This is a genomic window from Shinella kummerowiae (assembly GCF_009827055.1).
Lineage (GTDB): Bacteria > Pseudomonadota > Alphaproteobacteria > Rhizobiales > Rhizobiaceae > Shinella > Shinella kummerowiae.
Genome location: NZ_WUMK01000010.1, coordinates 172,435 through 229,773 on the forward strand (window position 1 = coordinate 172,435; position 57,339 = coordinate 229,773).

The 57,339-nt window shown below is 62.6% G+C and carries 51 protein-coding genes and 2 pseudogenes (2 of these 53 cut by a window edge); 40 read left to right on the forward strand and 13 right to left on the reverse strand.

What is annotated here, in order from left to right; all coding sequences use genetic code 11:
- The 3 genes from GR138_RS24485 to GR138_RS24495 all read right to left on the reverse strand — a co-directional run.
- Positions 1 to 1,347, reverse strand: partial view of an FGGY family carbohydrate kinase gene (locus GR138_RS24485; protein ID WP_160861888.1) — the 5' portion only. The gene continues 123 nt to the left of window position 1, outside the view; only the first 1,347 of its 1,470 coding nucleotides appear in the window; its start codon is at positions 1,345 to 1,347; its stop codon lies beyond the left edge, outside the window.
- 85 nt (positions 1,348 to 1,432) lie between these two features.
- A complete protein-coding gene (locus GR138_RS24490) occupies positions 1,433 to 2,401 on the reverse strand; it encodes a transketolase family protein (RefSeq protein ID WP_160861889.1) in 969 nt (322 codons plus the stop codon).
- The gene (locus tag GR138_RS24495; RefSeq protein WP_160861890.1) at positions 2,401 to 3,210 is read right to left on the reverse strand and encodes a transketolase; all 810 of its coding nucleotides are present in this window, start codon (positions 3,208 to 3,210) and stop codon (positions 2,401 to 2,403) included. The genes GR138_RS24490 and GR138_RS24495 overlap by 1 nt, the downstream gene beginning before the upstream one ends.
- A 209-nt stretch (positions 3,211 to 3,419) precedes the next feature.
- On the opposite strand from GR138_RS24495, the gene GR138_RS24500 reads away from it, so the two are divergent.
- From GR138_RS24500 to GR138_RS24515, 4 genes are all read left to right on the forward strand, one after another.
- Positions 3,420 to 4,397, forward strand: a complete 978-nt coding sequence (locus GR138_RS24500) for an ABC transporter permease (protein WP_160861891.1) — start codon at positions 3,420 to 3,422, stop codon at positions 4,395 to 4,397.
- A 119-nt stretch (positions 4,398 to 4,516) separates the two neighbouring features.
- Positions 4,517 to 5,449, forward strand: a complete 933-nt coding sequence (locus GR138_RS24505) for a substrate-binding domain-containing protein (RefSeq protein ID WP_160861892.1) — start codon at positions 4,517 to 4,519, stop codon at positions 5,447 to 5,449.
- A 30-nt stretch (positions 5,450 to 5,479) separates the two neighbouring features.
- Positions 5,480 to 6,967, forward strand: a complete 1,488-nt coding sequence (locus tag GR138_RS24510) for a sugar ABC transporter ATP-binding protein (protein ID WP_160861893.1) — start codon at positions 5,480 to 5,482, stop codon at positions 6,965 to 6,967.
- Between the two features lie 14 nt (positions 6,968 to 6,981).
- Positions 6,982 to 7,770 (forward strand): SDR family oxidoreductase, encoded by a 789-nt coding sequence (locus tag GR138_RS24515; protein WP_160861894.1) that lies wholly within the window; start codon positions 6,982 to 6,984, stop codon positions 7,768 to 7,770.
- Between the two features lie 171 nt (positions 7,771 to 7,941).
- Here the strand turns inward: GR138_RS24515 and GR138_RS24520 are convergent, their stop codons facing one another.
- Both GR138_RS24520 and uxuA read right to left on the reverse strand, forming a co-directional pair.
- Entirely contained in the window at positions 7,942 to 8,634 is a 693-nt protein-coding gene (locus GR138_RS24520; RefSeq protein WP_160861895.1) for an RraA family protein, read from the reverse strand.
- An 8-nt stretch (positions 8,635 to 8,642) separates the two neighbouring features.
- Positions 8,643 to 9,833, reverse strand: a complete 1,191-nt coding sequence (gene uxuA / locus GR138_RS24525; protein ID WP_160861991.1) for a mannonate dehydratase — start codon at positions 9,831 to 9,833, stop codon at positions 8,643 to 8,645.
- A 207-nt stretch (positions 9,834 to 10,040) separates the two neighbouring features.
- Here uxuA and GR138_RS24530 point away from each other — a divergent pair, with 207 nt between their 5' ends.
- The 9 genes from GR138_RS24530 to GR138_RS24570 all read left to right on the forward strand — a co-directional run bounded on the left by GR138_RS24530 (position 10,041) and on the right by GR138_RS24570 (position 19,115).
- Complete coding sequence (locus tag GR138_RS24530) at positions 10,041 to 10,784, forward strand: FCD domain-containing protein (RefSeq protein WP_160861896.1); 744 nt, start codon at positions 10,041 to 10,043, stop codon at positions 10,782 to 10,784.
- A gap of 114 nt (positions 10,785 to 10,898) precedes the next feature.
- A complete protein-coding gene (locus GR138_RS24535; protein WP_160861897.1) occupies positions 10,899 to 11,864 on the forward strand; it encodes a substrate-binding domain-containing protein in 966 nt (321 codons plus the stop codon).
- Positions 11,865 to 11,922: 58 nt separating this feature from the next.
- Positions 11,923 to 13,464, forward strand: a complete 1,542-nt coding sequence (locus tag GR138_RS24540) for a sugar ABC transporter ATP-binding protein (protein WP_160861898.1) — start codon at positions 11,923 to 11,925, stop codon at positions 13,462 to 13,464.
- Positions 13,461 to 14,453, forward strand: coding sequence for an ABC transporter permease (locus tag GR138_RS24545; protein WP_160861899.1), 993 nt, complete (start codon positions 13,461 to 13,463; stop codon positions 14,451 to 14,453). Before GR138_RS24540 ends, GR138_RS24545 begins: the two co-directional genes overlap by 4 nt.
- 18 nt (positions 14,454 to 14,471) lie before the next feature.
- Positions 14,472 to 15,257, forward strand: a complete 786-nt coding sequence (locus GR138_RS24550; RefSeq protein ID WP_160861900.1) for an SDR family NAD(P)-dependent oxidoreductase — start codon at positions 14,472 to 14,474, stop codon at positions 15,255 to 15,257.
- 19 nt (positions 15,258 to 15,276) lie between these two features.
- Entirely contained in the window at positions 15,277 to 16,389 is a 1,113-nt protein-coding gene (locus tag GR138_RS24555; RefSeq protein ID WP_160861901.1) for a mannonate dehydratase, read from the forward strand.
- 10 nt (positions 16,390 to 16,399) lie between these two features.
- Complete coding sequence (locus GR138_RS24560; protein WP_160861902.1) at positions 16,400 to 17,296, forward strand: SMP-30/gluconolactonase/LRE family protein; 897 nt, start codon at positions 16,400 to 16,402, stop codon at positions 17,294 to 17,296.
- Positions 17,293 to 18,315: a hypothetical protein gene (locus GR138_RS24565; protein WP_160861903.1), complete on the forward strand. Its 1,023-nt coding sequence runs from the start codon at positions 17,293 to 17,295 to the stop codon at positions 18,313 to 18,315. Before GR138_RS24560 ends, GR138_RS24565 begins: the two co-directional genes overlap by 4 nt.
- Positions 18,316 to 18,365: 50 nt before the next feature.
- Positions 18,366 to 19,115 (forward strand): SDR family oxidoreductase, encoded by a 750-nt coding sequence (locus GR138_RS24570; RefSeq protein ID WP_338091156.1) that lies wholly within the window; start codon positions 18,366 to 18,368, stop codon positions 19,113 to 19,115.
- Positions 19,116 to 19,194: 79 nt separating this feature from the next.
- On the opposite strand, the gene GR138_RS24575 is transcribed toward GR138_RS24570, so the two are convergent.
- A complete protein-coding gene (locus GR138_RS24575; RefSeq protein ID WP_160861904.1) occupies positions 19,195 to 20,154 on the reverse strand; it encodes a sugar phosphate isomerase/epimerase family protein in 960 nt (319 codons plus the stop codon).
- Positions 20,155 to 20,164: 10 nt separating this feature from the next.
- Complete coding sequence (locus GR138_RS24580) at positions 20,165 to 21,178, reverse strand: Gfo/Idh/MocA family oxidoreductase (protein WP_160861905.1); 1,014 nt, start codon at positions 21,176 to 21,178, stop codon at positions 20,165 to 20,167.
- 302 nt (positions 21,179 to 21,480) lie between these two features.
- On the opposite strand from GR138_RS24580, the gene GR138_RS24585 reads away from it, so the two are divergent.
- From GR138_RS24585 to GR138_RS24625, 9 genes are all read left to right on the forward strand, one after another.
- Entirely contained in the window at positions 21,481 to 22,506 is a 1,026-nt protein-coding gene (locus GR138_RS24585; RefSeq protein WP_160861906.1) for a LacI family DNA-binding transcriptional regulator, read from the forward strand.
- 490 nt (positions 22,507 to 22,996) lie between these two features.
- Complete coding sequence (locus tag GR138_RS24590; protein WP_160861907.1) at positions 22,997 to 24,025, forward strand: sugar ABC transporter substrate-binding protein; 1,029 nt, start codon at positions 22,997 to 22,999, stop codon at positions 24,023 to 24,025.
- Positions 24,026 to 24,123: 98 nt separating this feature from the next.
- Positions 24,124 to 25,080: an ABC transporter permease gene (locus tag GR138_RS24595; RefSeq protein WP_160861908.1), complete on the forward strand. Its 957-nt coding sequence runs from the start codon at positions 24,124 to 24,126 to the stop codon at positions 25,078 to 25,080.
- 17 nt (positions 25,081 to 25,097) lie between these two features.
- The gene (locus tag GR138_RS24600; protein WP_160861909.1) at positions 25,098 to 25,868 is read left to right on the forward strand and encodes an ATP-binding cassette domain-containing protein; all 771 of its coding nucleotides are present in this window, start codon (positions 25,098 to 25,100) and stop codon (positions 25,866 to 25,868) included.
- Positions 25,868 to 26,842 carry an ABC transporter permease gene (locus GR138_RS24605; protein WP_160861910.1) on the forward strand — a complete coding sequence of 325 codons (975 nt, stop codon included), beginning with the start codon at positions 25,868 to 25,870 and terminating at the stop codon, positions 26,840 to 26,842. Before GR138_RS24600 ends, GR138_RS24605 begins: the two co-directional genes overlap by 1 nt.
- A gap of 251 nt (positions 26,843 to 27,093) precedes the next feature.
- Complete coding sequence (locus GR138_RS24610) at positions 27,094 to 28,203, forward strand: phytanoyl-CoA dioxygenase family protein (RefSeq protein ID WP_202402824.1); 1,110 nt, start codon at positions 27,094 to 27,096, stop codon at positions 28,201 to 28,203.
- Positions 28,204 to 28,267: 64 nt separating this feature from the next.
- Positions 28,268 to 29,212 (forward strand): sugar ABC transporter substrate-binding protein, encoded by a 945-nt coding sequence (locus GR138_RS24615; protein ID WP_160861912.1) that lies wholly within the window; start codon positions 28,268 to 28,270, stop codon positions 29,210 to 29,212.
- A gap of 74 nt (positions 29,213 to 29,286) precedes the next feature.
- Positions 29,287 to 30,408 (forward strand): ABC transporter permease, encoded by a 1,122-nt coding sequence (locus GR138_RS24620; protein WP_202402825.1) that lies wholly within the window; start codon positions 29,287 to 29,289, stop codon positions 30,406 to 30,408.
- On the forward strand, positions 30,408 to 31,184 hold the full coding sequence (locus tag GR138_RS24625; RefSeq protein WP_160861913.1) for an ATP-binding cassette domain-containing protein: 777 nt from the start codon (positions 30,408 to 30,410) through the stop codon (positions 31,182 to 31,184). Before GR138_RS24620 ends, GR138_RS24625 begins: the two co-directional genes overlap by 1 nt.
- A gap of 195 nt (positions 31,185 to 31,379) precedes the next feature.
- On the opposite strand, the pseudogene iolE reads toward GR138_RS24625, so the two are convergent.
- Positions 31,380 to 32,280 (reverse strand): annotated as a pseudogene (gene iolE, locus GR138_RS24630) (myo-inosose-2 dehydratase).
- A 114-nt stretch (positions 32,281 to 32,394) separates the two neighbouring features.
- On the opposite strand from iolE, the gene GR138_RS24635 reads away from it, so the two are divergent.
- The 8 genes from GR138_RS24635 (at position 32,395) to GR138_RS24670 (ending at position 41,594) form a co-directional block, all read left to right on the forward strand.
- Positions 32,395 to 33,516, forward strand: a complete 1,122-nt coding sequence (locus GR138_RS24635; protein WP_160861914.1) for a Gfo/Idh/MocA family protein — start codon at positions 32,395 to 32,397, stop codon at positions 33,514 to 33,516.
- A gap of 211 nt (positions 33,517 to 33,727) precedes the next feature.
- On the forward strand, positions 33,728 to 35,164 hold the full coding sequence (locus tag GR138_RS24640) for an NAD-dependent succinate-semialdehyde dehydrogenase (protein ID WP_160861915.1): 1,437 nt from the start codon (positions 33,728 to 33,730) through the stop codon (positions 35,162 to 35,164).
- A 10-nt stretch (positions 35,165 to 35,174) separates the two neighbouring features.
- The gene (locus GR138_RS24645) at positions 35,175 to 35,990 is read left to right on the forward strand and encodes an HpcH/HpaI aldolase family protein (RefSeq protein ID WP_160861916.1); all 816 of its coding nucleotides are present in this window, start codon (positions 35,175 to 35,177) and stop codon (positions 35,988 to 35,990) included.
- Positions 35,991 to 36,977: a hydroxyacid dehydrogenase gene (locus GR138_RS24650; RefSeq protein WP_160861917.1), complete on the forward strand. Its 987-nt coding sequence runs from the start codon at positions 35,991 to 35,993 to the stop codon at positions 36,975 to 36,977.
- 2 nt (positions 36,978 to 36,979) lie between these two features.
- A complete protein-coding gene (locus tag GR138_RS24655; RefSeq protein ID WP_338091158.1) occupies positions 36,980 to 38,488 on the forward strand; it encodes a sugar ABC transporter ATP-binding protein in 1,509 nt (502 codons plus the stop codon).
- A gap of 5 nt (positions 38,489 to 38,493) precedes the next feature.
- A complete protein-coding gene (locus GR138_RS24660) occupies positions 38,494 to 39,501 on the forward strand; it encodes an ABC transporter permease (protein ID WP_420853717.1) in 1,008 nt (335 codons plus the stop codon).
- A 35-nt stretch (positions 39,502 to 39,536) separates the two neighbouring features.
- Positions 39,537 to 40,484: a substrate-binding domain-containing protein gene (locus GR138_RS24665; protein WP_160861919.1), complete on the forward strand. Its 948-nt coding sequence runs from the start codon at positions 39,537 to 39,539 to the stop codon at positions 40,482 to 40,484.
- A gap of 198 nt (positions 40,485 to 40,682) precedes the next feature.
- Positions 40,683 to 41,594: a MurR/RpiR family transcriptional regulator gene (locus GR138_RS24670; RefSeq protein WP_160861920.1), complete on the forward strand. Its 912-nt coding sequence runs from the start codon at positions 40,683 to 40,685 to the stop codon at positions 41,592 to 41,594.
- A gap of 45 nt (positions 41,595 to 41,639) precedes the next feature.
- On the opposite strand, the gene iolG is transcribed toward GR138_RS24670, so the two are convergent.
- Positions 41,640 to 42,641, reverse strand: coding sequence for an inositol 2-dehydrogenase (gene iolG, locus GR138_RS24675; protein ID WP_160861921.1), 1,002 nt, complete (start codon positions 42,639 to 42,641; stop codon positions 41,640 to 41,642).
- 108 nt (positions 42,642 to 42,749) lie between these two features.
- On the opposite strand from iolG, the gene GR138_RS24680 reads away from it, so the two are divergent.
- The 5 genes from GR138_RS24680 to GR138_RS24700 all read left to right on the forward strand — a co-directional run bounded on the left by GR138_RS24680 (position 42,750) and on the right by GR138_RS24700 (position 49,025).
- The gene (locus GR138_RS24680) at positions 42,750 to 43,943 is read left to right on the forward strand and encodes a Gfo/Idh/MocA family protein (protein WP_160861922.1); all 1,194 of its coding nucleotides are present in this window, start codon (positions 42,750 to 42,752) and stop codon (positions 43,941 to 43,943) included.
- A gap of 90 nt (positions 43,944 to 44,033) precedes the next feature.
- Positions 44,034 to 45,875, forward strand: a complete 1,842-nt coding sequence (gene iolD, locus GR138_RS24685) for a 3D-(3,5/4)-trihydroxycyclohexane-1,2-dione acylhydrolase (decyclizing) (protein ID WP_160861923.1) — start codon at positions 44,034 to 44,036, stop codon at positions 45,873 to 45,875.
- A gap of 45 nt (positions 45,876 to 45,920) precedes the next feature.
- Positions 45,921 to 46,973, forward strand: a complete 1,053-nt coding sequence (locus GR138_RS24690; RefSeq protein ID WP_160861924.1) for a sugar phosphate isomerase/epimerase family protein — start codon at positions 45,921 to 45,923, stop codon at positions 46,971 to 46,973.
- A 53-nt stretch (positions 46,974 to 47,026) separates the two neighbouring features.
- Positions 47,027 to 48,160, forward strand: coding sequence for a Gfo/Idh/MocA family protein (locus tag GR138_RS24695; RefSeq protein ID WP_160861995.1), 1,134 nt, complete (start codon positions 47,027 to 47,029; stop codon positions 48,158 to 48,160).
- Between the two features lie 58 nt (positions 48,161 to 48,218).
- Positions 48,219 to 49,025 carry an SDR family oxidoreductase gene (locus tag GR138_RS24700; protein WP_160861925.1) on the forward strand — a complete coding sequence of 269 codons (807 nt, stop codon included), beginning with the start codon at positions 48,219 to 48,221 and terminating at the stop codon, positions 49,023 to 49,025.
- A gap of 327 nt (positions 49,026 to 49,352) precedes the next feature.
- Here GR138_RS24700 and GR138_RS24705 read toward each other — a convergent pair whose 3' ends face one another.
- Complete coding sequence (locus tag GR138_RS24705; RefSeq protein WP_160861996.1) at positions 49,353 to 50,387, reverse strand: aldo/keto reductase; 1,035 nt, start codon at positions 50,385 to 50,387, stop codon at positions 49,353 to 49,355.
- Between the two features lie 110 nt (positions 50,388 to 50,497).
- On the opposite strand from GR138_RS24705, the gene GR138_RS24710 reads away from it, so the two are divergent.
- The 4 genes from GR138_RS24710 (at position 50,498) to GR138_RS30645 (ending at position 53,819) form a co-directional block, all read left to right on the forward strand.
- Positions 50,498 to 51,406: a LysR family transcriptional regulator gene (locus GR138_RS24710; RefSeq protein WP_160861926.1), complete on the forward strand. Its 909-nt coding sequence runs from the start codon at positions 50,498 to 50,500 to the stop codon at positions 51,404 to 51,406.
- Positions 51,407 to 51,692: 286 nt separating this feature from the next.
- Entirely contained in the window at positions 51,693 to 52,085 is a 393-nt protein-coding gene (locus GR138_RS24715; RefSeq protein ID WP_160861927.1) for an MAPEG family protein, read from the forward strand.
- Between the two features lie 10 nt (positions 52,086 to 52,095).
- A complete protein-coding gene (locus tag GR138_RS24720; protein ID WP_160861928.1) occupies positions 52,096 to 52,458 on the forward strand; it encodes a YciI family protein in 363 nt (120 codons plus the stop codon).
- Between the two features lie 23 nt (positions 52,459 to 52,481).
- On the forward strand, positions 52,482 to 53,819 hold the full coding sequence (locus GR138_RS30645) for an RNA polymerase sigma factor (protein WP_246200678.1): 1,338 nt from the start codon (positions 52,482 to 52,484) through the stop codon (positions 53,817 to 53,819).
- A 68-nt stretch (positions 53,820 to 53,887) separates the two neighbouring features.
- On the opposite strand, the pseudogene GR138_RS30650 reads toward GR138_RS30645, so the two are convergent.
- Positions 53,888 to 54,073: pseudogene (locus GR138_RS30650) on the reverse strand (transposase); the annotation flags it as partial.
- A gap of 112 nt (positions 54,074 to 54,185) precedes the next feature.
- Positions 54,186 to 55,115: an ABC transporter family protein gene (locus GR138_RS24735; RefSeq protein WP_246200680.1), complete on the reverse strand. Its 930-nt coding sequence runs from the start codon at positions 55,113 to 55,115 to the stop codon at positions 54,186 to 54,188.
- Positions 55,116 to 56,060: 945 nt separating this feature from the next.
- Between GR138_RS24735 and GR138_RS24740 the strand changes: the two genes are divergently transcribed.
- A complete protein-coding gene (locus GR138_RS24740; RefSeq protein WP_160861932.1) occupies positions 56,061 to 56,270 on the forward strand; it encodes a hypothetical protein in 210 nt (69 codons plus the stop codon).
- 7 nt (positions 56,271 to 56,277) lie between these two features.
- Here GR138_RS24740 and GR138_RS24745 read toward each other — a convergent pair whose 3' ends face one another.
- Positions 56,278 to 57,339: the 3' portion of a LacI family DNA-binding transcriptional regulator gene (locus GR138_RS24745; RefSeq protein ID WP_160861933.1), read on the reverse strand. It continues 9 nt past the right edge of the window; the window shows 1,062 of its 1,071 coding nt (coding positions 10–1,071); its start codon lies beyond the right edge, outside the window — the gene reads right to left on this strand; its stop codon occupies positions 56,278 to 56,280.

A 57,339-nucleotide genomic window follows, 5' to 3' on the forward strand; every position in this document is an offset into this window, starting at 1 on the left:
GGCAATGGCGGCAAGATCGGGCCAGACGCCGAGCGAGAGACCGGCAAGATAGGCCGCGCCGAGCGCAGAAGCCTCTGGCGCATCGCTCTGGATGATGGCGTGCTGCAATGTATCGGCGACGCATTGCATGAGGAATGTGTTCTTGCTCGGCCCGCCGTCCGCATAGAGCCGGCCGAGTGGTGTCGGCGATTGCGAGGACATTGCCTTGAAGACGTCGTCGACCTGGAAGGCGATGGAGTCCGTTACCGCGCGCGCCATCTGCGCGCGGCTTGTGTTGAAGGTGATGCCCGAGAACAGCGCGCGCGCATCCGAGTGCCAGTAGGGCGCGCCAAGGCCGACGAAGGCGGGTACGAAGCCGGGGCCGCCGGGTGCCGCGGTGGCGGCGAGCTCGGTGAGAGCCTGTACGTCGGGAAGCCCGAGCATATCGGCCATCCAGGGTAGCGAGGCGGCCGATACCAGAATATTGCCCTCGAAGGCATAGGTCGGCCGGCCGCCGATCGACCAGGCGATGGTCGTGGTAATGCCCTGCTCGGGTGCGATGAAGCCGGGCAGCGTCGTCATGATCGACGAGCCGGTGCCGAAGGTCACCTTGCCGTCGCCTGAGTTGAAGGCGCCGTGGCCGAACAGGGCGGCGTGGCTGTCGCCGATTGCCGAGGCGATCGGGATGCCGTCGGCAAGACCCGGTACATTTCTCGTCACACCGAAGCGCGATGCGCTGTCCCGCACCTCGGGCAGCGCCGATTTCGATACGCCGAAGAGATCGCAGAGCTCGTCGCTCCAGGCCTGCCGGTTCAGATCATAGAGCTGGCTGCGTGCGGCATTGGCGGCGTCGCAGGCATGCACGGCACCGCCGGTGAAGCAATGGACGAGCCAGGCGTCGATGGTGCCGAGTCGCACTGCATGGCCGGCCGGCACGCGGTCGAGCAGCCACTTCATCTTGGGGCCGGGGAACATCGGGTCGATGGGCAGGCCGGTGAGCACCTGCACGCGCGGCGCATGGCCTGCTGCGATCAGTTCGGCGCAGACGGGCGCGCTGCGGCGGCACTGCCAGCTCACGACCGGACCAAGCGGTTCTCCCGTGGCGGCATCCCAGATGGTGACGGATTCGCGCTGGTTGGAGATGGCGATGCCGAGGATCTCGACTTCGGGGCTGGCCGCAAGGCAGTCGGCGATCGCTTCCTGAACCGATTCCCACAAACGCTTCGGGCTTTGTTCCACCCAGCCTGGCTGCGGATGCTCGATTCCGACCGGCGAGGCCCCCCGCGCCAAAATCTCGCCGCCCGTGGAAACGAGCACGGCTTTCGAATTTGTGGTGCCCTGGTCGATGGCGAGGATGGCGGTCGTCATGGCGGCTCCGGTGGTCGGAAGATGGGAGAGGGCGCGGCAGAAGGGAGGCCTTGCCGCGCCCTGCACGAAATCTAGTCGCGCACCGTCATGTGCGCGAAGACTTTCGTGCGATCAAGGCGATGGCTGTTTCTGCGATGGCGGCCGGCGCCATGCCGAATTCGTCGAGCAGGAACTCTGCCGAACCGGTCGGAGCGAAGATTCCGGGAACGCCGAGGATCTTCATGGGCACGGGCGCTTCCGCAACGACGACTTCGGCAATGGCCGAGCCGAGACCGCCGAAAGTGGAATGCTCCTCTGCCGTCAGGATCGCGCCGGTGTCCCTGGCGGCGGCCACCACGGCCGCGACGTCGATCGGGCGAACGGTCGCCATGTTGAGCACGCGGGCCTCGATGCCCTGTTCGGCGAGGATGGCGGCCGCCTTCACCATGCGGTGCGTGATGGTTCCGTTTGCGATGAGGGTGATGGCATCGCCATCGCGCAGCAGGTTGGCCTTGCCGAGCTCGAATATGTGGCCGGTCGGAAGCAGGTCCGGCACGCCGACGCGCGAGAGGCGCAAGAAGACGGGGCCGTCATAGGAGGCTGCCCATTCCACGGCGGCGGCCGTTTCGATGGAATCGCAGGGTGCGACGACCGGAAGGTTCGGCAGAACGCGCGTCCAGGCAAAATCCTCGATCGAGTGATGGGTCGGGCCGAGTTCGCCATAGGCCATACCGGAGGAAATGCCGATCAGCTTCACATTGGCATTGGAATAGGCGATGTCGGCCTTGATTTGTTCCAGCGAACGGCCGGTCAGGAAGCAGGCGGCGCCGCAGACGAAGGGCAGGAGGCCGCCATTGGCGAGGCCGGCACCGACGCCCACCAGCGCCTGCTCGGCAATGCCGACATTGACGAGCCGCTCAGGCCACCTGGCCTTGAAACCGCCGAGCTTGGAGGAGCCGACGGAGTCGTTGCAGACGGCGACGATCTTGGGATTGTCGGCGCCCAGGCGCTCCAGCACGGCGACGAAGGCGTCACGGCAATCGTGCAGCTTGGCAGAGGGGGTGATGGCGTTCATTACAGGGCCTCCGAAAGCTCAGCGACGGCAATCTGGTATTGTTCGGCACTGGGCACCTTGTGATGCCAGTCGACCTTGTCCTGCATGAAGGAAATGCCGTGGCCCTTGTTGGTGTGGGCAACGATGCAGTGCGGCCGGCTGCCGCGTTTTTCCAGCGCCGGGACGATCTCGTCCATGGCATTGCCGTTGATCTCGGTGACATCCCATCCGAAGGCTTCGAGCTTGGCCGGGAAGGGTGCGAGATTGTTGGTGTCCTTCAGCGACGCACCCTGCTGGAAGCGGTTGTGGTCGATGACGAGCGTCAGGTTGTCGAGGCCGAACTGCGCGGCCGAAGCGATGGCTTCCCAGTTGGAGCCCTCCTGCATCTCGCCGTCGCCCGTCAGCACATAGGTGCGATAGGCGGCACCGGTCAACTTGGCGGCCTTTGCCATGCCGACGGCCACCGGCAGGCCGTGACCGAGCGGGCCGGTGTTGGTCTCGACACCAGGAACCTTGTTGCAGTTCGGGTGCCCGTTGAGGCGTGAATGGGGCTTCAGGAACGTCGCGACCTCTTCTTCCGGAATGAAGCCGCGCTTGGCCAGCGTCACGTAGAGGGCAAGCGCCACATGCCCCTTGGAGAGCACGAAACGATCCCGGTCGGGGTGCTTCGGCTGATCCGGCCAGATGCGCAGCACACGAAAATAGAGCGCGGCCAGGATGTCGATTGCAGACATCTCGCCACCGATATGGCCTGCGCCAGCTTCAAAAACCGCCTGCAGATCGCGGAGACGGATCTGTTGAGCGATGCGGTCGAGATCGTTCGGCTGCATGAAACCCTCATCGTGAATAAATATACACTGATAGATATATTTGCACGGATGGCCGCGAAGTCAAGCGGAAATGACATTAGATGATCCTGAAAAATTCGCTCTATCAGCCTTGACACCCTTCAATAGGATGCGTTACGAATTTACACACACTAATGAATATTTATGCGATAAGCCAAGCGCGAAGCCGCGAACGACCGGGAGGAGTGTCCATGGTGGCGGATGTGAAAGAACGACAGGGGTTCGCAGGCATTGTGTTGCCTTCGCTGCGCGGAGCCACAGGCCCGCTCATCGGCCTTATCGTGCTGTGCCTCTTTCTCACCTTTGCGACAGACAAGTTCCTGTCGGTGCGCAACTTCCTCAACGTGCTCGACCAGATCACGGTGCTCGGGGTCATGGCTGTCGGCATGACGATGGTCATCCTGATTGGCGGCATCGACCTTGCGGTCGGCTCGGTCATGGCGCTCGCCATGATGGTACTCGGCTATCTCAATGTCGTGGCCGGCGTGCCGATGGCGCTCGCCATTCCGCTGGCACTTGCCGCAGCGGCCCTGAACGGATTGATTGCCGGGCTTTTGATCACCCGCTTCAACGTGCCGGCCTTCATCGCGACACTCGCCATGATGTCGATTACGCGCGGCCTTGCGAACATGATCACGGATGGCCAGCAGATCATCGGCTTTCCGGCCTGGTTCAACATGATGGCCATCGTGCGTTTCGGTGGTTTCCTGACGCTGACCGTTGCCGTGATGATCGTGGTTTTCATCGTCGGCCTTCTCTACCAGCGCTACCGCCACGGCGGCCGCGTTCTCTACGCCATCGGCGGCAATGCCGAGGTGGCGCGTCTTGCCGGTATCAATGTGCAGCGCGCGACGGTGCTGGTCTATGTCGTGTGCAGCTTCCTCGCCGGCCTCTCGGGCATGGTGCTCGCTGCCCGTCTCGACTCCGTCCAGCCGTCCTCGGGCGTTTCCTATGAACTCGACGCCATCGCGGCGGTCGTCATCGGCGGCACATCGCTCTCGGGCGGTACGGGCGGCATCGGTGGCACGATCATCGGGGTTCTGATCATCGGTGTGCTGCGCAACGGCCTCAACCTGCTCAGCGTCTCGCCCTTCATGCAGCAGGTCATCATCGGGGCGGTCATCGTGCTCGCCGTCACTGCCGAAACCTACCGCAAACGCAAGTCGTGACTTTCACCCCCGCTGCCGATGCCGCGGGGTGGAGAAAACGGTTCGCAATCGTGCGGACCGGCAAAAGGAAAGGTGGTTCCTGCAAGGCAGGCGTCACCGGGTAACTTGGAGGAGAAACCATGAAACTGTCCAGATTGCTGATGGCGGCAACCGCTGCTTCCCTGCTCGCACTCCCGGCATCCGCTGCCGAAGTCAAGAAGATCGGCCTTGCCGTTCCCAACCTGCAGGCCGACTTCTTCAACCAGATCAAGCTCGGCGTCGAAAAACACGCCAAGGAAAAGGGCATCGAGGTTGTCGTGGTCGATGCCAAGAACGACACCAACACCCAGGTCAGCCAGGTGCAGGACCTGATGACGCAGGACATCGATGCCTTCATCTACATCCCGGCCGGCGCCGCAGCCGCTGCTGTGCCGACCCGTCTTGCACGCGAAGCCGGCATTCCCGTCATCAACGTCGACCGCACGCCCGAGGGTGCACCGGGTGACACGTTCATCGCGGGCGAAAGCGTCGAATCCGCCTATGAGGTCTGCAAGTACATCATCGGCAAGGCTGGCGGTGCCGGCAAGATGGCGATCATCCATGGCCAGAAGGGCACCACGCCGGAAGTCGATCGTTTCACCGGCTGCAAGCGTGCGATCGACGAGAACAAGGGCGTCGAACTGGTCGACCAGCAGTGGAGCAACATGTGGTCGGCCGATGAAGGCTTCACGATTGCGCAGAACATGCTGCAGGCGAACCCGGACATCACGATCATCTTTGGCCAGGCCGACGGTCTCGCGATGGGCGCTGCCAAGGCTGTCGACGTCGCCAATCTCTCGGACAAGGTAATCATCGGCGGTTATGACGGCGACGTCTCGGCTCTCGAATATCTGGCCAAGTGCAAGGGTCCGTACATTGCGACGGCCACGCAGAGCACGCAGAAGATGGGCGTACTGGCCGTCGAGTCCGCACTTGCCGTCGCGGCCGGCCAGAAGGTCGAAGAGCGCCAGACGCCGAACGCTGTTCTGACGACCTGCGAAAACGCGCCGGAATTCGTGAAGAGCCATCCGTAATCTGGGCCGATAACCAAAGGAAGCAGCGTCATGACGAACCGCTCTCCCATCCTGTCACTCCGTGGGATCCAGAAATCCTACGGTCCGGTCAAGGTTCTCCACGGTGTCGATCTCGACATCTATCCGGGAGAGGTCGTGGCGCTGCTCGGCGAAAACGGTGCCGGAAAATCGACCCTGTCGAACATCATTTCCGGCACCGTCCAACCCTCCGCGGGTGAAATGGCCTGGCTGGGAAAGCCCTATTCCCCCGCCGATCCGCGCGCTGCGATGGACGAGGGCGTAGGCATGATCCACCAAGAACTGAAGCTCCTGCCGAAGCTCTCCATCGCGGAGAACGTCTTCGTCGGCCGTTATCCCATGAAATCAGGCCGCCTCGACCGTGGCGCGATGGAAGAGCGCGCCCGCGCCGGCCTGCAGCGCCTCGGCCTCGATGTATCGCCCGACCGCCTCGTCGAAGGACTTTCGACCGGCCGCCAGCAGCTCATCGAAATCGCCAAGGCCCTGACGCTGAACGCCCGGCTGCTCATTCTCGACGAGCCGACCGCAGCCCTTGGCGGCGAGGAGACGCAGGCGCTCTTCCGTCAGATCGAGCGCCTGAAATCCGAAGGCGTCGGTATCATCTATATTTCGCACCGGCTCGAAGAAATCCGCCAGATCACCGATCGCATCGTCGTCATGCGCGATGGCGCCAAGGTGCAGGAATTCGGCACCGGCGACGTGCCGATCCGCACCATCGTCGAGGCGATGGTCGGACGCTCGCTCGAGCGGATGTTTCCCACGCTTCCCGTTCCCACGGACGAGGTTACGCTGGAGGTACGCGGCCTTTCTTCACCGTCGAAAAGCTTCAGCGACATCAATTTTTCCGTCCGCAGGGGCGAGGTGTTCGGCATTGCCGGCCTGATGGGCGCCGGCCGCACGGAACTCGTGCGCGCTATCACCGGCGCCGATCCCATTTCCAGCGGCGACGTGCTGCTGCACGGCAAGCCGGTCACGCCGCGCTCGCCGATCGACGCGATCCGCAACGGCATCGTGCTCGTGCCGGAGGATCGCAAGCTCCAGGGTGTGGTGCTCGATCACTCGATTGCGGAAAACATCGGCTATGCCAATCTCGGCGAGATTTCTCGCAACGGCTGGGTTTCCTCGCGTCGCATCCGGGAGTTCGCCGAGGACTATATCAAGCGCTTCGGCGTGAAAGGTCGCGGCGGGCAGAATGCCGGCGAGCTTTCCGGCGGCAACCAGCAGAAGGTGGTGCTGGCCAAATGGCTGGCACGCAAGCCGCAGGTGGTGGTGCTGGACGAGCCGACACGCGGCATCGACGTCGGCGCGCGTTCCTCCATCTACGATCTCATCGTGGATCTCGCCCGCGTGGGCGTGGCGGTGATCGTGGTCAGCTCGGACCTTGAAGAGGTGCTCGGCGTTTCCAGCCGCATCATGGTCATGGCGCAGGGAAAACAGGCCGGCATCCTGAACCGCGAAGACGCCAACGACGTCTCGGTCATGGAACTGGCGACGATCTGAAAGGAAGCATCTAGATGTCCGATATCACGCTCAACGCGCCGAAACTGTTCGATCTCCGGGGAAATGTCGCCTTCGTCACAGGTGCCGGCAGCGGCATCGGCCAGCGCATCGCCATGGGTCTTGCCCAATGCGGCGCGGATGTCGCGCTGCTGGATCGCCGCAGCGACGATGGCCTGGCGACCACCGCCGATTTCATTGCGAAGGCCGGACGCCGCAGCATCCAGATCGCTGCCGACGTCACCAGCGGTGCGGCGCTGAACGATGCCGTTGCGCGCACAGAAGCGGAGCTTGGCGCGCTCACGCTTGCCGTCAACGCCGCCGGCATCGCCAATGCCAGTCCGGCAGACGAGATGGAGGAAAGCCAGTTCCAGACGATGATGGACATCAACCTGAAGGGCGTGTTTCTGTCCTGCCAGGCGGAGGCGCGGGCCATGCTGAAGACCGGCCGCGGCGCCATCGTCAACATCGCCTCCATGTCCGGCGTCATCGTCAACCGCGGCCTCAGCCAGTGCCACTACAACGCCTCCAAGGCGGGCGTCATCCACATGACCAAGTCGATGGCGATGGAATGGGTCGGCCGCGGCATCCGCGTCAACACGATCAGCCCCGGCTATACGGCAACGCCGATGAATACCCGGCCGGAAATGGTGCACCAGACCAGGCTGTTCGAGGAGCAGACACCGATGCAGCGCATGGCCAATGTCGACGAGATGGTCGGCCCTGCAGTGTTCCTGCTGTCGGATGCCGCCAGTTTTGTCACCGGTGTCGACCTGCTTGTCGATGGCGGCTTCTGCTGCTGGTGATTGCCATAGTCAGGCGGCTCATCGCTCCGAACTGGTAGATGAACCGCTTCCCTCTTTCTTCGAAGAAATCTGTGCGATGGCCGCTGTTGCGGGTCATGCCGCGTCCGCTGGCGTCGTTGCCGCGCGGCGAGCGCGCCTTCAAAGTATGCGCCGTGTCGTGCTAGCGGGTCTTCACATGACGCCGAAGCGTTCGAAGGCTTCCACGGTGCTCATGCCGCCTTCGATCGCTAAGCGGACCTTGTTTTCCGTTTCTGCCTTCTCCAGCGCCAAGGTGATGGCTTCCCGCTCGGCCTCGCGTGGAATGACGAGAACGCCATCGCGGTCGCCGAAGAGGATATCGCCGGGGCGGATGCGAATGCCGCCGATCTCGATGGGGATGGCGTAGTCGACCACTTTACCGCGCGGGCCCTGGTCCTGCGCATAGGAGCCGTAGCAGAAGGTCGGGAAGTCGAGGGCGAGAATGCCGCTGGTGTCGCGGCAGTAACCGTCGCAGATCGCGCCTGCCGCCTTGAGCTTGAGGGCGCGCGTCGACATCAGTTCGCCCCAGACGGCATATCGCGGTGAGGCGCCGGAGCAGACATAGATTTCGTGCGGCTTCAGGCTGTCAAGGGCGTGGAACATCAGGCCGAATGGTTTGTTGCCGAGCGGCGAATGTCCGCCGGTTTCGGTTGACGCGAAGAAATCGGCTTCGAGGACCGGCATGGCCCGCCCGATGGCGACCATGTCGTCGCGAAGCGCGCGAATCTGCGGCGGCAGGAACTGGTGCTGCAGGCCCATAGTGTCGAGTATGTCGCCGACCACGGCCGTAAAAAGCCGGTTGCGCATGGCGGCGAAAAGTTCGGTATCGTCGTTGAAATGTACCATCTGTTTCCTCAAGCCTTGTGCGCCAGAACTGTCGCGATGCCCTGCATGACGCCTCTGATTTCCGCGAGGCCTTTCAGCCGACCGATGAGCGAGTAGCCCGGGTTTATCCTGTCCTTGCCGATATCGTCCGCCAGGAGATGCCCGTGGTCGGGGCGCAGCGGGATCTGCCAATCGGCGCGGCCCTCGTTGATCCGCCGTTCCTGTTCCTCCAGCAGGGCGAGGATGACGGCCGGCAGGTCGCTCGAGCCGCCGAGATGGTCCGCCTCATAGAAGGAGCCATCATCTTCGCGCTGGACATTGCGCAAGTGGGCGAAATGGATGCGGGGGGCGAGCTCGCGGGCCATGGCCGGCAGATCATTGTCGGCGCGCGTGCCATAGGAGCCGGTGCAGAAGGTGATGCCGTTCGCCGGACTGTCGACGGCGGCAAGGATGCGCCGCACATCCGCCGGTGTTGAAACGATGCGCGGGAGGCCGTAGAGCGAGAAGGCCGGATCGTCCGGGTGGATGCAGAGCCGAATGCCGGCTTCCTCTGCAACCGGAACGATCTCTCGCAGGAAGCGGGCCAGGTTGTCGTGAAGAATCTCGGCCGTCACCCCGTCATATTCCGCAAGGGCGGCGAGAAAGCTTGCCCGGTCGAACTGGCGCTCGGTTGCCGGCAGGCCGGCGATGAGATTACGTTCGATCCGGCTGATCGTCGCCTCATCCATCCGCTCGAAACGCTGTCGTGCGTCTAAGATCTGCTGTTCCGTGTAGCTCTCCTCGACACGTGGGCGGTTCAGCACGAAGAGATCATAGGCGGCGAAATCGACGGCATCGAAGCGCAGGGCGTATCCGCCGTTTGGCAAGGGCTGCATCAGGTCCGTGCGTGTCCAGTCGACGACCGGCATGAAGTTGTAGCAGACAATCGAAATGCCGGCGCGTCCCAGCGCCCTGAGTGTGTCCTTGTACCAGCCGATATTGCGATCGCTGTCCGTCGTCGCGAGCTTGATCGCATTGTGAACCGGAATGCTTTCGACGACGCTCCAGCGCATGCCGGCCGCCTCGATCAGCGCCTTTTGCGCGAGAATCTGGTCCTCCGGCCAAGGCGAGCCGTCATAGATGTGGTGCAATGCCGAGACGATCCCGGTCGCGCCTGCCTGCCGGATGTGGCTGAGCGGCACGGGGTCGTTCGTTCCGTACCACCGAAAGCACTCTTCCATCAGTCTCATCGAAATCTCCTGCCTGTCGCCGAGTTGGTCTTTAATTGTTGGACCACGTCTCCAATTAAGGCGCTACCGGTCCAATAATTCAAGCCATTTGTTGAAGTTTCGATTGAAAATTGCCGTGGATAGAAGGTTTTTTGAAAATCCTCTTGACCAATCAACTTTTCTGGACCAACAAATATGCCATCGCAGGGAGGCGAAACAGTGAGCAATTCGGTTCCGGATGACGGTTTGGCGGGTTTGGAAATTGCCGAGCAGGGCAGGACCTCGGCGGTCGATCGTCTCGTCGAGCAGATTCGCGACATGATCTCGGAGCGCGGCCTCGGTGTTGGCGATGCATTACCGACGGAGCGTGATCTTGGTGAGCAGTTCCAGTCGGGGCGCAACACGGTGCGTGAGGCGTTGCAGGTGTTGCGTGCCTACGGCCTGGTCGAGACCAGGCCCAAGGTCGGCGCGGTGATCAGCGGCGGTCAGGGTGAGGCGCTGCGCCGGCTTTTCGCCTTCCATAGCGGTATCTCCCCGGATTCCTTCCGTGATCTGCAGGGTTTTCGCCGTATCCTCGAAACGGGAGTCGGCGAACATATCATTCTTACGGCGAGCGAGACGGATTTCGACCTGCTGGACGCGATCAACCGCCGTATCCTGGAAGCAGGCAGCGTCGCGGAAGCGGCGCGCTGCGATTACGAATTCCATGCGGCCATCGTCGAGCTGTCGGGCAATCGCACGACACACGCTACCTATAACATGCTGCGCTCGGTCATCGAGGAGGTCATGCGTCTCGGCAAGACGGAGCGGCCGGTGCATGCGGCGACCTTCGAGGCCCATGCTGAAATCATCCGGGCGCTCAGGGCGCGGGACCGCATTGCCTATGTCTACCTGATGAGCCGTCACCTGGAGTTCGGCCTCAGGTTCGTCGACGACGCGCCGGCGGGGCAGCCACAGCGATAAAGACAGGGAGCACCACGAACTGCGCCGAATAGGGCGACGCGGTTCGACCGTTTGCTGGGCCCTCTCGCCCGTGGGTCCGGTGGCACGAACAGGGCAATTTGGAGGAGAACCAACATGAGCAAGGCAAAACGCCATATCCTGACGCTTGCGGCGCTGTTCGCCACGGTCAGCTTCGCGCCGAATGTGGCGCTTGCTGAGGGCAAGGCCATCGCCGGCATCGTCTTTCAGCAGGACCAGTATTTCCGCGGCATCCAGATCGGCATGGAGAAGGCTGCAGAAGCGGCCGGCGACGAGCTCTTGGCCGGCAACAGCGACAGCAAGCTGGAAAAGGAAGCCCAGCTTATCGACACCTATATCGCCCGCGGCGTGGGTTCCATTGTCGTGGCACCGCTTTCGGCCGATGCGTCGGTGCCTGCCCTGAAGAAGGCCCGCGACGCCGGCATCACCGTTGTGACCTACGGCACCTCGGCCAACGGCGATGTCGCCCAGGCGACGGTGACGAGCTCGGACCGCGATATCGGCATCGGCACCGGCAACGCCGCCACCGAATTCCTGAAGACTCTCGGCAATGGCGAGAAGGTCAAGATCGGCACGCTCGCCTTCAAGGCATTGTTGCCCGAGCAGTCGAATGCCCGCGTCGAAGGCTTCCTGAGCGTCGTTTCCGATCAGGTCGATATCGTCGCGCAGCAGGACGCCTGGCTTGCCGAAAAGGCGCTTGCCGTCGCCAGCGACATGCTGACGGCCAACCCCGATATCCGCGTAATCTATGCCGCAAACGAGGGCGGGACGATCGGCGCGGTGCAGGCGGTCAAGAAGGCCGGGCTCGAAGGCAAGGTCTTCGTCTTCGGCACCGATGGTTCGGAGCAGCTCGCCAACATGCTGCTGAATGGCGACAACGTCCTGCAAGCGACCACGGCCCAGCAGCCGCTCGAAGTCGGACGCCAGGCGATCGAGGCGGCGCAGAACCTGCTCGACGGCAAGACGATCGAAACCAATGTCAATGTGCCGGTGCTGCCACTGACGCGCGCCAATGCCGAGGGCGTCGCCGCCTACAAGGAAGGCCTGAAGGCCCTGAAGTAAGACGGATGGCGGGCCGTTGTGCCCGCCGACCTTTTGCCATGCGCAGCAGGAAAACGGCATGACCTATCTGCAACCCACAGACCCGGGACAGGGAACACAGGGACGGCTGGACTTTCGAGGCGTGACCAAGCGTTATGGCCCGACGATTGCCCTCTCCGAGTTCACCCACAGTTTTGCGCCAGGCCGGGTACACGCCCTGATGGGCAAGAACGGCTCGGGCAAGTCGACGCTCGTGAAGCTTCTCGCGGGCGTGACCGGGCCGAGTTCCGGTACGATCAGCGTCAATGGCGAAGATCGCCACTTCACCTCGCCGCACGACGCCTTCGCGGCCGGCATCGTCACCGTGCATCAGGAGCTTTCCCTGGTGCCGGAACTGTCGGTTGGGGAGAATATCTTCCTCGGCCGGTTGCCACACCGGCGGCGGGCCGGTTTCAGCGTCGTTGACTGGGCGGGGCTGCACAAGCGCGCCGGTGAACTGCTTGCCGACATGGGTCTTGAGATCGACTCGCGCCAGCCGGTCTCCGCGCTCAGCGTCGGCCAGCAACAGGTGGTGGAGATCGTCAAGGCGATGTCCTTCAATCCCTCGATCCTGCTGCTCGACGAGCCGACCTCGGCACTTGCAACACGCGAGGTGAAGCAGCTCTTCGCGCTGATCGCGCGGCTGCGCGCCCGCGGCGTGACGATGATCTACATCACCCATCGTATGAGCGAACTGTTCGACATCGCCGACACCTGCACGGTCATCCGGGACGGTCATTATATCGGCTCGGTCGAGATGAAGGCGACCACGCCGTCGGCCATCGTCGGCATGATGTTCGGCGACGCCGCCCGTGCGACACGCCCGCCGCGCCGCGACCTCGACCGCACCGCACCGGTGCTGAAGGTGCGCAATCTCAGCCGCGGAGGGCATTTCCACGACGTGTCCTTCGATCTTTATTCCGGCGAAATCCTCGGTATTGCTGGCCTGCTCGGCGCGGGGCGGACGGAGCTGATGCGGGCGATCTTTGGCGCAGACAGGATCGATGGTGGTTCGGTCTGGCTCGACGGCCGCCTCATGACCGGCGCGAGCCCGCGCGAGATGCGCAAGGCCGGGCTCGGCTACACGCCGGAAAATCGCAAGGAGGTCGGCCTTGTCCAGTCGCTTTCCACTGCCGACAATCTCTGCATGGCGAGCCTTGGGCCGATCTCGCTCGGCGGCTTCATCTCGCGCCGGCGCGAGCAGCCATTCATTCACCGCCAGATCGCCGACCTGCACATCAAGTGCGGCGATCCGGACCTGGCCGTCTCTTCGCTTTCCGGCGGCAACCAGCAAAAGGTGGTGATCGGCAAATGGCTGAACCGCCATCCCTCGGTGATGTTCTTCGACGAGCCGAGCCGAGGCGTCGACGTGCAGGCCAAGCGCCAGATCTTTGACATCATCTGGCAGAAGTCCGCCGACGGCCTCGCCAGCATCTTCGTTTCGACGGAACTCGAGGAGGTTCTTGAAGTGGCCGATCGCATTCTCGTGATGCACCAAGGGGCCATCGTCGCTGAAGTGGACCCTACGAAAACCGATCTGACCGAACTCTACGGCCTATGCATGGAAGGGGCCCGGCAATGACACTTGTGAGCCAGACCACGGAAGCCGGCGGGCAAAATGCGCCGCTCCGTTTCTTGAAAACCTATCCGATGGAGATCATCCTTGCGGCATTGGTGATCTTTCTTGTCGTCGCGGCCCCAGGCTTTGCCTCGACCGGCAACATTCTCAATGTGCTGAGAACGGTCGCGATGCTCGGCATCATCGCCTTCGGCATGACCGCGGTCATCATCAGCGGCGAGATCGACCTTTCGGTCGGCGCGGGCGCGGCACTGGCCGGCTGCATCGTCGCCTGGTTCTCGGATAGTTACTCCGGCGCCCTGGGAGAATGGGGGGCGGTGACGGTGGGTTTTGCCGCAGCACTCCTGCTCGGCTTCTCGCTTGGCTATCTCACCGGCCGCTTCCGGCAATGGTTCAATGTGCCGACCTTCATAACGACGCTCGCGCTCTTTGCGGCTCTGCGCGGCGTCGCCAACCTCATCACCGGCGGCTTCCCGATGTCGTCCTTCCCGCTCGGCTTCGATTTCCTCGGTGGCGGTTATCTCTTCGGCATCCCGTTCCCGGTCTACATCTTCGCCCTCACCTTTGCCGGCATGCATGTCCTGATGAAGTACACCAGCTTCGGTCGCGAGGTTTACGCCGTCGGCGGCAATATGGAGGCCGCGCGGCTTTCCGGCATCGACATCTGGCGGGTCAAGGCGTGGACGCTCGGTCTCACCGGCGCGCTCACGGCCGTCTCAGGTACCCTGATCGCCTCGCAGATCGGAGCAGGAACCGGAACCACCGCGACCGGCATGGAGCTGGACGTGATCGCGGCGGTGATCATCGGCGGCACCTCGCTCTTCGGCGGCAAGGGGCGCATCTGGGGCACGTTGATCGGCGTCCTGTTCCTCGGCTGCATCTCCAACGGCATGACGCTGATGAATGTCAGCGAATATTGGCAATACGTGGTGCGCGGCGGGATCATCCTCGGCGCCGTGCTTCTCAACCAGGTTCTCGAACGCGTGCGCTGAGAAAGCGTGGAGACAATAATGGCTGAATTCCAGGGAAAAATCGCACTTGTCACCGGCACGTCCGGCATTGGCCTCGCCTCGGCGACCCGTCTTGCCTCTTCCGGCGCCACTGTTCTTGCCTGCGGCAACGATCCGTCCGCCAACGCTGCTTTCGACAAGGTTGCCCGTGAATGGGGACTGTCGATGTCGGCGCGTCGCGTCGATGTATCGGTCGAAGCGGAGGTGGAGGCAGCGGTCCGCGAAGTGGTGCTGCGACATGGCGGCCTCGACATCATCGTCAACGCCGCGGCCGTGCATCCGTTCGGCACCGTCCTCGATACCAGCGTCGAGACCTGGCATCGTTGCCTTTCGGTGAATGTCGGCTCGATCTACCTGACCGGGCGTTTCGGCATTCCGGAAATGGCAAAGCGCGGTGGGGGAGCCATCGTAAACATTTCCTCGGTGCAGGGGCATGCCTGCCAGCAGAATGTTGCGGCCTATGTCGCTTCCAAAGGGGCGATCCACGCGCTGACCCGCGCCATGGCGCTCGATCACGCGGCCGCAAAGGTTCGCGTGAACTCGATCAGTCCCGGCTCGGTGCGCACGCCACTGCTTTCGCTCGCCGCACGCACCTATGGCGGGGAGGGGGTTAGCGAGGAGGAGGCGTTCGCCCGCTTCGGCGCGGCTCATCCGATCGGACGCATCGGCGAACCGGAGGAGGTGGCCGAACTCGTGGCGCATCTCGTCTCGGATCGTGGGGCTTTCATCACCGGCTCGGACTTCCGCATCGACGGTGGTCTGACGGCGGGCATCGGCGTCAAGTAATCGAACAGGAAACGACAAGATGAAGATCGGCCTTGGGCTTTACCGGGAGCAGCTCACCCGCGACAATTTCCAGTTCGCGCTGCAGGCGGGCGCGACACATGTCGTCGCGCACCTGACGAACTATTTTGCCGGAAAGGACCCTAAGATCGACAGCGGTGACCAGGGTGGCTGGGGCGATTGTTCCAACGATAAGCTCTGGTCCTTCGAGGAACTATCAGGTTTCGTGCGTGAGGTGCGTGCTGCGGGCCTTGAAGTGGCTGCCATCGAGAATTTCTCGCCGCGGTTCTGGTCCGACGTCCTCCTCGATGGCCCGGAACGTGGCCGGCAGATCGAAGGCCTGAAGCAACTGATCCGCGATGCCGGCCGTGCGGGTATTCCCTGTATCGGCTATAATTTTTCGCTTGCCGGCGTCTATGGCTGGACACGCGGCCCCTATGCACGCGGCGGCGCAGAATCCGTCGGTTTCGGCGTTCCAGGCAGCGTGCCGCCCAGCCCCGATGCGCCGATCCCCGACGGCATGATCTGGAACATGCGCTACCGCCAGGGCATTGCCGGCGCGTCGGCCGTATCGGTCAGTTCGGCGGAACTATGGGATCGCCTCGCCCACTTCCTGAAGGAGGTGGTGCCAATCGCGGAGGAGGCGGGCGTCGTGCTGGGCGCTCACCCGGACGACCCGCCGGCGGAGGAGCTGCGCGGGACGGCACGACTGGTCAACCGGCCGGAAAAATACGACCGGCTGATGGGGATCGTCGATTCGCCATCGAACGGCCTCGAGCTCTGCCTCGGCTCGCTGCAGGAAATGCCTGGTGGCGATATCTACGATCACGTCCGTCGCTTCGCACGCTCCGGCCGCATCGGCTACATCCATTTCCGCAATGTGCGTGGAAAGATGCCGTACTATGTCGAAACCTTTGTCGACGAGGGCGATATCGACATGGCCGAGATCGTCCGCATCCTGCGTGATGAAAACTATCAGGGCGTGATGATCCCCGATCATACGCCGGCCATGACCTGTAGCGCCTCCTGGCACGCGGGCAAGGCATTTGCGCTCGGCTACATGCGCGCGCTCGTGCAGAACGCCGCGGCACTTGGTCCGGCGCGGTCGATCCCGGCCAGCATGGCGGCGGAATAGGAGGTCACCCATGGTGCGCACGATCATCTGTGCCGCTCCTGTCGGTGACCGCTGCGGCGAAGGCGCGGTCTGGTCGGCGGCAGAGGCGGCCCTCTACTGGACCGACATCAACCGCTTTCTCGTGCATCGTTACGACGAGGCGTCGCAGGCGGTGCGGACCTGGTTTTTCGAGGAGCCCGTCGTTGCCGTCGCGCTCACGCAGGAGGCCGGCTGCCTGCTGGTCGCCCTCGGCTCCAAATTGATCTGGTGGTGGCCGGAAACGGACCGGCGGGAGGATCACGGCTTCATGCTTCCTGGCGCGCCGCGGGTTCGCCTCAACGATGGCCGGGCCGATCCTGCCGGCAACTTCTGGGTCGGCTCGATGAAAAACAACGTCCTGCCGAACGGCGAGCTCGGCGAGGTCGGTCCTGGGGAGGGTAAGCTCTACCGAATCGCGCCCGATGGCGCCGTCACCGTCTGGCGGGAGGGACTCGGCATCTCCAACACGCTGTGCTGGAGCTCGGATGGCCGCACGTTCTATTTCGGCGACACGCTCGCAAACGCGATCTATGCTTTTGACTACGATGGGGCAAAAGGCGCGATCTCCGGGGAGCGGCTTTTCTTCGGCGGCTTCGATCGCGGCGCGCCGGATGGGTCGGCCATCGACAGCGAGGGCTTCGTCTGGAACTGCCGCTTCGGTGGGAGCTGCCTCGTCCGCATCGCGCCCGATGGCGGCCTTGCCGAGGTGATCGAGATGCCCGTCACCAACATCACCACCTGCACCTTCGGCGGCGGCGACCTGAAGACGCTCTACATCACAACGGCAAGTGCTCTTGCCGGACCGGGCGAGCGCCTTGCCGGCAGCCTCTATGCCATGCGTGTCGAGGTCGCGGGCCTGCCTGAAAACCGGTATGGGGCGGCGCGATGAGCGTCGCGACCGAATACAGAGCACTTGCTTGGGCACATGGCTGCCTTTCGGTGCAATCTCTCGGGGGCATGCTCGGCCCGGTTCTCTTCCTGCTGCCCGACGGACGCCAGGTGAGCCCTTTGCATGTCGCGCCCTGGGGTCGCGACCCTCAGCGCGAGGCATTGCCTGAAATCCTGCAGGAGTTGCGCGGTGAATGGCCCTGCGTGCCCTTCGGCAGCGATGCGGTGCGAGCGCTTCCTGATGGATGGTCCTCGACGGGCGAGAGTTTCGACGGTGCCGGCGTACCGCACGGTCATGGTTCCAATGTCCACTGGGAGTGGGGTGCTTGCGATGACCGCCGGATCAGCCTGAACTGCCACTATCCCGAAAGCCATCCGATCCGCCAGCTGCGCCGTCACATCGTCCCGGATCCGACGGCGCCGGCTGTGGACATCGTGCTGGAAATCGGGGCACGCCGCGCATGCCGCCTTCCCATCGGCCTGCATCCGACGTTCCGGTTGCCGCCGCGGGCGGGCGCCGTTCTCATCGAGCCGGGTTTCTACGACCGGGTAAGTAGTTTTCCTGGTGACGTCGAGCCGGGCGCGGCGCTTTTTGTGCCGGACCGGTATTGGCCTTCGTTGCAGAGCGTGGAGACCCGAAGCGGCGCGACGTTGGACGCGGCACAGGTGCCGCTGGCGGCTGACGCCGAGGATCTGCTGCAACTCGTCGGTATCGATGGCAGTCTTGCGCTCTACTATCGCGACGAGGGGTTTCGTGCGCGGCTTACCTGGCAGAAGGAGCATTTTCCAAGCCTCCTGCTCTGGTACAGCAATCGCGGGCGAAAGGCCTATCCCTGGGACGGGCGGCATGTGGCGCTCGGCGTCGAGCCCATCGCGTCGGCCTTCGATCTGGGACCCGCGGTTTCCACGGCCGACAATCCCGTTGCGCAGGCAGGCACTCCGACATGGATGGCCTTCGAGCCGGACAGGGTTTTCACCACCCGTTACCGGCTTTCCGTAGAGGCGGTCCGGATGGCGTGAGCCGCCGGTACCGGAGCCTTCCCGTTTCACATTCATCACAGGGTATGATCATGAACACAATGACAGGACGACTGGCCGGACGCGTGGCCGTGGTCACCGCAGCCGGCCAGGGCATCGGCCGTGCCATCGCCGAGCGGCTGGCAATGGAGGGGGCCGAGGTACACGCCAGTGATATCAATCCCGACCTGCTGGCGACGCTCGAGGGCGCTGCGACCGTGCCGCTGGACGCGACCGATACGACGGCGGTGGCCGCCTATTTTTCAACATTCACGCGGGTCGATATCCTGGTGCACGCGGTTGGCTACGTCCACCAGGGCACTATCGAGGAGTGTGGGCCTGCAGACTGGCGGCGATCGGTGAACATCACGCTCGACAGCGCCTACAACGTGATCGCCGGAGCAATTCCGAAGATGAAGGCCAACGGTGGCAGCATCATCACAATCGGCTCGGTCGCCTCCTCGATCAAGGGTTTCCCGCGTCGTGCGGCCTATGGCGCAGCGAAGGGTGGTGTCATCGGCCTCACCAAGGCGGTCGCCGCCGATTATGTTTCCCTCGGCATTCGCTGCAATTCGGTCTGCCCGGGGACGGTCGCCTCGCCGTCGCTGGAAGAGCGCATCGGTGCGCTTTCCGAAACGCTCGGCAGCAAGGAGGAGGCCTACCGCGCGTTCATCAGTCGCCAGCCAGCAGGCCGTTTCGGGACCGTGCAGGAGATTGCCGCCATCTGCGCCTTCCTCGCATCGGACGAGGCAGCCTTCATCACAGGGCAGGCGATCAACATCGACGGCGGCATAACAATCTAGTTCCGTTTGCGGGCGGCCAAGATGGCAGATGTGCGGAGGAAGCTGTTGTTTCCGGCGCGCGGTTTTCGGTAGCATGCCGTCAAATCGCCTGTAGTCTGAAATCGCTTGCCGCGATCGGCATGACCGTCTTCAGGAGTGTGACCGACTTTTCCAGTCCTTCGAGGCTGTTGAGCAGCACGTCTTCGTGTTCGATCGAGAGCCAGCTGTCATAACCGGCCATCCTCAAACGATAACAGAACTGCCGCCACCAGGTTTCGCCATGGCCAAAGCCGAGCGTGACATAGGACCAGCTTCGGGCGGGAATGTTCATCAGCGAGCCATTTTCCAGGAGCGAGGTCGTCGCCTGAACGGGCGCATTCAGCATCGTGTCCTTGGCGTGCACATGAAATATCGCATCGCCGAGCGCCTCGGCCGCCACCAGCGGATCAGCGCCCATCCAGAAGAGGTGCGAGGGGTCGAGGTTGGCGCCAATGACAGGACCGACGGCAGAACGTAGCTTCAGCAGCGAGGGGACGTTGTAGACGCATTGATTGCCGTGCAGCTCAAGCGCGATGCGCTCCACGCCGCATTCTTTTGCGAGTGCGGCGATCTCCGTCCAGAACGGCAGGAGTTTTTCTTCCCACTGGTAACGCAGAATTTCCTGCGTTTCTGGCGGCCAGGACGAGACGACCCAGTTGGGCATGAGGTCATCCGCGCGCCCGGCCGGCAGGCCGGACATGGTGCAGACGGTCTTTATGCCCAGGTCTCCGGCAAGACGGATCGTGTCCCTGAGGCATTCGCCTTGCTCAGGCTGGGTCGGGTGCAGCGGATTGCCGTTGGCGTTGAGCGCGATGATCTCCAGGCCACGATCTTCAAAGGCCCTGGTGAAGTTCCGGCGCGCATCGGCGCTGCGCTTCATCGCTTGAAGGTCGAAATGCGGGGCCGTGGACCAGCCGCCCGTATTCACTTCGACGCCTGAAACGCCGAGCCGCGCGGCACTGTCGAGAAGCGTGTCGAAAGACAGGCTGCCCAGGCTGTCGGAAACGAAACCGAGTTTCATTGCAGATTTCCTATCGTGTTTTGTAAAGGGAGGGCTTGGCCATCGTGTCGAGGTTGACGCGCCTGCCCGTTCGCAGCGCCTCGACACCAGCTTCGGCGACGAGGGTGGCGCAGTAGCCGTCCCAGCTGTCGGAGGCGATCGTGGAGAACCTGCCGGTCCGAACGAAATTCACAAAGGCCTTGTTCTGCAGGCGGTAGGCTTCCGCAAAGCGTGGCCGCCAGTCGGATGGATAGCGTTCGTACGCCATGAGATGGCCGTTGCTGCGCGTGTGGACCGGCGCATTGAGCTGGATCGATCCCTTCTCCCCCACCAGTTCGCCGCGCACGTCATAGCCATAGGCAGCGTTGTTGTTGACCTCGATGTTGACGAGCTGGCCCCGGTCGGTTTCGAGAACCATGAAAACCGGAGCGCCGGTTTTCGCCGCATCGACACCGGCGGGCTGAAAGACAGATATCGCGGTGTAGTCGGCGTCGAGCATGAAGCGGGAGACATCGAATTCGTGCGGTGCCGAGTTGGTGATTGCCATCTGGCCGGTGAAATTCGCCGGGGCTTCGACATTGCGGTGGGTGTTGTGCATCATGATCGCCCGGCCGAGCGAGCCGTCTGTCAGCGCGGCCTTCATTTCCCGATAGGATGGGTCGAAGCGGCGCATGAAGCCGAGCTGAACGAACCGGCGGCCATGCGCGACCTCTGCGTCGATGACCGCGCGGCATTCGCCGGCATTCTGCGACAGGGGTTTTTCGCAAAGCACCGGCTTCTCCACCGCGATTGCGGCAAGCGACAGGGGCGCGTGGGTTTCGTCAGGACTGGCGATGATCACCGCGTCGATGTCGCCGCGCCGGATCGTCTGGAATGGATCGGTGGAAATGTCGGCCGCGCCGCAATCCTCCGCAATTGTGCGGGCCCGTGCTTCGGACGCATCGCAGACGACTTGCAGCACGGCTCCGGGCAAATCTTCCGAAACAATACGGGCGTGGTCGGCACCCATGATGCCCGCACCGATGATTGCAATTCTGACAGACATTCCATGTTCCTTGTTTTCGAAGACGATGCCTGCGACCTTGATGCAAGTCTGGACTGGGGGTGAGCGCCCGGCGAAGGTCGCACCGTCTCGCCCCGTCGATCGCCATGCTCTTCCTCAGCTTGGCGGTTGGATTATCGAGATTGAAATGCCATCATTCAACGAGCGTGGCGGGCATTTTCCGATGTGTTTTCCATCAACAATTTCACGTCGTGGCAATTCACGGTAAACGCTTCAGCGGCTAGATATTCGGCACGCGGCCGGTCGGCCCCATGATTTGAATCGCATCAGAAAGTGAGGGGAAAATGCCAAAACCCGCGAAGCCCGGAACCTGGAAAGGGCCGTCGGTCCACGAGATCGCCAGGATTGCCGCGGTCGGCTCCGCGACGGTTGACCGGGTGCTCAACAACCGCAACGGCGTGCGGGAAAAGACCCGGGCACGGGTTCTCGCGGCACTGGAAAAACTACGCCATGAGAGTGCGGGCAGCGACGTCCCCGTCCTCATTCGCCTGTTCTGTGAATCGGGCGAAACCTTCAATGCGGCCATGGCGGCGGCGGTGTCGGAAGTGAACCGCACGCAGGCCGGGATTGAGATACAAGGGGTGTACGTCACGACGAGCGACGCCGAGCCTCTCGCTTTTGCACGGCGGGTCGAACAGGAAGGCGGCGAGGCCGATGGGGTGGTCGTCATCGCCCGCGAGCACCCCGCGACCAACCGGGCAATTCGAAAGCTTCGCACGCTTGGCCGGCCGGTAATCTGCCTCACGACGGATCTGCCGAGTTCACGAAGAAGCATCTATGTCGGGAACGACCAGTATGCCGCCGGAAGTGTTGCTGCATTGCTCATCGGCAATGCCTTGCCGAAGGTCAGCAACAGCATTCTGATCGTCATGAGCGTGCCGTTTCGTTGCCAGCAGGAGCGCGAGATGGGGTTTCGGCGTGTGCTGCGGTCCGATTTCCCCTATCTGAAGATCGAGGAGCGCGTGATGTCGGACGACAGGCCGGAGAGCACATGTGAGCAATTGACGCGATATTTCGAGGCGAATGGGCATCCTGCCGCGATCTACAATGTCGCTGGCGCCAATCGCGGTATTGCAAGGGCGCTGGAGGCTGTTGGCAAGGTCAGGGAAACCGTGTTTGTCGGGCATGAATTATCAAACCATTCCCGCGCGCTGCTGGAGGCCGGGGTCATGGACTATGTCATCTCGCATGATTTCGTGGCTGAACTCACGTCGGCGGCACGATGGATCAAGAGCAATCTGGATGGCGTGACCAGTGAACCAGGCTACTCACAGGTTCTCGTTCATACGCGGTACAATTGCGGCCTCTAGGGCGCGCTTACTTCTCTTCTGACCTCAGAAGCTTGCGGGTCGTTGCAAGGGCGCTCCACTTGGCCTTGATGGCGTGTTTGCCTCAAAAGCCTCGCAGCGAATGATGTAATTTACATCATCGTATCTTGATTGTTTTAATAAACTAAATATTTTCAGGAATTTAAGCCGGCATGACCCGTCGAGTGAACTTGATTGAGAGGCAATCAGGATTTGGCCTATGAAAGGCTTGTGAATCCTCTCCCCCATCCGTGAAAATACCTTCCAGCGATCTCGTCTCCAGGCGGCCCGAGGGAAAGCCGCAAACGCTGACGCAATACCGAGCTTGCTCTCGATATAGAATAAATGTTGACACTAGAAAATTAATGCAACTAATATTGCACGCATGAAGGCAGCAGGCGGTGTGGAGGTTGCCTGTGATCTCGCCTGAAGACGAGTGAGCACCCCGCTCGCATCGATAGCTCCGTTTACTCAATCAAGGAGGAGGAACCTTATGAGAATTGGAAAAAGCATCCTGTATTCGGCTCTTTTGGCGTCGGTAGCACTGGGGGTTGCCCATGCCCAGGACGGCGAAAAGCAGTACCGTTTCGTCATGGTCTCGCATATCGGCTCGAACGATCCGAACATGAACTGGCTGACGACGTCGCTGAAGGAGTTCGAGGCGAAGTATCCGGACGTGAAGACCGAATACATTTCCACCAACAACTACTCCGTTCAGGAGCACGTTCGCCTGCTCGAGCAGGCAATCGCGACCCAGCCGGACGGCATTGCCGTACCGATCGTCAGCTCCGATGCCTTTGAAGGCCCGCTGCGCAAGGCGATTGACGCCGGCATCCCGGTGGTCGCTTTCAACATCGCCGACAGCCGCCCAGATGGCGAGCGCATTCCCTATCTCACCTATGTCGGCGGCGACGAACTCCTGACGGGCAAGAAGCTCGGTGAGTACGCGCTTACGAAGGTCGAGGCCGGCGAAATCCCGAAACCCACGCGTGTCGTCTGCGCAAGCCATGACTCGGCGCACCAGGGTCTCAAGGCGCGTTGCGCGGGTATGAGAGAGGTGATGGAGAAAGCGGGCGCAAAGTTCGACGAGCTCTTCATCGGCGCGGAGCCGGCAACGGCACGCAACACGCTGCAGTCGTTCCTGCAGGCCAATCCGGATACCAACTATATCTTCACGGTCGCCGGCTGGTCTTCTCCCTGGGCATGGGGGGTGGCCAACGAGATGAAGCTTGATCCGGATGTCGACGACAAGGGCGTCACTGTCCTGACTGTCGATGAAGGTCCGGTGTCGATCGAAGGCGTGCGCGCGGGGCATATTCTCGCGACGAACAGCCAGGGCTTCTGGCTGCAGGGTTATGCCCCCATGGAGTGGCTGTATTGGAACAAGAAGTTCGGATACGCCCCCCAGCAAAGCATCCTGACGGGTCCGCTCGTGATCAACAAGGATAATGCGGATCAGTGGGCCGAGCAGGTCCGCGGTGTGTTCGGCGACAAGGCTTACGACGAACAGAACACCTGGTAACCGGTACCCTCCCGGGCGAGGGCGGCTGGCCTTTCCGACAGGCCGGCTGCCCTCATTTGCGCATCCGCAGCGCATATCAACGAGCAGGATCAAGAACCATGAAGTACCTTGTCCGCAGCCAGGGCTTCGGCGCGACCATCGGCGTTATCGCCATGCTGGCCGTTTTCACCGTGATCGATTTTTCCGGATGGTGGACGATACAGACCCTGTCCAACGTCACGCAGTTCACGGCCATCCTCGCCCTGGTGGCGTTGGGTCAGGCCCTCGTGATCATGACGAAGGAGATCGATTTGTCCGTAGGGTCGATCTACGGGCTGACTGGCGTGGCCTTCATAACGCTGGAACCATCTCTCGGCGTGCCCGGCTCTCTGGTCGTGGCTCTGCTCATCGCGGCGGCGGCCGGTTTCATCCAGGGAACCGCTGTCGTCAAAGGCGAGCTTCCGTCGATGATCGTCACGCTCGGCGGCCTGTTCGCAGCGCGCGGTATCATCTACGTCTGGACGGGTGGATCCGTCCATAACTTCTCTCCCGATGCCCGCACCCACGCCTTGACCCGCCTCCTGGGTGGAGAGCTTTTTGGTGTTGAGGCTGCCCTATACTGGGTGGGCATCGTTTCCGTCCTGCTGGCGATCATGCTCTGGGGCACGCGCTTCGGAAACCGGTTGTTGGCAACCGGCGGCAGTCGGGAAAGCGCTGAATCGCGCGGCGTTCGCACCGATCACGTCAAGACGACAGCCTTTGTCCTCTGCTCGCTGCTTGCGGGCTTCGCCGGCATCCTGACGCTGTGCAACCAGCCGCAGACCCATGTGACGCTTGGCGAGAACATGGAACTCGAGGCCATCTCCGCGGCGGTGATCGGCGGGTGCCTGTTGACTGGTGGGCGAGGGTCGATTCTCGGGGTCATCCTCGGCGCCTTGATCGTCGTCAGCTTCCGCTACCAGCTGATCGCGCTCGGCGCACCATCGTCCTGGTACATCACATTCGTCGGCGCCGTTCTTATCGTCGCGGTAATTTTCAATCAGAAGCTTGCCCGTTTTCTCGGGCACAGCGTTTGACGCGGGAGGACGCTCAAATGACACAAAACCCTCTGATCCAGGTGAAAAACCTCGACCTTTATTTCGGTGCCTTCCACGCCCTGAAGAACGTCTCGGTCGATTTCAACGCCGGCGAACTGATCGGCCTGGTCGGCGACAATGGTGCCGGCAAGACCACGCTGATCCGCGTTCTGTGCGGCATTCACGCGCCGACAAAAGGCGACGTGTTCTTCGATGGCAAGAAGGTCGAGAAGTTTCATCCGAAGCTCGCCATCGACCAGGGCATCGAGACCATCCAGCAGTCCGTCGGCCTGTGCGACAATCTTTCGATCGCGCGCAATTTCTATCTCGGCCGCGAGCCGGTCAAACGGATCCTCGGCATACCGTTCCTCGATTTCGCCAAGATGCGCGAGAAATCTAGCCGCGTCATCCGCCAGTTCGGCCTTCGCGAAAACGTCTCGGCCGACGACGAGGTGGAACGGCTGTCCGGCGGTGAGCGCCAGTCGGTCAAGATCGGCCGGGCCGTCGAGTTCAAGAACCGCGTCGTCATCATGGACGAGCCGACGAACCATCTGTCGGTGCGCGAACGCGAACATGTCAACGAACTGGCGGTGCAGTTGAAGGAGCAGGGCCTGCTCGTCATCTACATCACGCACGACATCTTTCAGGTACACAAACTTGCCGATCGTATCGTCATCATGGAGAACGGCGAGAAGGTTGCCGATGCCTCGACCGACAGCATGTCGGCGGAAGCGCTTGAAGACGTCATCCGCCAGGGCGGTCGCGTCGTCGAGAAGGAGGCGGTCTGATGGCGCTCTCCGCAGCAAAGCCCCTCATTCGCCGCCACACGGAAATCGGCATCTTCCTGATCGGCGCCATCCTCATCGTCATTTTCGCATCGACCTCGGACGGGCGCTGGGCCAACCTTTACAACATCGGAACCATCATGCAGGTGACGGCGACGCTCGGATTGATGAGCCTCGGCGTTGCCATCGTGATCGGGACCGGTGAAATCGACATTTCGGTCGGGTCGACTTTCGGTATGGGGGCGCTCGCCCATCTTTGGCTTGCCGCCCGTGTCGATCCCGTGTTTGCCGCTTTGGTGGCCATCGTCGTGGGCGCAGCCATCGGTTATCTGAACGGATGGCTCATCACCAGGACCAAGACCCCTTCGCTGATCATCACGCTTGGCACATTGATGATTTTTCGTGGCATTGCGATCGCGCTGACGGACGGCTTTTCCTTTTCCATTCCCTATGCCGCGCGCAATGGCTGGACCTATTCTCTTCTTGGCGGGGGCGATTTTCTCGGCTTCAACACCGCTCTCTTCTGGTTGATCGCCACCTTTGCCGTTCTCATCGTCGTCCTGAAAGCGATGCCGTTCGGGAACCGCCTGCTTGCCGTTGGCGGCTCGGCTGATAGTGCGCACTCCAGAGGCGTGCGGGTCGAGCGCATCAAACTATCCGCATTCGTCATCTGCGGTATGCTCGCAGCCTTCGCAGGCGCGCTTGAGGCTGGAAAACTCGGCTTTGCGGATGGTTCCATGGGGCGGTTGATGGAGTTGCAGGCCATCGCTTCCTGTGTGCTGGGCGGCTGCCTGCTGGCCGGCGGACGGATTTCGCTGATCGGCGCGCTGATGGGCGCCTTCGTCCTGTCCTCCATCCAGTCCTATCTGGTCGTCACGGGCGTTCAACCGCAATGGTTCATCCTCATTCTCGGCCTCATCGTCGTCGGGGCGGCCTATGGTGACAAGTCGCTGCGCAACTGGGCGATCCGGAAATAGCCCACCCTCTCGTCCTGACTGATCACATCGGCGCCGCTCACCGGCGCCGATTTTTTTTAGGGTTGTTTCCGCTTCCTACGCCATGGGCGCGAAGTGTGTTGACATTCCATTTTGTGCAATTAATGTTGCTCACAGAGGATAAATGCAATTATTCAATCCCGACAGTGACTTGCAGCGCGCAAACGGAGGCGTTGCGAGAGCGTTGCTTGCTGCCTTCCGCGGGATTCAACACAGATATGGAGGAGAATTTCATGAGTGACATTTCTGCGGTGATCGACCTTGCGCAATTCCGGCGCGACGTTGAAACCGAAACCACGAAGGCGATGTGCCCGACGGCCATCGCCATCGAAAAGAACATCCCGATCTATGACGGTGCGTCCGTCAGCGATGCAATCGGTCCGGAATGGGCCTCGGTCATTGGCGAGGGACCGGGTGTCTTCGTGGTGAAGCGCGCCTTCACCGATCCCGGCGCCATCGACGCAGCAAGCGACGTCTTTCGTCAGATCATCGCCGACGAGCGCGCGGCCGGCACGGCCGCAGGCGACCATTTTGCCAAGGCCGGCGCCAATGATCGCATCTGGAACAGCCTGCAGAAGCTGTGCCTGCGCAACCCCGCCGTCTATGCCCGCTATATGGCCAATCCGGTGATCGACATTGCCTGCCGCGCCTGGCTTGGTCCGGGCTACCAGATCGCCACGCAGGTCAACCAGGTGCGCCCCGGCGGCAAGGCGCAGGCGCCGCACCGCGACTATCACCTTGGCTTCATGAAGCCAGAGCAGATGGCGGAATATCCGACCCACATCCACGCCACCGGCCCGACCCTCATCCTGCAGGGCGGCGTCGCCCATTGCGACATGCCCGTCGAGAGCGGCACGACGAAGCTTTTGCCGCATTCGCAGCGCTACTTGCCGGGTTATGTCGCCGCCACGCGCCCGGAATTCCAGGCCTATTTCGAAGAGCATTGCGTCCAGCTTCCCTTGGAAAAGGGCGATGCCATCTTCTTCAGCCCGGCGCTGTTCCACGCCGCCGGCGAGAACCGGACGGCGGATGTCGTGCGCATGGTCAATCTCATTCAGACAGCATCCGCCTTCGCGCGCCACATGGAAAATCTCGACCGCACCGCCATGGCCCGCGCCGTCTATCCGCATCTGGCGGCACTTTCACCCGAGGGGCGGCGGGCGGTGATTGCCGCGACTGCGGACGGCTATCCGTTCCCGACCAATCTCGACACTGATCCGCCGCTTGGCGGTCTCGCACCGGAAAGCCAGCAGGAGTTGCTTGCCCGGGCCGTCGTGGAAGGCTGGGATGCGGCGCAGCTCGACGCGGCGCTTTCCGCGCAGGGCGCCAAGCGCGCCGCTTAACAACTACCCGCAATGGCTTCGGGCGGGGAGGAAACAGGAAGCCAATTTCGGGAGGAAATCGTTCATGAAGAAAATTCTGCAATCGCTCGCCCTCGGCGCACTGCTGGCCACGACGGCGTTTGCCGGTATCGCCAATGCCGATGGCGAGAAGTTCGTCTGGATCAGCCATGGCCCGGATAGCGACAGCTGGTTCAACGTTATCAAGAACGCGATCAAGGTCACGAACGAGCAGATGGGCGTTACGACCGAATATCGCAATCCGCCGAGCGGCGACCTCGCCGACATGGCGCGCCTCGTGCAGCAGAGCTCGGCGGCCAGCGTCGATGGCATCATCGTCACCATCGCCGACTTCAACGTGCTCGAAGGGCCGATCAAGGATGCCGTCGCCAAGGGCATTCCCGTTGTCACCGTCAATTCCGGAACGGTGGAAGAAAGCCAGAAGCTCGGCGCGCTGATGCATGTCGGCCAACCGGAATATGAAGCAGGCCTCGGTGCCGGCAAGCGCGCGAAGGAAGCGGGTATCAAGAGCTTCCTCTGCGTCAACCACTATATCACCAACCCCGCCTCCGTTGAGCGGTGCCGCGGTTTTGCCGAGGGCATCGGCGTGGAGCTCGGCAACCAGATGGTCGATTCCGGCATCGATCCGTCGGAAGTGCAGAACAAGGTGAAAGCCTATCTCACCGCCAATCCGGATACCGGCGCGATCCTGACGCTTGGCCCCAACTCGGCCGAACCGTCGATCCGCGCGGTCAAGGAGATGGGTCTCGACGGCGATATCTACTTCGGCACGTTCGACCTCTCCGCAGAAATCTCCGCGGCCATCAAGGACGGCACGATCAACTTCGCGATCGACCAGCAGCCGTTCCTGCAGGGCTCGATCCCGATCCAGGTGCTGACGAACTACGTCCGCTACGGTGTGACGCCGTCGAACTCGATCTTCACCGGCCCCGGCTTCGTGACGAAGGACAATATCGCGCTCGTCGAGTCACTGGCAGGCCAGTACCGCTGATCTGACGATTTTTGGCGCGCACCGGCTCATCACCCGTGCGCGCCAAAAATGTTTCTGAGGGAGGAAATGCATTCATGACGGACGTCATTCCGGACGCGCTGAAGGACGAGCGCATAAAACCCGTCTCGCCACTCAGGCGCGCGCTGATCCGGCCCGAGCTCGGCGGCATCTGTGGCACCATCCTGGTCTTCCTGCTGTTTGCGGTGATTGCCGGTGACAGCGGCATGTTCGCTGCCGAGGGCCTGATGAACTGGACGGTGGTTTCGGCCCAGTTCATGGTCATCGCGGTCGGCGCTTGCCTTCTGATGATTGCCGGCGAGTTCGATCTTTCCACCGGCTCGATGATCGGTTTTTCCGGCGTCATGATGGCCATCCTGTCGGTCCATCTCGGCGTGCCGCTCTGGCTTGCCATCATCGCGACCTTCGTCTTCTGCGTCCTGCTCGGCGGCGTGAATGGCTGGTTGGTCATTCGCACCGGCCTGCCGTCCTTCATCGTGACACTCGCCTTCCTCTATATCCTGCGCGGGTTGACCATATGGGGATCGATCTACTTCACGCGACAGACGATCATCGGCGGCGTCGCGGAAAAGGCGGCGACAGATTGGCTCGCCTCGATCTTCGGCGGCAAGGTTTTGGGCTGGCTCTTCACCTGGATGGGGGAGGCGGGCTGGATTGCCACTTTCACCCGCGGTAATCGCGCCGGGCAGCCGGTCATCGACGGCATTCCGATGCTCGTTGTGTGGGCGATCGTGCTCGTGGTCTTCGGTCATTGGCTGCTGACGCGTACCAAGTTCGGCAACTGGATCTTTGCCGCAGGCGGTGATGCGCTTGCCGCCCGCTATGTCGGGGTGCCGGTCAATCGCGTAAAAATCCTGATGTTCATGTTTTCCGCCTTCTGCGCCTGTGTCTTCGCCACCTGCCAGGTGATGGAGTTCGGCTCGGCGGCGGCTGACCGCGGCCTGCTGAAGGAGTTCGAGGCGATCATCTGCGTGGTTATCGGCGGCGCGTTGCTGACGGGCGGCTACGGTTCGGTCATCGGGGCGGCGCTGGGTGCCATCATCTTTGGTGTGGTGCAGCAGGGCCTGTTCTTCGCCAATGCGGAAAGCTCGCTCTTCCGGGTGTTCCTCGGCGTCATTCTGCTGACGGCTGTGATCATGAACACCTATATCCGCCGCATCATCACGGGAGAACGCTGATGTCTGCCATCGTTGAGATGAGAAACATCACGAAGCATTTCGGCCACGTCATCGCGCTGGCCGGTGTCTCCTTCGACGTCAAGGCCGGCGAATGCCACTGCCTGCTCGGCGACAACGGTGCCGGCAAATCGACCTTCATCAAGATCATGTCCGGTGTCTACAAACCGAGCGGCGGTGAGGTGCTGGTGGAGGGCGCGCCGACTCTGTTCCAGAGCCCGCGCGATGCCATGACCGCGGGTATCGCTACGGTCTACCAGGACCTTGCGATGATTCCGCTGATGAGTGTCAGCCGTAATTTCTGGATGGGGCGGGAGCCTGAGCGCGGCGTCTGGCCGTTCAAGACTTTCGATACGGACAAGGCCGACGACATCACCGTCAAGGAAATGCGCAAGATGGGCATCAGCCTGCGCGGGCCGGACCAGGCGGTCGGCACGCTCTCCGGCGGCGAGCGCCAGACGGTTGCCATTGCGCGTGCCGTCTATTTCGGTGCCAAGGTGCTGATCCTCGACGAACCGACCTCCGCGCTTGGCGTGCGCCAGACGGCGAACGTGCTGAGCACGATCGACCGGGTGCGCAAACAGGGCATCGGCGTCGTCTTCATCACCCACAACGTCCGCCATGCGCTTGCCGTCGGTGATCGCTTTACGGTGCTGAATCGCGGCCAGACGCTGGGCACCGCTGAACGTGGCACAGTAGATGCGGCGGCGCTTCAGGACATGATGGCTGGCGGGCAGGAACTGGCGCTGTTGGAATCCTCGCTTGGCGGGACGATCTGAGAGGCACGCCGGATAGATCACCCGGCGTGTTTTGCATCGCATCTGAGGGCTTGGTTTTTGGGGTCGCGAGCCTTTCCCACCCTCCAACGTCATCCTCGGGCTCGACCCGAGGATCCACGCTGCACTCACGGCACGGATGGTCGGGTCAAGCCCGACCATGACGGAGGAGAGGGCGGGGCTTCGAGGCAGATAGGGTCAGCAGACAACCTCATACCCGGCGGCAGCCATCACGCGGAGGAGTTCCTTTATGGCCGATCTTCGCCATGTCGAGCGGCGGATTGTGGGTGGGGTCCTGCTCCGCCTCGACGACGAACCAGCCCTCATAACCGTAAGAGGCGAGGCGTTTGACGATCGCTTCGAAGTCGAGGCTGCCATCGCCGGGGACCGTGAACGCACCTTTGATGACGGCATCGAGAAAACTCTCCCGTGTGCGGTCGAGCGCATCGATCACCGGCAGGCGGATATCCTTGGTGTGCACATGGGTGATGCGGCTGTGATGCTTGTCGATGACGCGCAGAACGTCGCCGCCGGCAAAGGCCATATGGCCGGCGTCGAACAGCAGCGGCAAGCCTTCGCCGGAATGGTTCATCAGGAGGTCGAGCTCTTCCTCGGCCTCGATGGGGGCTGCCATGTGATGATGGTAGGAGATCGGCATGCCCTGGTCGGCGCACCATTCGCCGAAGGTGGTCATTTTGCGGCCATAGGCCTTGATCTCCTCCTCGGAGAGCTTGCGCTTGGTGGCAAGCGGCGCGGCGCGGTTGCCCTGGATGGTGCCGGCGGTCTCGCCATAGACGATGCAGGGAGCGCCGACCGCCTTGAACAGGGCCATCTGCTCAGTGATGCGGTCTTTCTCCGCTTCGATGTCGCCATCGAGCAGCAGGCCGGAGAACCAGCCGCCGCAAACCTGGATGCCGTGCTTGTCGAGGATGGGGCGAAGGATTTTCGAGTCCATCGGAAACCGGCGGCCGGTCTCCATGCCGGTAAAGCCGGCTTGCGCGGCCTCGGCAAGGCATCCTTCCAGCGAAATGTCGCTGCTGATTTCCGGCAGGTCGTCGTTCCACCAGGCGATGGGTGCAATGCCGAGTTTGGCTTTCATGGTCGGGCTCCGGGTCAAAGGTTTCGAACGATTGAAAACAAATATTGACACTTCAGAGTTTTTGCAATGATAATTGCACGCAGCAATCGACGCATCATGCAGGGAACAGAGAGAATGAAGAAGAAGCGCCGTCTTGGCCTCATCGGGTCGGGTTTCATGGGCAAGACGCATGTCTTCGGCTTCGCCGCCGCCGAACGGGTGTTCGACCTGCCCTATGAGGTGGAGCTTGCCGCGATCGCCGACGTCACCATGGCGCAAGCCGAAGCGGCGCGGGCCGCCTTCGGTTTCACGCAGGCTACGGACAACTGGCGCAGCCTGGTGGCCGATCCCGCCATCGATGTTATCGATATCACCGCTCCCAATGCGCTGCACAAGGAGATGGCGCTTTCGGCCATCGCTGCCGGCAAGCATGTTTATTGCGAGAAGCCGCTTGCGCCGCTCGCCGCCGATGCGCGGGAGATGGCCGATGCGGCCGAAAAGGCCGGCATCAAGACACAGGTCGGCTTCAACTACCTGTGCAACCCCATGCTCAGCCTCGCGAGGGAGATGATCGCGAGCGGGGAGCTGGGCGACATCCGTGGTTATCGCGGGCTTCATGCGGAAGACTACATGGCCGATGCATGCGGCCCGTTCACGTTCCGGCACGATCCCGCCGGTGGCGGCGCCTTGGCGGACATCGGCAGCCACGCGCTGGCAACGGCGGAATTCCTGATGGGGCCGATCACCAAGGTCATGGGCGACTGCGTCACGATGATCGCGAGCCGCCCCGATGGTAAGGGCGGTGTACGGCCGGTCGAGACGGACGATGTCGGCCGCGCCTTCCTGCGTTTTGCCAATGGCGCGACAGGCTCCATTGAGGGCAACTGGATCGCGACCGGCCGCAAGATGCAGCACGATTTCGAGGTCTATGGCTCCCGGGGCGCACTCGCCTTCTCGCAGGAGCGGTTCAACGAGCTTCATTTCTACTCGACGGCTGATGCAAAGGGGCGGCAGGGTTTTCGGCGTATCGAGGCCGGACCCGATCATGCGCCCTATGGCCGCTTCTGCGTCGCTCCGGGCCACCAGCTCGGCTTCAATGACTTGAAGGCGATCGAGGTCGCCGGCTATCTGGAGGCGATTGCAGGCCTCAGGCCCGAGCCGTTCAATTTCCGCGCCGGCCTGCGCATCCAGACGCTGGTGGAGGCGATCCAGCAATCGTCGCGCGCTGGCGCCTGGCTTGACGTGAATGGTGATTGACCGCGGGCGAAGGTGGCGCAATAATAATTGCGGATGGGGTTTGTCCGGCAATTGATGCCGCGCTCGCCGCCGCCGTGTCTGGCGCTCCATTTACCCCGAACAAGCTGTCCATCGCGCCGATTACGCTTGACGTGCAATTAAAATTGCGCATTTGTGATAATGAAAATTAATATTGCTGATCGGATCACTTTCAGCAATCCGAGGAGGAAACATGTACGCGTCCTACGGCTTGTTCATCGATGGTGCCTGGTCGGGTCCCGCGACTGGCGCATCGACGGAAATCACGGATCCCGGTAACGGCGACGTCCTGGGTGTCGTTCCCGTGGCAAGCGTCGATGACACCAACAGGGCGGTCGGTCTTGCGGACAAGGCTTTCCAGGCGTGGAAGAGAACACCGGCCTGGACGCGGGCGGATCACTTGCACAAGGCCGCGGACGTGATGGCGGCGCGCACTGCCGAGGCTGCGCGCCAGATCACGCTTGAAACGGGAAAGCCGCTGGCGCAGGCGGGCCGCGAATGGGCACTCGCCGTCGACCAGTTTCGCTGGTACGCGGAGGAAGCCCGCCGCATCTACGGCCGCATCGTCGAAAGCCGTGTGCCGGGCGGCCGTCTGGAGGTCACGCACGAGCCCGTTGGTGTCGTTGCGGCCTTCACGGCGTGGAATTTTCCGGCGGCACTGATTGCCCGCAAGGTCGCGCCGGCGTTGGCCGCCGGTTGCGCTGTCATCGTTCGGCCCTCGGTCGAGGTGCCGGGTGTCGCGATGGTCCTGTTCGATTGCCTGCGTGAGGCCGGCCTTCCCGCGGGTGTCGCTAGCCTCCTGATCGGCCCGACCGGCAATACCTACAAGCCCATCATGGCCTCACCGCTCGTACGGAAGGTTTCGCTGACGGGGTCGACCCGCGTTGGCCAGCAGATGATCCGCGACAGCGCGGAGACCGTGAAGCGCATCAGCATGGAACTTGGCGGCAATGCGCCGATGATCGTCTTCGACGATGCCGATCTCGACAAGGCGCTCGATCTCGTGGTGCCGACGAAATACGCCAATGCCGGGCAGGTCTGCGTCACGCCGGATCGCTTCTACGTGCACGAAACGCTGCACGATCGTTTTGCCGAAGGCTTTGCTGCCCGCGCCCGCGCGCTGAAGCTCGGCCATGGCCTCGACGAGGCGACGCAGATGGGGCCGCTGATCAACGAGCGGCGCATCGCCGCTATCGAAGAGATCGTTGCCGATGCCAGCGACCGCGGCGGCAAGATTCTCGCGGGCGGCAGGCGCCCTGCTGACATGAATGCCGGTTTCTTCTTCGAGCCGACCGTTATCACCGGCCTGCCGGATGACGCCAAGGCGATCGCCGAGGAGAATTTCGGCCCGATCGCCGCCATCACGCCGTTCTCCAGTGCGGACGAGGTCTTCGATCGGGCAAACGCTTCGGAAATGGGCCTCTCGGCTTACGTCTTCACCCGCGATGCCGGCCGTGCACGCGAGGCGGCTGCGCGGCTGGAGGCGGGCATGGTCGGGGTCAACAGCTTTGCGCTTGCCGCCGCCGAGGCGCCGTTTGGCGGCATCAAGGCGAGTGGCATGGGCCGCGAAGGCGGCACCGAGGGTATCCTCGACTATTCCAACGTCAAGCTCGCGCAAATTCTGGTCTGAGGGGGCAGCCATGATCAAGAACGGTGTCAAACAGCGCTGGGCGGAAGGCAAACCTGTCCTCAACGGCTGGCTCTCCATTGCCAATTCTTTCAGCGCCGAAATCATGGCCGCGCAGGGCTACGATTCGCTCACCATCGACATGCAGCACGGCATCGTCGGTTACGACGGGGCGGTGCCGATGCTCCAGGCCATGCGGGCAAGTGGGGTGACGCCGCTGGTGCGCGTGCCGTGGCTCGATCCCGCCGACATCATGAAGGCGCTCGATGCCGGCGCCTATGGTGTCATCTGCCCGATGATCAACACGCGTGCCGAGGCCGAGCGGCTCGTTTCCTACGTGCGCTATCCGCCCAACGGGGTGCGCAGTTTCGGTCCCAGCCGGGCGCTGTTTTCCGCCGGTGCCGGATATGCCGCGGAAGCCGACGACGAAATGATCTGCCTTGCCATGATCGAGACGGCGCAGGCCTATGAGAACCTCGAGGATATCCTCGCGACCCCCGGCCTCGATGGTGTCTATATCGGACCCGCCGACCTGACGCTGGGGCTCCAGGGCAAGCGCTATGCGCCCGGCTTCGACCGCCGTGAGCCGGAAATGATCGAGGCGATCAAGACAATCCTTCATGCGGCCCACAAAGCCGGCAAGCGGGCGGCATTGCACAACGGCACCGCCGACTATGCAGCGGAAGCGGTGGGCTGGGGCTTTGATTTCGTGACGGTCACCAATGACGTGCGCCTCCTTGCGGGTGCCGCCGAGGCGAGCGTGCGGAAATTCCGCGATCTCGTGCAGGAGGTCGCTCCCGTCAACACGATCGACACGGGAGGATATTGAATGCCCAGGATCCTGGTGGCAGGCAAGATCCACGCGGACGGCCTTGCCGTTCTCCATTCCGCCCCGGGCGTGACGATCGACTATGTCGAGGAGGTTTCCGCGGCAAGCTATGCGCCGTTCCTCGCAACCGCCGATGCGCTTCTCATTCGCACCCAGCCGCTGTCGGCGGCCTTCGTCGCCGATGCGCCGAACCTCAAAATCGTTTCGCGCCATGGCGTCGGTTACGATTCGGTTGACGTCGCCGCCTTGAATGACCGCGGCATACCGCTTGCCGTCGTGGGGGATGTGAATTCCCGCGCCGTGGCCGAGCACGCGGCCATGCTGATGCTCTCGGCCGCGCGCCGCACCGTTCTCTTCGATCGCAAGATGCGGCAAGGCGACTGGAATTACCGCAACAGTCTGGATGCCGACGAGCTCGATGGCGGCACGCTGCTGGTGGTCGGCTTCGGCCGCATCGGCAGGCGGCTGGCGCAGATCGCGATGGCGCTCGGCATGACGGTGATTGCCTACGACAAGTTCCAGTCCGCGGATCAGATCGCGGCGGCCGGCGCAACGCCCGTCGACGACTTGCTTCATGGCCTCTCCCGCGCCGACGTCGTGTCGCTGCATGTGCCGAAGTCCGGCGCCGAGCCGCTGATCGGCGCGGCGGAGCTGGCCGTGATGAAGCATTCGGCCATTCTCATCAACACGGCGCGCGGCGGCCTGATTGATGAAACGGCGCTGCTGGCGGCGCTCAATGAGGGGCGGCTTGCCGCAGCCGGCCTCGACGTGCTCGATGCCGAACCGCCGGCAGGCGATGATCCGATGCTCGCCTGCGACCGGGTGGTGCTGTCTCCGCACAATGCCGGGCTGACCGAAGCTTGCGCACGGCGCATGGCCATCTCGGCGGCGGCAAATATCCTCGATTTCTTCAAGGGCACGCTCGACCCGGCGCTCGTCGTCAACCGCGCCGAGATTGCTCTGCGGCTTTCTCCGGTCGGAGGTTGATCGTGGCGCTCCTGGTATTTCGCGATATTGCCAAATCCTACGGCATCGTGCCGGTGCTGAAGGGCATCGATCTCGTCGTGAAACCCGGCGAGGTGCTGGCGCTCGTTGGCGAAAACGGTGCCGGTAAATCCACCCTCATGCGCATTGCCGCGGGGCTGGCGCCGCCGTCTTCGGGCACGATGCTGCTGGACGGTGCGCCAGCGCCGGCAAATCTGCATGCCGCCGAGCGTGCGGGCATCGTCATGGTGCACCAGGAATTCTGTCTGGCGCCCCATTTGACGGTGGCCGAAAACGTCTTTCTCGGCCGGGAAATGACACGCGGCCTCTTTACCGATCGCAAGGCGATGGAGATGCGGGCGCACGACCTGCTAGCTGAGCTCGGCTCATCGGCTCCCGTTCGAGCACGGTTGCGCGACCTGCCCGTCTCGGACTGGCAGATGATCGAGCTTGCCAAGGCCTTCGCCCGGCAGCCGAAACTCATCCTGATGGACGAACCGACTGCCGTGCTGTCGGCGACGGAGGCGGGCAACCTTTTCACCCGTATCCGGGTGTTCCGTCAGGCGGGCGGTTCGGTGATCTTCACCTCGCATCGCCTTGATGAGGTGAAGGATATCGCCGATCGCGTGGCTGTCCTGCGTGACGGCCAGATCGTGCGCGTCGAGAACACCCGCGACATTTCCGAGGACGCGATGGCCGAGGCGATGGTGGGGCGGCCGCTTGCGGAAATCTATCCGCCCCGGCGCGGTGCGGCAAAGCGCAAGGCCTTGCTCAGCGTTGCCGGCCTGACTTCACCGGGCACGGTCGAAGACGCGACGCTCGATATCCGCGAAGGGGAAGTACTCGGCATTTCCGGCCTCGTTGGTTCCGGCCGCACCGAGCTTTTCGAAGCGTTGTTCGGGCTACGGCCGGCGCGTTGCGGGTCGTTCGTGCTGCGTGGCGAGGCGCGGTCGCTGCCGGCGGCGCGCGAGGCCTGGGGGCTGAAGCTCGCCTACCTGACGGAGGACCGCAAGGGCAAGGGCCTGCTGCTCGGCAAGTCGCTCGACCAGAACGTGGCGCTCACCAAGGGGGCGATCAACGGCGCGAGCTGGATCGACCGGCGGGCGGAGCGGCGTGATCTCGAAGCGGCCGTTGGGCGTTATGATATTCGCACCGGGCGGCTCGACGTTACGGCCGGTGCGCTCAGCGGCGGCAACCAGCAGAAGGTGCTGATTGCCAAGACGCTTGCCGTCGAGCCCGATCTCATCGTCTTCGACGAGCCGACGCGCGGCGTCGATATCGGCGCCAAGCAGCAGATCTACGAGATCATCGCCACGCTTGCCGCCGAGGGCAAGGCGATCGTCGTCATCTCATCCGAGATGCAGGAGATCGTCGGCCTGTCCGACCGGGTGCTGGTCATGCGGCGCGGGCGCATTGCAGGCGAGCTTTCCGGCGACGCGATCAGCGAAACCGACATCATTCGATTTGCCATGGGCCTGGAAGACAGGGCCCCGCAGGAGGAGGCAAGCCATTGACCGACATTACCGCGACATCTACCGGCGACGCAGCAGTGTCGCCGAGCCGCACCCTTGCGGGCATTTTCGAGGCCGCAGGCCCGCTCATCGCGCTTATCCTCTTGATGCTGATCGGCTCCCTGATGAGCGACAGCTTCCTCGGCGCAGAGAACCTCTCCAACGTTTTTACGCGCAGCGCCATCATCGGCATCATCGCGGTGGGCGCCACGTTCGTCATCACGGCGGGCGGGCTCGACCTCTCCGTCGGGTCGCTCTCGGCGCTGGTCGCGGGCGTGACGATCATGTTCATGAATTCGGCGGCAGAGGTGCTCGGGCCTGGTTGGCAGCTCGTCGCCGCCGGCATTGTCTGCTCTCTTGTCGTCGGTGCGGCGGCCGGTCTCCTCAACGGTGTCATGATCGTCAAGGGGCGGGTGGAAGCCTTCATCGTGACACTCGGCGCCATGGGCATCTTCCGTTCGATCATCACCTGGCTTGCGGATGGCGGCTCCATCTCGCTCGATTTCTCGCTGCGCGATGCCGCACGCCCGATCTATTACGGCCAGGTTCTCGGCATCGCCGTGCCGATCCTCGTGCTCGCCGTCATCGCCATCGTCGGCGAACTGGTGCTGCGGCGCATGCGCTTCGGCCGGCATGTGGCGGCCATCGGCTCGAACCGTCATGTCGCCTTCTATTCGGCGATCCCGGTCAACCGCGTGCGCATCCTCACCTATGTCATCCAGGGCCTCTGCGTCGCCATCGCCACGGTGATCTACGTGCCGCGCCTCGGCGCAGCCACCCCTTCGACCGGACTGATGTGGGAGCTGGAGGCGATTGCCGCCGTCATCATCGGCGGCACGGCGCTCAGCGGCGGTTTTGGTCGTATCTGGGGCACGATCGTCGGCGTGCTGATCCTCGGTTTCATCAGCAACATCCTCAACCTCGCCGGCTTCGTTAGCCCCTATCTCAACGGCGCATTCCAGGGGGCGATCATCATCATCGCCGTCCTCTTGCAGCGCGACCGTTCGCAGGGCTGACACCTTCTTTTCACTTCCACAGGGAGACACGTGAAATGTTCGACAGATTGAAATCCATCCTCGCTGCAGGTGCTGTGGTCATCGCCAGCTTGGCGACACCGGCGCTCGCTGCCGACGCCGTCATCGGCGTCTCCATCCCGGCGGCGACCCACGGCTGGACGGGTGGCCTCAACTACCACACCAAGCGCACGATTGACCGGATGAAGGAAGCCTTCCCAAATATCGATTTCGTGCTGGCAACCTCGTCGAGTGCGACGCAGCAGGTCAACGATATCGAGGACCTGATGGCGCGCAACATCAATGCGCTCGTCGTCCTGCCCTTCGAATCCGACCCGCTGACCGAACCGGTCAAGGCCGCCAAGGCCAAGGGCGTGTTCATCGCGACCGTCGACCGGGGTCTTGCCGAAGAGGGCATCGAAGATCTCTATGTCGGCGGCGACAATCCGCAATACGGCACTGCAGCGGCGGAGTATTTCAAGAAGAAGTTCCCCGACGGCGGCAAGATCGTCGTGATGCGCGGCATTCCGACGGCGATCGACAACATCCGCATCGACGCCTTCAACGCGGCGCTGAAGGACACGAAGATCGAAGTTCTCGACATGCAGTATGCCAACTGGAACCCGGACAAGGGTTTCGAGGTCATGCAGGACTATCTCCAGCGCTTCCCCGAGATTAATGGTGTGTGGGCCGGTGACGACGATGCGGCACTCGGGGCCATCGAGGCGATCAAGCAGGCGGAACGCAAGAACGTGACGGTACTTGGCGGCTCGGGTATGAACAAGGTGATCAAGCTGGTGATGGACGGCCATGACATGGTCGATGCTGACATCTTCTACCCGCCGACGCTGATCATTCCGGCGATCGAACTCGTCACCATGAAGTTCGCCACGCAGGCCCCGATCAACGGCCGTTACGTGCTCGGCAGCCCGCTGATCACCAAGGACAACGCGGCGGAATATTACTTCCCCGACGCCCCTTATTGAGGAGCGAAAGGGGTGCGCTCTTCTGGGGTGCACCCCGTTATGGCTGCCACTATGGGGACCGCAGGACAGGCCCGCCGCGACAAGCGTTGCGGATTGCCGATTTTTGCAATACTGCACTGAGTAGGTGATTGGACCGCGCGCAGGACACATATTGAATGCCGCGGCCTCTTGCACTTCACGCTTCAGGAGTTGCGCTGCATGCCACGGGTAAAACAGTCCGATCAGCCGCCACCACGCACAGCCAACTACGAAACATTTGTCAATCTCGTCACGGAAGCCTATCCGGACCTGAGCGACCGTTTCCAGCAGGTTGCGCGCTTCATCACGCAGAACCCGAACGTCGTGGCGATGAAGTCCATCAACGCGATCGCCGAGGAGTGCGGCGCGCATCCTTCCATTCTTGTGCGCTTCGCCCAGAATTTCGGGTTTTCCGGTTTCAAGCAGCTTCAGGCCGTTTTCCAGACCCGGCTCTCGACGGCAGCCCCCGGCTATCGCGAGCGCATCAGCGCGCTGGACGTCGATCTGGAGAAGAACAAGCGCAAAGGCAATCTTGGCTTCCTGCACGACCTGGTCGTTCGCGATATTGCAACGCTGCAAGAACTGCTGAGCTCGACGCCCGAGGAAAGCCTGTCCCGGGCCGCCAAGGTCATAAAGAACGCCAACACGATTTTTATCGCCGGGCAGCTACGCTCCGAGCCGATTGCGAAATTCCTCCGCTACGTGCTCTCCATGCTTCAGTTGCGGGTCATTCTGCTCGATCCGGCGGGCGGGCTGGCGCCCGAAATGGCGCAGGTCATGGGCAAGAAGGACGTGCTGATCGCAATTGCCTTCCGCCATTATGCCAAGGAGGTGGTGACGATCGCCGACGTTGCGGCACACAATGGCACGCCGATGGTCGCCATTACGGACAGCCAGCTATCTCCGCTGGCGAAGAATGCCAGCGTTCTGTTCACCATCCCGGAGGACGAATACTCGTTCTCGCGCTCGCTTGCGGCACCCATGTGCCTGACCCAGGCCATCGCGGTCGCGGTCGCAGCGCTGCTCCAGGAGGACAAGAAGGACTCGCCGCAAATACCGACGGTGACGGGAAACCAGCGTCGCAAGCCCTGAAATGGGAGTGCCCGCCATTTCCGTACGGAACGGCGGGCAGTGATCTCACCCGACGATTTCGCGGATGTTGACGAACCGCCGGCCCACGCGCGAGAGGTTTGCGGCCTCGGCGAGCGCCAGGGATTTTTCGCCGTCTTCGAAAGTGGCATCCGGCGTGGCGTTTGTTTCGACGCAGTCGATGAAGGATTCCAGACCCAGCGCATAGGCTTCCGCATAGCGCTCGATGAAGAAGTTGAGGAAGGGTTCTGCGGCGCCGGTCGCGGTCGGTCCGAACCGTTCAAGACCATGCGCGCGGCGGTTTCCGGAGATGAGCATTCCGTTCGAACCGAGGATCTCGACGCGTTGGTCGTGACCGTAGATCGCCGCACGGGAGTTGTTGATGTGGCAAAGCTTGCCGCTTTCGGTGCGCAGAACGACCATGGCGGAGTCGATATCGTTCAGTTCCGCCAGCGTCGGGTCGATCAGCGCGCTACCGGTGGCGAAGACTTCGACGGGCTCTTCGCCGAGCATGAAGCGGGCGAGATCGAAATCGTGGATGGTCATGTCCTTGAAGATGCCGCCTGATGCCTTCAGGTATTCGCGCGAGGCAAGACCCGGGTCGCGCGACGTGATGATCACCTGGCGGATATCGCCGATCTCGCCGGAGCGGGCCGCATCGCGCGCAGCCCGATGGCCCGGGTCGTAGCGGCGGTTGAAGCCGATCTGGATCGGTCTGTTGAAGCCCTTCAAAGCCGCGCGGCAGGCCTTGACCCGAGCCAGCGACAGATCGATGGGCTTCTCGCAGAAAATGGCCTTGCCGGCCTTCGCGGATGCCTCGATGAGGTCTGCATGCGTCGGCGTGGACGTCGCGATCAGCACGGCGGCGGCCTGCGCGATGGCCTCCTCGGCGCTCACGGCCACCACACATCCGAACTGGCGGCCGACCTCTTTGGCGGCTGCGGAAACGGGATCGTAGACGGCTGCGAGTTCGGCTTTGCTTGAACGCACAATCGTGGCAGCATGCATCTTCCCGATGCGCCCGCAGCCGAGCAATGCAATCCTGATCATCAACTTCCTCCTGATGGCGGTGCAAAAAACGTTGCGCATTTGATATTCCGTCAATATTAATTCTGCAAGCCTGTTTTCGGGCGTATGTGGATTTTGAGGGAGGGGATCATGGCAGAGGTTTCAGGCGGCCAGGCGCTTCCGCTGGCCGAGCGTCGTTTGCGGCTCGGCATCGTCGGCGGCGGGCAGGGCAGTTTCATCGGCAAGGTGCATGCGCGGGGTGCACGGCTTTCAAACCGCTGGGACCTCGTTGCGGGCGCTTTGTCGTCCCGGCCGCAGGTGGCGCAGGAATCCGGGCGTGCCTGGCTGCTCGCCGACGACCGCATCTACACGGATTACCGGGTGATGGCCGAGCGCGAAGCGGCACGGCCGGATGGCATCGATGCCGTGGCGATCACCACGCCGAACAACTCCCACCATGCCATCGCCTGCGCCTTCATGGAAAAGGGCATCGACGTCATCAGCGACAAGCCGCTGACGACGTCGCTTGCCGATGCACTCGATCTCGTGCGCCGGCAAAAGGAAACGGGCCTCGTCTTCGGCGTCACATACGCTTATGCCGCCTCCGCCATGGTGCGGCAGGCGCGCCAGATGATCCGCGACGGCGCGCTTGGTGCGCTCCAACAGGTGCATGTCGAATATTTTCAAGAATGGGCGCTGACGCCGCTGAAGGACGCCGGTGCCGGCGCGCAATGGCGGGTCGATCCGTCGATCGTCGGCCCCACCTTCACGACCGGTGATATCGGCACCCACTGCCACCATCTCGGCGCCTTCGTCTGCGGCCGGCCGATCACGGCGGTGCGGGCGGAGTTTCACACGCTGGGTCCGCCGAAGGCGCTGGAGGACACGGCCTTCATGCATGTGCGCTACGAAGACGGCATTCCCGGCACCATCATGATCTCGCAAGTCGCGCCGGGCGCCCATTGCGGACTGCGCATTCGCGTCTTCGGCGACAAGGCAAGCCTGGAATGGAACCAGGAGGAGCCTGAAATCCTGCATTTCCGTCGCTTCAACGAACCGGCCCGTGTGCTGACGCGTGGCGAAGGCGCCGGCATCGGCGTGCATGCTGCGCGCTTCGTGCACATGCCGCGCGGACATCCGGAGGCGCTCAGCGACGCCTGGGGCAATCTCTACGAGGAGTTCGCGATCGCCGTCGAGGCGCGCCGCCTTGGCCGGAACCTGCCCGCAGGGCTGCTGGAATATCCGACGGTGGTGGACGGTGCGCTTGGTGTGAAGCTCATCGAGGCGGCGCTCGCATCGAGCCAGTCGGGCGGGCAATGGGCGGATTGCACATTGTCGATGTGATTTGCAATAAGTATTGCAATATATAAATTTATGAAATAATAGTTCTGCGAAGAGGGCTGGCGCGGGTATGCCGGCTCAGGGAGGTTTTAAATGGGTACCGTTCGTCTCACCATGGCCCAGGCCCTGGTCCGCTATCTCTGCAACCAGTTTACCGAAATCGACGGCCGACGCGAGCCGCTTTTCCCGGGCGTCTTCGCCATTTTCGGCCATGGCAACGTGACCTGCCTGTCTGAAGCGCTGGAGGCGGTCCAGGATACGCTGCCGACCTGGCGCGGCCAGAATGAGCAGTCGATGGCGCTTGCTGCGATCGGTTTTGCCAAGGCGACGCGCCGGCGCCAGATCATGGTCGCGTGCAGCTCCATCGGTCCGGGTGCGCTCAACATGGTAACGGCCGCAGGCGTGGCGCATACCAATCGCCTTCCCATCCTGCTTCTTGCCGGTGACAGCTTCGTCAACCGCCGTCCCGATCCGGTGATGCAGCAGGTCGAGCATTTCGGCAATCCGACGATCACTGTCAACGATGCTTTCAAGGCCGTGGCGCGCTACTGGGATCGCATCACCCATCCCGAGCAGATCCTTTCCTCGCTGCCGCAGGCCGTCGCCGTCATGCTGGACCCGGCCGATTGCGGCCCGGCTTTCCTTGGCCTGCCGCAGGATGTGCAGGAGATCGCCTGGGACTATCCGGAAAGCTTCTTTGAACAGACCGTTCACAAGGTGCCACGCCCGCGGCCCGACCGCGACAGCCTTGCGGAGGCGATCCGCGTGCTGAAGGCGGCCAAGCGCCCGCTGATCATCTCCGGCGGCGGTGTTCGCTATTCCGGTGCGGAAACGGCGTTGGCCGATTTTGCGCAAAAGCACGGCATCCCGCTTTGCGAGACCATTGCCGGCAAGGGTACGGTCACCCATGACCACCCGGCCCATGTCGGGCCGATCGGCATCGTCGGCTCCACCTCGGCCAATGCGCTGGCCGCGGAAGCCGACGTGGTGCTCGCCGTCGGCACGCGGCTCATGGATTTTACGACCGGCTCCTGGACGGCTTTTTCGCCGGACGCCCGCTTCGTTTCTATCAACGCGGCGCGTTGGGATGCCAAGAAGCATCGCGCCGTCGCCGTGGTCGGTGATGCGCTGGAAACGGTCGGTGAAGTCGAGGCCGCGATCGGCGACTACAAGGCAGACGCCGGCTGGACGGACAAGGGCAGGCTGGAATTTGCCAAGTGGAACGACGCATTGGACGGCTACCAGAAGCCGACGAACGCGCCGGTTCCGACCTATGCGCAGGTGGTCGGCATCGTCAACTCCAGGGCGAAGGACCGTGACCTCCTGATCACCGCCGCCGGCGGCCTGCCGGGCGAAGTGATGAAGAACTGGCGCGTCAAGGCACCCAACACCTTTGACTGCGAGTTCGGCTTCTCCTGCATGGGCTATGAAATCGCCGCCGGTTGGGGCGCGGCCATGGCCGATCCCACGCGCACACCAATCGTCATGATCGGCGACGGCACCTACATGATGATGAACTCGGACATCTACTCGACCGTTCTCTCCGGCCACAAGATGATCCTCATCGTCTGTGACAACGGCGGCTATGCCGTCATCAACCGCCTGCAGAACGCCAAGGGCGGCGCCTCTTTCAACAACCTCATCAAGGATTGCCGCGTCAAGGAACCGTTCCCTGTCGACTTCGGCAAACATGCCGAGGCCATGGGTGCGCTCACCCGGCATGTCGAGAGCCTGGCCGATCTCGGCGACGCGGTCGAGTGGGCGCAGACGACGGATCGTACCACCGTGCTCACCATCGTCTCAGATGCCTTCACCTGGACGCCCGGCGATGCCTGGTGGGATGTCGGTGTGCCGCAGGTCAGCGAACGCGCGCAGGTCAATGCCGCCGCGAAGGACCAGCAGGAAGGCCGCAAGAACCAGCGCGTCGGCGTCTAATCGCGCAAAGGCTTAGACACCATACTTATCTGAAGGACGACAAGCATGAGAACCATCAAGGGTCCCGGCGTGTTTCTCGCGCAATTTGCCGGCGATGAGGCGCCCTTCAATTCGCTGAAGGGACTGGCCGGTTGGGCCGCCGACAAGGGGTTCAAAGGCGTGCAGATCCCCACTTGGGACCGCCGGGTGATCGACCTCGAACAGGCCGCTGAAAGCCAGGGCTATGTCGACGAGATCAAGGGAACGCTGGACGAGCACGGCCTCGTCGTCACGGATCTCGCCAGTCATCTGCAGGGACAGCTCGTCGCGCTTCACCCGTCGTTCAACCTGCCGGCCGATTCCTTTGCGCCCGCCAAGGTGCACCGTGATCCCAAAGCGCGGCAAGACTGGGCCGTCAACCAGTTATTCTGTGCTGCCAAGGCCTCTCGCAGGTTCGGCCTTGATCGCCATACGACCTTCAGCGGAACGCTTCTTTGGCCCTATTTCTATCCCTATCCGCAATGGCCGGACGGGTTGATTTCCGACGGTTTCGATGAACTCGCACGGCGCTGGCGGCCGATCCTCGATGCCTTCGATCAAGAGGGGGTCGACGTCTGCTACGAAATCCATCCGACCGAAGACCTGCATGACGGCCTGACCTTCGAGATGTTTCTGGAGCGCGTCGACAATCATGCGCGCTGCAACATCATGTACGACCCGAGCCACCTGGTACTTCAGTCGATCGATTATCTCGCCTACATCGATCACTATCACCAGCGTATCAAGACCTTCCACGTCAAGGACGCGGAATTCCGGCCGACGGGCAAAACGGGCGCCTATGGCGGATATCAGCCCTGGGTCAGGCGGGCCGGCCGCTTCCGTTCCCCCGGCGACGGGGAGGTCGATTTCGGCGCGATCTTCTCGAAACTGACGGGCTACGGTTTCGATGGATGGGCCGTGCTCGAATGGGAATGCTGCCTGAAGAATTCGGAAGACGGTGCCGCCGAGGGCGCACGCTTCATTCGCGATCATATCATTCAGGTCTCGGATCGCGCCTTCGATGATTTCGTGAAGTCCGGCACGGACCGATCCGTCAACAATGAAATCCTCGGGATCTAAGGACTTTGGCCGTGTCGAATGCAAACCTATCCAATCGTCGTCTTCGCCTCGGCATGGTCGGTGGCGGCGAGGGCGCCTATATCGGCGGCATCCATCGCTTCGCCGCGCGCCTCGATAACCACTACGACCTCGTGGCAGGCGCGTTCGATGTCGATGCCGAACGGGGCCATAGCTTCGCCGCGAAGAATTTCATCGATCGCGACCGCTCCTATGGTGACTATCTCGGCATGGTGACGGGCGAGCGCACACGCGACGACCGGATCGATGTCGTGGCGATCTGCACGCCCAACCACACGCATTTCCCGATCGCCAAGGCGTTTCTCGAGGCGGGATTCGATGTCATTTGTGAGAAGCCGATGACCACGACCGTCGAGGATGCGATTGCGCTCCACGACCTCGGGCAGTCAACAGGGCGTTTCCTTGGGGTGACCTATACATACAGCGGTTATCCGATGGTTCATGAGGCGCGGGCCATGGTCGCGCGCGGAGACCTCGGCAAGGTCCGTGTGGTGCAGGTCGAGTATCCGCTGGAATGGATGGCGACGGGGATCGAACTGCAAGGCAACCAGCAGGCGGCCTGGCGCACCGATCCGAAGAAGAACGGACGCGGCGGCTCCATCGGCGATATCGGCACGCACGCCTATCATCTCGCAGGCTTCGTTACGGGATTGAAGGCCGAGGCGGTCGCCGCAGACTTGGCGACATTTGTCGAGGGCCGTGCCCTGGATGACAATGCCCATGTGATGATCCGCTACGAAGGCGGCGCGCGCGGTCTTCTGTGGTCCTCTCAGGTGGCGATCGGTCAGTCGAATGGCCTGAGGCTGCGGGTCTTCGGTGAGAACGGCAGTCTGGCCTGGCATCAGGAGCAGCCAAATGAACTGGTCTTCACCAGGCTCTTTGGCGCCCCGGAAACGATCAAGCGCGGTCGTGACGATCTGACCGATGGTGCCCGCGTTCGAACCCGCACACCGCCGGGCCACCCGGAAGGCTATATCGAAGCGTTCACCAACCTCTATTCCGGCTTCGCTGCCGTCATAAGGGCGAAGGAAAGCGGCGCGCCGGCCGGGTCGTTCGGGGAAGGAATACCCTCCTCCTATGATGGCCTCAAAGGTGTGGCCTTCGTCGATGCTGTCGTCGACAGCCACGAGAAGCACAATGGCGGATGGTTGCCGTTGCAGTTCGCTTGAAGCGCGCGCTGGACCAGCCGTAGGAACAACGTGCAAGCACGCGAGAGGAAATTGAAAGATGGCACAGTTCGAAAACAAGATCATCGTCGTGACCGGCGGCACCCAGGGTCTTGGTGCGGCGACGGCGACGCTTCTGGCCGAACGCGGCGCGAAGGGCCTGGTGATTTGCGGGCGGTCCGAAGAGAAGGGCGCGGCGCAGGCCACCCGACTGGCCGCCCTTGGGGCGGAAACCGTCTTCGTCAAAGCCGATCTGTCGAACGTCGACGACTGCAAGGCCGTCATCGCCGCCGCCGACAGGAAATTCGGCCGGCTGGACAGCCTGGTCAACGCGGCCGGGATGACAAATCGCGGAAACATCCTGAACACCAGCCCGGAGCTCTTCGATCAGTTGTTCGCGGTCAACACCCGGGCGCCGTTCTTCCTGATGCAAAGCGCGATCGAGCTTTTCAAGCGCGACGGCGTTGCCGGAACGATCGTCAACATCTCGACGATGTCCTCGATGGGCGGGCAACCATTCCTGGCCGCCTACAGCGCCTCCAAGGGCGCACTCGATACACTGACGCGCAACACCGCCTACGCCGCCCTCAGAAACCGCATCCGCGTCAACAGCCTCAACATCGGCTGGATGGCGTCCGAAGGCGAGGACAGGACGCAACGCGAACTCGACGGGCAGCCGGCCGATTGGCTCGAGAAGGCCGTTATCGCACAACCGAATGGTCGCCTGATCGATCCCAAGGAAGTTGCCCGGGCAATAGCCTTCCTCGCATCGGAGGAATCCGGATTGATGACCGGAGCAATCATCAATTTCGACCAGGCGATCTGGGGCGCCTATGACAGCCTGCCGCATGCCAGCTCGGCTCTGTAACTGTCTTTCATCAGGTTTTTCGGAACGAGCGGGTCAATAGATAGACTCTACGAGATAATCACCACTTATGCGGCTTTCCCAACTGCTGATCGGTGGTTCAACTTCCTTCAACACCGTGTCGAGCATCTTTGTACAGGTTCTATATCCGAATGGTGTGGCATTCACTGGTGAAGCGTAGGCGAGCCGTCGTCTTCATCGAGCAAAAACCGAACAGGGAACGCAAGCGCTCCCAGCTCGGCTGCATGGCCCGGCTATGCCATTCCGAATGAATCAGCGTGGGTTTCCAGACGCTGGATCATCGTCAGAACTACTCGGCAAGCCCGATGATCACACCGGTGGCGGATTCAGGCGGGAGAAACCATCCTGGCGGTGATAGGGGAAATGCGGGTAGGCGGGGGTGTTCCGGCTGGCCTTGTCGAGCTGCGCGATCTGCTCTGCGGTCAGCGACCAGCCGACAGCGCCGAGGTTCTGGCGCAACTGCTCTTCGTTACGGGCGCCGATGATAACGCTCGATACCGACGAGCGTTGCAACAGCCAGTTGATGGCGACCTGCGGAATGGTCTTGCCGGTCTCCCCGGCCACGTGATCGAGCACGTCGACGATATCGTAAAGCTTCTCATCATCGACGGGCGGGCCGAACGAGGCGGTATCGTGCAGGCGGCTTCCTTCCGGCCACGGCCGGCCGCGTCTGATCTTGCCGGTCAGGCGCCCCCAGCCGAGCGGGCTCCAGACGAGCGCGCCGACGCCTTGGTCAAGCCCGAGCGGCATCAGTTCCCATTCGTAGTCTCGTCCGACCAGCGAATAGTAGACCTGATGGGCGACATAGCGCGGGTAGCCGTGCTTGTCCGCTGTGGCGAGCGACTTCATCAACTGCCATCCGGCGAAATTGGAAACGCCGACATAGCGGAGCTTGCCGGCGCGCACCAGGGTATCGAGCGTCGACAGCACCTCTTCGACAGGGGTGCCGGCATCGAAGGCGTGCAACTGCAACAGGTCGATGTAGTCAGTGCCGAGCCGGCGAAGCGCTTCGTCGACACCCTTGATCAGGCGCGAGCGCGAGGATCCGGCATCGTTTGGGCCGTCGCCCATCGGCAGCGACATCTTGGTGGAGATGAGCACGTCATCGCGACGCCCCTTGATCGCTGCGCCAAGCACCTCTTCGGAGGCGCCATCCGAATAGACATCAGCCGTGTCAAACAGATTGACGCCGGCCTCGATGCAAATGTCGACAAGACGGCGCGCCTCGGCATTGTCGCTGTTACCCCAAGCACTGAAAAGCGGCCCTTTGCCGCCGAATGTTCCGGCGCCGAAACTCAGTGCGGGAGCCTTCAATCCCGACGATCCAAGCCGTCTGTATTCCATCATTCGAACTCCTCGTTGCGATCATGCCTGCATTGGCAAGACGAAGATGGTGTCGCGATGATTTGAGAGGTAGACTATCCACAGGCATATCATTTGTGAGTTGAAGTCACATGTCGCGACAGCAAATCAACCGCTCCGGCGAAATGGCCGTTTTCGTCCAGGCCGTCGAACTCGGCGGCTTCTCGGCAGCGGCGCGCGAGTGCTGCATGACGCCGTCGGCGGTGAGCAAGCTGGTGCAGCGGCTGGAAGAAAGGCTTGGCGTTCGGCTGATCAACCGGTCGACAAGGCAATTGCAGTTGACGCCGGAGGGCTGCGCCTTCCACGAGCGGGCGGTCCGCATTCTCGCTGATATCGATGATGCCGAGAGACAAGCGGCCGCTGGCGACGTCCCGGCGGGCCGCGTCCGCATCAACGCCAGCGCGTCCTTCGCCACGCATGTGCTGATGCCGCTGCTGCCGGAATTTCTAAGCGCATATCCGGATCTTTCGGTCGATATCATCCAGAACGATGCTGTCGTCGACCTGATGGCTGAGCGCGTCGATATCGCGATCCGCGCCGGTCCGCTCAAGGCGTCACGGCTGATCGCGCGCAAGCTCGGCAGTACCTCGATGACCATCGTCGGCGCACCATCCTATCTCGAACGGCGCGGCAAGCCGGAAAGCCTTGACGACCTCATGACCCACAACCGCCTGAGCCTCAGCTATGCCAGGGCGGTGGATGGTTGGCCGCTAGTGGCGAATGGTTTGCAGACGCTGCTGCCGCCGAGTGAAAAGGTGCGGGTAAGCGACGGAGAGGGCTTGCGCCGGCTGGCGCTTGCCGGTGTCGGACTGGCACGAATGGCGACCTTCACGGTCCGAGGCGATATCGATGCCGGTCGGCTGGTGCCTGTTGCCGAACATCTCAATCCGGGGGACCGTGAAACCTTCCACGCTGTGTTTCAGGGGCAGGGCGGCGCGCTGCCGTCCCGTGTCAGGGTGATGCTTGATTTTCTGGCGATGCGGGCGCGGCTTTCGGGCTGACCTGGAGGCTGGAAGCGGCTCTAAAGCGCTGTGACACGGGCCTATCGTCGCCGGTGCGCTGTGTGGACGGTATTCCCTCTAGGAGCGGCCCGTCGCTCCAACTCGAAGAGATCTGCGGATATGACCAAGCAAGCCGTACGGCCCTTGCTCCCTGTCGGGTTAGCTTCTATCCAGATGCGCCCGGTGGGAGAAATCAAAAAAAGAATACGCGCCTGACATAGGGATGTCGAAATCGGCCGGGCCGGCGGCGTCTTTGGTCTGTCGCAACACAAATGAGGAAAAATCCATGCTTTTTCAAGTTACGGCGCTCTACGCGCTGCCGCTTGCCATTCTGTTTCTGGTCCTGTGGTTTCGTGTGACCACGACCCGTTCGAACCTCAAGGTCTCCATCGGCGATGCCGGCGATACCGGCCTGCACGAGAAGATCAGGCAGCACGGCAATTTCGTCGAATGGGCGCCGATCGTACTGATCTTGATGATCATCGCCGAAGGTAACAAGGCGGACGCGATCTGGCTGCACGTTTCGGGTGCACTGCTTCTGATCGGGCGACTGATCCATCCCTTCGGGCTGACTGCCGCGAACCCCGCCCACCCGTTGCGGATCATCGGCAACACATCCAGCCTGCTCGCCACGCTGACTGTCATGGTCTGCGTTGTTGTCACGTCCTTCGGTCTCTGAGGAGGGGTCCATGCAGTACATGCTTCTGATTTACACATCTCCCGACGCCGAACCGGTTTATGGTACGCCGGAATTCCAGGCCATGATGCAGGGCTTCACCGATTTCAACGATCGTGCGCAGGCCGATGGTGTGCTGCGAGGCGGCGAGGCACTGCAGGGGATCGAAACGGCAACGTCGCTGCGTCTGCGCGGCGGCAAGGTCGAGACGATGGACGGTCCCTTCGCCGAAACCCGTGAGCATCTGGGCGGCTATTACATACTCGAGCTTCCCGATCTGGATGCCGCACTGCGCTATGCCGCGCTGCTGCCGGTCGCCGCGTGGGGAACCATCGAGGTGCGGCCGTTAATGTCCTACAATCCCGCCAACCTCTGATGACGGGAGCCGCGCCCCAGGCCATGGCTGTCGCGCGCGCACTGTCTTTGGTGATGCGCGAGGATCGGGGGCGGCTCATGGCGGCGCTTGTCGCGCGCCTCGGCGATTTTCAACGCGCCGAGGATGCGCTGCAGGAGGCCGGAATTTCGGCGCTGCTTCATTGGGGGCGATCCGGATTGCCGGATTCGCCGCGCGCCTGGCTGCTGAAGGTGGCAGGGCGCAAGGCGCTGGACCGCCTGCGGGCGGAAGGGCGCAGTGCCCGGCGTGAGGCGGCGCTGGCGCAGTTCGCCGTGCTCGAAACGGTCGAGGCCACGGAGGACATATCCGACGAAAGGCTGCGGCTGATTTTCCCCTGCTGCCACCCGGCGCTGGAAGAAAAGTCACGCGTGGCCCTGACATTGCGAACCGTGTGCGGCCTAACCACCGAGGAGATCGCGCGGATGTTTCTGGATACGGCATCGACCATGGGCCAACGGCTGAGTCGTGCCAAGTCGAAGATCGCGCTTGCAGGCATTCCTTTTGCGGTGCCAGGCCCAGAGGAATGGGACGACCGTCTGCGAACGGTGCTGACCACGATCTACCTGATCTTCACCACCGGCTATACCGCCGGCCCGGACGAGCCGCGCAATCTCTGCGCCGAGGCGATCTTTCTCTGCCGCCTTCTTTTGGCCCTGCGTCCCGGGCAGGCCGAGATCGAGGGCGCCCTTGCGCTGATGTTGCTCACTGACGCGCGCTGCGCCGCCCGGATCGGCGCCGACGGCGCAAGCGTGCCGCCCGGCGAACAGGACCGCGCCTTGTGGGACACGCAGTGCCTCAACGAGGGACGGGCTCTTCTCCACACGGCCCTGTTGCGCAAGCGCGCCGGCCCGTTTCAGATCAAAGCGGCGATCAGCGCCTGCCAGATGGCCGATACCGGGCCGGACTGGCCGCAGATATTGCAACTCTACACGGTCCTCGTGACCTTGGAGCCCACGGCGGTGGTGCGGCTGAACCACGCCGTAGCGCTGGCCGAGACCGGCCATGTCGAAGCCGCTCAGGCCGTGATCACGAGGCTGCAACCCGAGCTTGACGGCTTCCAGCCGCTCCACGCCGCCGCGGCCGTCATTCATGCGCGGGCCGGCGCCTGGGATGAGGCGCGGCGCAACGGGCTAGCGGCGATCGAAGGAGCAGAACGGGAGGCCGACCGACTGCTGCTGCGCAAACTGCTGCAAGGGCTGGGGTCGGCAGGTCGTGGCCCGACCTCGGCGTTCGATACGATTTCGATGTTTACGGGCGAGCGGGTTATGCGGGATGATGATCTTGCGCGACCGGTTGGAGGGGAAAACGGCCTCGGCTCCCATGGCGGCAATGATCTGGCGTAGAGCATTGCTGTCATAGGCCTTGCCAGCCAGAACGGCGTTTCCGGTCTGCCCTTCCAGAAGAGCCGCTGACAGATGCCGGCATGACACCAGCGGCTGAAGCGCTCGTGCACTGTCTTCCACTTGCTGTACCGCTCTGGCAGATCGCGCCAATGCGCGCTGGAGCGCAGAAGCCACAGACAATCGTTGATAAACACTCGGTGTTCTGCTCCGGATCGCCCGCCTTTCCGGGCAGCAGCGATGTGACCCTCGCCCACTGCCCGTCACTCAATTCATAACGCTTTGCCAGCATCCAGGCTCTCCGTGTTCAACACGGTAGCCTATGAGGCACCCATCAACTGATTTGAAAAGTACGAATGTCGATCCGCTCTAGTCCTGGAACGTCACGTTGCGGGTGAGTTTCGCGATTTCGGCTATCGTCTCTTCGCCCGATTTGCGGTCGCGCTGCCAGATGTTGCGGCCGGCGATCACGCCACGTGCGCCGCCGCTCTTATCGATGTCGTCATACCGGCGACTGTTGACCGCCTTCTGGACCCTTTCGCCCCGGAGCACAGCGACATGGAAACTCCGGTGCAGCAGCACGTTCAGTTCGGTGCGGTACGTGCCCTCCGCCCATTGCATGCAAACCGACAAATGCTGAAGGACGCCGCCGAGCTTGGCAGCAATGAAGGTGTTGAGCGGCACGTAGATTGCGATCGCCGTGAAAGTCAGACATGCGGTTCCATAGCTCCCGAGGACATCAAGCCTCCTGACGGCGCTGGATGTCTCAATCAGCTTGCTGCCAACGAGGCCGAGCGAGAGGACGACGCCGGCAATACCCATGGCGAGGCCGATGGCGCCGCCCGTCATGCCCTTGATTGATTCCTGCACGCGTTGGTCGACATTGTCCGGCGGCGGCACGGCCGCGCCGGTCGCGTCTATGCCGCTTTGCTGGAGATGGAAATGCGTGTGGTTTGTGTCGAGTAGTGCCCGGTTGAAGCGCTTGTCCAGCCAGTCACGCCATTTGCGGTGGAGTGTGGTCGACAGGAAATGTCCCACCGCCGTGAAGCCGGCATCCCGGGTGATGGCGATGGCGGCAAATGTCGCGGCCGTGGCTAGGAGGGCCGAGGGCGTCGTCGGCGCTGTCGGATGATGGAAATAGGCGATCTTGTTGACGAGCCCCCCGGAGGCCAGGGCGGACCGGACGCTGGCCTCGGCGGATAGGCCCGTAAGAAACAGAATAGCAATTGTGAGCGCCCAGGCCTCACGCCAGCGCTCCAAAAGCCAATAGGCCCACATCGAACCCCAGAAGGGTCGCATAGAGGAAACGGGGCTCGTCTGGTGCCGCGGTTCCCGGCCGGGCATCCTTCTGACCAGTGCTGCTATCCACCGCGCCTTGCCCAGCATCGACCTCACCCAAAGCTATTCAATTTGAGTTGGCGTGGACTTCGAACTTGTCAAATTTGATCGGCGAAAGCGATGCCTGCGGCTAGCTGCTCGGTGCCATCTTGATATCCGGTCCAGCTGTTGCCAGATCGTTCAGCTACCTTGCTCACGCCTTGATACTGGAGCTGGCGCCGTCCGAAATTGGCACCATCTAGGTCGGATTTACCGAAGGTCGACATCCGCGTCGGAAGCCGAGGAGCACGCGGATGTCGAGGTGGAGAGGCGCCATTCTGATGGCTTCGTGGAGGTGGCCGACGCGGTGGAAGTGGAGCCCATGATCAAGTCTGAACCGGTCTCTTCTGGGAAAGGGCGGGACACTGGCGGGCCACAGGCTAGAGGGGGGCGACGGCGACGGCGAAGTGAGCCACCGCAGGCGCGCGAGAATCGAGGCCATCGCTCCCAAGACGCCTGTCCCCGCAAGAAAACAGAGGCGTCGTGAAGACCAATCAATCAATTTTGACGACGAAATCATTGACATCGACGCCGAGGTTCGCGCACTCCGTCGCCAATTGATGGAAAAGCTAAGGCAGCAGAAAGCTCAGCTTCGACAGATGCTCGAGCGTTTTGGAGATCTCTAGTATTTTACAAGAACCGTGCAAGCATGTCTTGCCAAACCCAAGATCGTGCTCGACAGGGCGAAGGTGGTAAGTACCCGCGACCGCGACGGAGTCCTTGCCCATCATTCGGTTGATTTGTTGATGTTCGACCTCCGAGGCATACGACAAGACCTCTGGGGCCTTGCGCACAAAGGTTCTGTATTGATCTGGGCTGACGGGCCGTCCGCCAGATCCACACGCAGGTCATCGTGGAGCCCGACCGATGCCGGTGAACGACCTATTCGACGCCCTGCGCCTGCTCTCGGCAAATGATAGCGTGACGGAAATCAAAAGGCTTGCCGGCCCAGCGCCGCGTCGTGGCAGACCAGTGAAGGGCAATGAACGGTACAGGACCGGCGATGCCGTCAGCCGCCGCTCGGTTCACGCCGCCATGTTGAATGCCATGCGGCTCGGCGTCCAGTTTCTAGGGTGATGAAGGCTTATGCGGGCGCGTCGGCGACGGAGGCGCGGTCGACGACTTCGGTGCGCAGTACGATGCGGTTGGCCTCGCCGCCGTTTCCATTCAGCCGCGCGACCAGCAGCTTGGCCGCCGTCTCGCCGAGGCCGTAGACGGGCTGGCGCACAACGGTAACGGGAGGTGTCGTGACGGATGTCCAGTCCGCATCGTGGAACGACACCAGCGACAGGTCCTCCGGGATGCTGAGCCCAAATTCGCGGTGGACCTTAAACACTTCAAGTCCAATGACACTGTCCGATGCGATGATCGCTGTCGGGCGCTGTGCTGACTGGAGCATTGCGGTGACGATGCGGCGCGTGTGTTCCGAGGTGACGGCTCCGACATGAACCCAGTCTTCCATCTCGGCGAGGCCGGCCTCACGGCAGACGCCGAGAAACCCCTCGATGCGCCGACGCACCGAGCCGGTATTGATGTCGTCCGCTGTATGGAAACGATGATCCGGCGTGTCGCAGGCGGTGAGATAGGCAATGCGGCGATGACCGAGCGCAACGAGCCGACGCGTTATGCCCTCGGCGGCGTGCCGGTCGTCAGCGATGACGGTATCGACGTCGAGCGTGTCGCTGCCGCGATCCAGGAGTGCGAGTGGCAGTCCGGAGCGGGAGGCCTCGCGCAGGTGCTCGACCTCGCTCTCCTTGGCCGGCGAGACGATGAGGCCGTCGACGCGTTTTGCAAGCAAGGTCCTGATCGCCGCCTTTTCGGCGGCGACGTCCTCGCCCGAATTGATAAGAATGACGGTGAAGCCCGCCTGTCGGGCAACATCGGTAATGCCGCGCACAGCGAGGCTGAAAAACGGGTTTTCGATATCGCCCACCACGACGCCGATCGTACCCGAGCGGCCCGTCGTCATGCTGCGTGCGATTTCGTTCGGTCGGTAATCGAGGGCGCGTGCAGCGGCGGTGACGACTTCCCGCACCCGGTCGCTGACCGTTCCGTAGCCGCCCAGAACGCGGGCGGCGGTCGCTTTCGACACGCCGGCCTTGTGCGCGACGTCGGCCACTGTGACGGAGGTGTTTCGAGGCGGGCT

Coding starts and splice junctions, on each gene's coding strand:
- GR138_RS24490 (WP_160861889.1), bottom strand. CDS start 2,401: ATGAACGCCATCACCCCCTCTGCCAAGCTGCACGATTGCCGTGACGCC.
- GR138_RS24495 (WP_160861890.1), bottom strand. CDS start 3,210: ATGCAGCCGAACGATCTCGACCGCATCGCTCAACAGATCCGTCTCCGC.
- GR138_RS24500 (WP_160861891.1), top strand. CDS start 3,420: ATGGTGGCGGATGTGAAAGAACGACAGGGGTTCGCAGGCATTGTGTTG.
- GR138_RS24505 (WP_160861892.1), top strand. CDS start 4,517: ATGAAACTGTCCAGATTGCTGATGGCGGCAACCGCTGCTTCCCTGCTC.
- GR138_RS24510 (WP_160861893.1), top strand. CDS start 5,480: ATGACGAACCGCTCTCCCATCCTGTCACTCCGTGGGATCCAGAAATCC.
- GR138_RS24515 (WP_160861894.1), top strand. CDS start 6,982: ATGTCCGATATCACGCTCAACGCGCCGAAACTGTTCGATCTCCGGGGA.
- GR138_RS24520 (WP_160861895.1), bottom strand. CDS start 8,634: ATGGTACATTTCAACGACGATACCGAACTTTTCGCCGCCATGCGCAAC.
- uxuA (WP_160861991.1), bottom strand. CDS start 9,833: ATGGAAGAGTGCTTTCGGTGGTACGGAACGAACGACCCCGTGCCGCTC.
- GR138_RS24535 (WP_160861897.1), top strand. CDS start 10,899: ATGAGCAAGGCAAAACGCCATATCCTGACGCTTGCGGCGCTGTTCGCC.
- GR138_RS24540 (WP_160861898.1), top strand. CDS start 11,923: ATGACCTATCTGCAACCCACAGACCCGGGACAGGGAACACAGGGACGG.
- GR138_RS24545 (WP_160861899.1), top strand. CDS start 13,461: ATGACACTTGTGAGCCAGACCACGGAAGCCGGCGGGCAAAATGCGCCG.
- GR138_RS24550 (WP_160861900.1), top strand. CDS start 14,472: ATGGCTGAATTCCAGGGAAAAATCGCACTTGTCACCGGCACGTCCGGC.
- GR138_RS24555 (WP_160861901.1), top strand. CDS start 15,277: ATGAAGATCGGCCTTGGGCTTTACCGGGAGCAGCTCACCCGCGACAAT.
- GR138_RS24560 (WP_160861902.1), top strand. CDS start 16,400: ATGGTGCGCACGATCATCTGTGCCGCTCCTGTCGGTGACCGCTGCGGC.
- GR138_RS24565 (WP_160861903.1), top strand. CDS start 17,293: ATGAGCGTCGCGACCGAATACAGAGCACTTGCTTGGGCACATGGCTGC.
- GR138_RS24570 (WP_338091156.1), top strand. CDS start 18,366: ATGAACACAATGACAGGACGACTGGCCGGACGCGTGGCCGTGGTCACC.
- GR138_RS24575 (WP_160861904.1), bottom strand. CDS start 20,154: ATGAAACTCGGTTTCGTTTCCGACAGCCTGGGCAGCCTGTCTTTCGAC.
- GR138_RS24580 (WP_160861905.1), bottom strand. CDS start 21,178: ATGTCTGTCAGAATTGCAATCATCGGTGCGGGCATCATGGGTGCCGAC.
- GR138_RS24585 (WP_160861906.1), top strand. CDS start 21,481: ATGCCAAAACCCGCGAAGCCCGGAACCTGGAAAGGGCCGTCGGTCCAC.
- GR138_RS24590 (WP_160861907.1), top strand. CDS start 22,997: ATGAGAATTGGAAAAAGCATCCTGTATTCGGCTCTTTTGGCGTCGGTA.
- GR138_RS24595 (WP_160861908.1), top strand. CDS start 24,124: ATGAAGTACCTTGTCCGCAGCCAGGGCTTCGGCGCGACCATCGGCGTT.
- GR138_RS24600 (WP_160861909.1), top strand. CDS start 25,098: ATGACACAAAACCCTCTGATCCAGGTGAAAAACCTCGACCTTTATTTC.
- GR138_RS24605 (WP_160861910.1), top strand. CDS start 25,868: ATGGCGCTCTCCGCAGCAAAGCCCCTCATTCGCCGCCACACGGAAATC.
- GR138_RS24610 (WP_202402824.1), top strand. CDS start 27,094: ATGAGTGACATTTCTGCGGTGATCGACCTTGCGCAATTCCGGCGCGAC.
- GR138_RS24615 (WP_160861912.1), top strand. CDS start 28,268: ATGAAGAAAATTCTGCAATCGCTCGCCCTCGGCGCACTGCTGGCCACG.
- GR138_RS24620 (WP_202402825.1), top strand. CDS start 29,287: ATGACGGACGTCATTCCGGACGCGCTGAAGGACGAGCGCATAAAACCC.
- GR138_RS24625 (WP_160861913.1), top strand. CDS start 30,408: ATGTCTGCCATCGTTGAGATGAGAAACATCACGAAGCATTTCGGCCAC.
- GR138_RS24635 (WP_160861914.1), top strand. CDS start 32,395: ATGAAGAAGAAGCGCCGTCTTGGCCTCATCGGGTCGGGTTTCATGGGC.
- GR138_RS24640 (WP_160861915.1), top strand. CDS start 33,728: ATGTACGCGTCCTACGGCTTGTTCATCGATGGTGCCTGGTCGGGTCCC.
- GR138_RS24645 (WP_160861916.1), top strand. CDS start 35,175: ATGATCAAGAACGGTGTCAAACAGCGCTGGGCGGAAGGCAAACCTGTC.
- GR138_RS24650 (WP_160861917.1), top strand. CDS start 35,991: ATGCCCAGGATCCTGGTGGCAGGCAAGATCCACGCGGACGGCCTTGCC.
- GR138_RS24665 (WP_160861919.1), top strand. CDS start 39,537: ATGTTCGACAGATTGAAATCCATCCTCGCTGCAGGTGCTGTGGTCATC.
- GR138_RS24670 (WP_160861920.1), top strand. CDS start 40,683: ATGCCACGGGTAAAACAGTCCGATCAGCCGCCACCACGCACAGCCAAC.
- iolG (WP_160861921.1), bottom strand. CDS start 42,641: ATGATCAGGATTGCATTGCTCGGCTGCGGGCGCATCGGGAAGATGCAT.
- GR138_RS24680 (WP_160861922.1), top strand. CDS start 42,750: ATGGCAGAGGTTTCAGGCGGCCAGGCGCTTCCGCTGGCCGAGCGTCGT.
- iolD (WP_160861923.1), top strand. CDS start 44,034: ATGGGTACCGTTCGTCTCACCATGGCCCAGGCCCTGGTCCGCTATCTC.
- GR138_RS24690 (WP_160861924.1), top strand. CDS start 45,921: ATGAGAACCATCAAGGGTCCCGGCGTGTTTCTCGCGCAATTTGCCGGC.
- GR138_RS24695 (WP_160861995.1), top strand. CDS start 47,027: ATGGTCGGTGGCGGCGAGGGCGCCTATATCGGCGGCATCCATCGCTTC.
- GR138_RS24700 (WP_160861925.1), top strand. CDS start 48,219: ATGGCACAGTTCGAAAACAAGATCATCGTCGTGACCGGCGGCACCCAG.
- GR138_RS24705 (WP_160861996.1), bottom strand. CDS start 50,387: ATGGAATACAGACGGCTTGGATCGTCGGGATTGAAGGCTCCCGCACTG.
- GR138_RS24710 (WP_160861926.1), top strand. CDS start 50,498: ATGTCGCGACAGCAAATCAACCGCTCCGGCGAAATGGCCGTTTTCGTC.
- GR138_RS24715 (WP_160861927.1), top strand. CDS start 51,693: ATGCTTTTTCAAGTTACGGCGCTCTACGCGCTGCCGCTTGCCATTCTG.
- GR138_RS24720 (WP_160861928.1), top strand. CDS start 52,096: ATGCAGTACATGCTTCTGATTTACACATCTCCCGACGCCGAACCGGTT.
- GR138_RS30645 (WP_246200678.1), top strand. CDS start 52,482: ATGGCTGTCGCGCGCGCACTGTCTTTGGTGATGCGCGAGGATCGGGGG.
- GR138_RS24735 (WP_246200680.1), bottom strand. CDS start 55,115: ATGCGACCCTTCTGGGGTTCGATGTGGGCCTATTGGCTTTTGGAGCGC.
- GR138_RS24740 (WP_160861932.1), top strand. CDS start 56,061: ATGCCGGTGAACGACCTATTCGACGCCCTGCGCCTGCTCTCGGCAAAT.